Source organism: Sphingobium sp. SJ10-10 (assembly GCF_036038995.2).
Taxonomy (GTDB): Bacteria; Pseudomonadota; Alphaproteobacteria; order Sphingomonadales; family Sphingomonadaceae; genus Sphingobium.
The window spans coordinates 1-48,936 of sequence record NZ_CP158138.1 but is presented as its reverse complement, the minus strand read 5'-3'; the positions used below and the strand labels follow the sequence as shown (position 1 = coordinate 48,936).

The 48,936-nt window shown below is 60.2% G+C and carries 44 protein-coding genes and 7 pseudogenes; 15 read left to right on the top strand and 36 right to left on the bottom strand.

Translation table 11 applies throughout. The features are described 5' to 3' along the window. Positions 1–872: 872 nt before the first annotated feature. Positions 873–1,748 (top strand): replication initiation protein, encoded by an 876-nt coding sequence (locus VVT58_RS24260; RefSeq protein ID WP_327753220.1) that lies wholly within the window; start codon positions 873–875, stop codon positions 1,746–1,748. Positions 1,749–1,803: 55 nt separating this feature from the next. Here the strand turns inward: VVT58_RS24260 and VVT58_RS24255 are convergent, their stop codons facing one another. From VVT58_RS24255 to VVT58_RS24245, 3 genes are all read right to left on the bottom strand, one after another. Next, complete coding sequence (locus VVT58_RS24255) at positions 1,804–2,082, bottom strand: hypothetical protein (RefSeq protein WP_327753219.1); 279 nt, start codon at positions 2,080–2,082, stop codon at positions 1,804–1,806. 17 nt (positions 2,083–2,099) lie between these two features. After that, on the bottom strand, positions 2,100–2,741 hold the full coding sequence (locus VVT58_RS24250) for an AAA family ATPase (protein WP_327753218.1): 642 nt from the start codon (positions 2,739–2,741) through the stop codon (positions 2,100–2,102). A gap of 74 nt (positions 2,742–2,815) precedes the next feature. Then, positions 2,816–3,448 carry a transcription elongation protein SprT gene (locus tag VVT58_RS24245; protein WP_327753217.1) on the bottom strand — a complete coding sequence of 211 codons (633 nt, stop codon included), beginning with the start codon at positions 3,446–3,448 and terminating at the stop codon, positions 2,816–2,818. A 414-nt stretch (positions 3,449–3,862) separates the two neighbouring features. On the opposite strand from VVT58_RS24245, the gene VVT58_RS24240 reads away from it, so the two are divergent. Both VVT58_RS24240 and VVT58_RS24235 read left to right on the top strand, forming a co-directional pair. Continuing rightward, on the top strand, positions 3,863–4,129 hold the full coding sequence (locus VVT58_RS24240; protein WP_327753216.1) for a type II toxin-antitoxin system RelB/DinJ family antitoxin: 267 nt from the start codon (positions 3,863–3,865) through the stop codon (positions 4,127–4,129). Then, positions 4,116–4,397 (top strand): type II toxin-antitoxin system YafQ family toxin, encoded by a 282-nt coding sequence (locus VVT58_RS24235; RefSeq protein ID WP_327753215.1) that lies wholly within the window; start codon positions 4,116–4,118, stop codon positions 4,395–4,397. Before VVT58_RS24240 ends, VVT58_RS24235 begins: the two co-directional genes overlap by 14 nt. Before the next feature lie 77 nt (positions 4,398–4,474). Here VVT58_RS24235 and VVT58_RS24230 read toward each other — a convergent pair. Beyond that, positions 4,475–4,777 (bottom strand): annotated as a pseudogene (locus VVT58_RS24230) (recombinase family protein); the annotation flags it as partial. 1 nt (position 4,778) lies between these two features. Between VVT58_RS24230 and VVT58_RS24225 the strand changes: the two are divergent. The 3 genes and pseudogenes from VVT58_RS24225 to VVT58_RS24215 form a co-directional block, all read left to right on the top strand. Further along, positions 4,779–5,027: pseudogene (locus tag VVT58_RS24225) on the top strand (AAA family ATPase); the annotation flags it as partial. A gap of 162 nt (positions 5,028–5,189) precedes the next feature. After that, positions 5,190–5,585, top strand: coding sequence for a hypothetical protein (locus tag VVT58_RS24220; RefSeq protein ID WP_327753212.1), 396 nt, complete (start codon positions 5,190–5,192; stop codon positions 5,583–5,585). A gap of 406 nt (positions 5,586–5,991) precedes the next feature. Continuing rightward, positions 5,992–7,235 (top strand): IS3 family transposase gene (locus VVT58_RS24215; protein WP_156028974.1). Its coding sequence is split into 2 segments (ribosomal slippage): positions 5,992–6,330 and positions 6,333–7,235, totalling 1,242 coding nucleotides; the frame shifts between segments, so codons are not numbered across the junction. A gap of 165 nt (positions 7,236–7,400) precedes the next feature. On the opposite strand, the gene VVT58_RS24210 is transcribed toward VVT58_RS24215, so the two are convergent. The 3 genes from VVT58_RS24210 to VVT58_RS24200 are packed head-to-tail and all read right to left on the bottom strand — an operon-like array spanning position 7,401 to position 10,041. Next, the gene (locus tag VVT58_RS24210) at positions 7,401–8,093 is read right to left on the bottom strand and encodes a hypothetical protein (protein WP_327752077.1); all 693 of its coding nucleotides are present in this window, start codon (positions 8,091–8,093) and stop codon (positions 7,401–7,403) included. Then, positions 8,090–9,451, bottom strand: coding sequence for a hypothetical protein (locus tag VVT58_RS24205; protein WP_327752076.1), 1,362 nt, complete (start codon positions 9,449–9,451; stop codon positions 8,090–8,092). The genes VVT58_RS24210 and VVT58_RS24205 overlap by 4 nt, the downstream gene beginning before the upstream one ends. Beyond that, a complete protein-coding gene (locus tag VVT58_RS24200; RefSeq protein ID WP_327752075.1) occupies positions 9,448–10,041 on the bottom strand; it encodes a recombinase family protein in 594 nt (197 codons plus the stop codon). Before VVT58_RS24200 ends, VVT58_RS24205 begins: the two co-directional genes overlap by 4 nt. A gap of 146 nt (positions 10,042–10,187) precedes the next feature. On the opposite strand from VVT58_RS24200, the gene VVT58_RS24195 reads away from it, so the two are divergent. After that, the gene (locus VVT58_RS24195) at positions 10,188–13,121 is read left to right on the top strand and encodes a Tn3 family transposase (RefSeq protein WP_327752074.1); all 2,934 of its coding nucleotides are present in this window, start codon (positions 10,188–10,190) and stop codon (positions 13,119–13,121) included. Positions 13,122–13,148: 27 nt separating this feature from the next. Here VVT58_RS24195 and VVT58_RS24190 read toward each other — a convergent pair. The 3 genes and pseudogenes from VVT58_RS24190 to VVT58_RS24180 form a co-directional block, all read right to left on the bottom strand. Further along, positions 13,149–13,772: pseudogene (locus tag VVT58_RS24190) on the bottom strand (ATP-binding protein); the annotation flags it as partial. Beyond that, complete coding sequence (gene istA / locus VVT58_RS24185) at positions 13,772–15,235, bottom strand: IS21 family transposase (protein ID WP_327752078.1); 1,464 nt, start codon at positions 15,233–15,235, stop codon at positions 13,772–13,774. The gene istA and the pseudogene VVT58_RS24190, both read right to left, overlap by 1 nt. Positions 15,236–15,600: 365 nt before the next feature. Continuing rightward, positions 15,601–15,825: pseudogene (locus VVT58_RS24180) on the bottom strand (transposase); the annotation flags it as partial. 93 nt (positions 15,826–15,918) lie between these two features. Between VVT58_RS24180 and VVT58_RS24175 the strand changes: the two are divergent. Further along, positions 15,919–16,383 (top strand): annotated as a pseudogene (locus VVT58_RS24175) (transposase); the annotation flags it as partial. Positions 16,384–16,545: 162 nt separating this feature from the next. On the opposite strand, the gene VVT58_RS24170 reads toward VVT58_RS24175, so the two are convergent. Beyond that, positions 16,546–18,963 (bottom strand): TonB-dependent receptor domain-containing protein, encoded by a 2,418-nt coding sequence (locus tag VVT58_RS24170; protein ID WP_327752072.1) that lies wholly within the window; start codon positions 18,961–18,963, stop codon positions 16,546–16,548. A 69-nt stretch (positions 18,964–19,032) separates the two neighbouring features. On the opposite strand from VVT58_RS24170, the gene VVT58_RS24165 reads away from it, so the two are divergent. Beyond that, complete coding sequence (locus tag VVT58_RS24165) at positions 19,033–19,128, top strand: transposase (RefSeq protein ID WP_350339856.1); 96 nt, start codon at positions 19,033–19,035, stop codon at positions 19,126–19,128. Here the strand turns inward: VVT58_RS24165 and VVT58_RS24160 are convergent. The 21 genes and pseudogenes from VVT58_RS24160 to VVT58_RS24060 form a co-directional block, all read right to left on the bottom strand. Next, positions 19,106–19,369 carry a hypothetical protein gene (locus VVT58_RS24160; protein ID WP_327752071.1) on the bottom strand — a complete coding sequence of 88 codons (264 nt, stop codon included), beginning with the start codon at positions 19,367–19,369 and terminating at the stop codon, positions 19,106–19,108. The two genes, VVT58_RS24165 and VVT58_RS24160, sit on opposite strands and share 23 nt — an antisense overlap. A gap of 164 nt (positions 19,370–19,533) precedes the next feature. Continuing rightward, a pseudogene (locus VVT58_RS24155) lies at positions 19,534–19,611 on the bottom strand (hypothetical protein); the annotation flags it as partial. Between the two features lie 329 nt (positions 19,612–19,940). After that, positions 19,941–21,161: an FAD-dependent oxidoreductase gene (locus VVT58_RS24150; protein WP_327752070.1), complete on the bottom strand. Its 1,221-nt coding sequence runs from the start codon at positions 21,159–21,161 to the stop codon at positions 19,941–19,943. An 80-nt stretch (positions 21,162–21,241) separates the two neighbouring features. Then, positions 21,242–21,580, bottom strand: a complete 339-nt coding sequence (locus tag VVT58_RS24145; protein WP_352000207.1) for a 2Fe-2S iron-sulfur cluster binding domain-containing protein — start codon at positions 21,578–21,580, stop codon at positions 21,242–21,244. Then, positions 21,570–21,803, bottom strand: coding sequence for a 2-hydroxymuconate tautomerase (locus tag VVT58_RS24140; protein WP_352000205.1), 234 nt, complete (start codon positions 21,801–21,803; stop codon positions 21,570–21,572). Before VVT58_RS24140 ends, VVT58_RS24145 begins: the two co-directional genes overlap by 11 nt. A gap of 1 nt (position 21,804) precedes the next feature. Further along, on the bottom strand, positions 21,805–22,575 hold the full coding sequence (locus VVT58_RS24135; RefSeq protein ID WP_352000203.1) for a fumarylacetoacetate hydrolase family protein: 771 nt from the start codon (positions 22,573–22,575) through the stop codon (positions 21,805–21,807). 1 nt (position 22,576) lies between these two features. Continuing rightward, positions 22,577–23,608, bottom strand: a complete 1,032-nt coding sequence (dmpG, locus tag VVT58_RS24130; RefSeq protein WP_327752062.1) for a 4-hydroxy-2-oxovalerate aldolase — start codon at positions 23,606–23,608, stop codon at positions 22,577–22,579. Beyond that, positions 23,605–24,543, bottom strand: coding sequence for an acetaldehyde dehydrogenase (acetylating) (locus VVT58_RS24125; protein ID WP_008828140.1), 939 nt, complete (start codon positions 24,541–24,543; stop codon positions 23,605–23,607). The genes dmpG and VVT58_RS24125 overlap by 4 nt, the downstream gene beginning before the upstream one ends. Before the next feature lie 22 nt (positions 24,544–24,565). After that, positions 24,566–25,360 carry a fumarylacetoacetate hydrolase family protein gene (locus tag VVT58_RS24120; RefSeq protein WP_352000217.1) on the bottom strand — a complete coding sequence of 265 codons (795 nt, stop codon included), beginning with the start codon at positions 25,358–25,360 and terminating at the stop codon, positions 24,566–24,568. Positions 25,361–25,364: 4 nt separating this feature from the next. Then, complete coding sequence (locus tag VVT58_RS24115) at positions 25,365–26,849, bottom strand: 2-hydroxymuconic semialdehyde dehydrogenase (RefSeq protein WP_352000215.1); 1,485 nt, start codon at positions 26,847–26,849, stop codon at positions 25,365–25,367. A gap of 40 nt (positions 26,850–26,889) precedes the next feature. Then, positions 26,890–27,321, bottom strand: coding sequence for a heme-binding protein (locus tag VVT58_RS24110; protein WP_352000213.1), 432 nt, complete (start codon positions 27,319–27,321; stop codon positions 26,890–26,892). 2 nt (positions 27,322–27,323) lie between these two features. Next, positions 27,324–28,247 (bottom strand): catechol 2,3-dioxygenase, encoded by a 924-nt coding sequence (locus VVT58_RS24105; RefSeq protein ID WP_352000211.1) that lies wholly within the window; start codon positions 28,245–28,247, stop codon positions 27,324–27,326. Between the two features lie 18 nt (positions 28,248–28,265). Then, positions 28,266–29,090 carry an alpha/beta hydrolase gene (locus VVT58_RS24100; protein WP_352000209.1) on the bottom strand — a complete coding sequence of 275 codons (825 nt, stop codon included), beginning with the start codon at positions 29,088–29,090 and terminating at the stop codon, positions 28,266–28,268. 70 nt (positions 29,091–29,160) lie between these two features. Beyond that, positions 29,161–31,623, bottom strand: coding sequence for a TonB-dependent receptor (locus VVT58_RS24095; RefSeq protein WP_327753242.1), 2,463 nt, complete (start codon positions 31,621–31,623; stop codon positions 29,161–29,163). 71 nt (positions 31,624–31,694) lie between these two features. After that, positions 31,695–32,000, bottom strand: coding sequence for a non-heme iron oxygenase ferredoxin subunit (locus VVT58_RS24090; RefSeq protein WP_327753241.1), 306 nt, complete (start codon positions 31,998–32,000; stop codon positions 31,695–31,697). A gap of 68 nt (positions 32,001–32,068) precedes the next feature. Then, entirely contained in the window at positions 32,069–33,199 is a 1,131-nt protein-coding gene (locus VVT58_RS24085; RefSeq protein ID WP_327753240.1) for an amidohydrolase family protein, read from the bottom strand. Positions 33,200–33,219: 20 nt separating this feature from the next. Beyond that, on the bottom strand, positions 33,220–33,876 hold the full coding sequence (locus tag VVT58_RS24080) for a glutathione S-transferase family protein (protein WP_327753239.1): 657 nt from the start codon (positions 33,874–33,876) through the stop codon (positions 33,220–33,222). Positions 33,877–33,885: 9 nt separating this feature from the next. Next, the gene (locus VVT58_RS24075; RefSeq protein ID WP_327753238.1) at positions 33,886–34,236 is read right to left on the bottom strand and encodes a hypothetical protein; all 351 of its coding nucleotides are present in this window, start codon (positions 34,234–34,236) and stop codon (positions 33,886–33,888) included. Then, complete coding sequence (locus VVT58_RS24070) at positions 34,233–35,444, bottom strand: aromatic ring-hydroxylating dioxygenase subunit alpha (RefSeq protein ID WP_327753237.1); 1,212 nt, start codon at positions 35,442–35,444, stop codon at positions 34,233–34,235. The genes VVT58_RS24075 and VVT58_RS24070 overlap by 4 nt, the downstream gene beginning before the upstream one ends. Before the next feature lie 16 nt (positions 35,445–35,460). Further along, positions 35,461–35,808, bottom strand: a complete 348-nt coding sequence (locus VVT58_RS24065) for a hypothetical protein (protein ID WP_327753236.1) — start codon at positions 35,806–35,808, stop codon at positions 35,461–35,463. Positions 35,809–35,813: 5 nt separating this feature from the next. Then, a complete protein-coding gene (locus VVT58_RS24060; RefSeq protein WP_327753235.1) occupies positions 35,814–37,028 on the bottom strand; it encodes an aromatic ring-hydroxylating dioxygenase subunit alpha in 1,215 nt (404 codons plus the stop codon). Positions 37,029–37,477: 449 nt separating this feature from the next. On the opposite strand from VVT58_RS24060, the gene VVT58_RS24055 reads away from it, so the two are divergent. Beyond that, positions 37,478–39,205, top strand: a complete 1,728-nt coding sequence (locus VVT58_RS24055) for a sigma 54-interacting transcriptional regulator (protein WP_327753234.1) — start codon at positions 37,478–37,480, stop codon at positions 39,203–39,205. Between the two features lie 111 nt (positions 39,206–39,316). Here the strand turns inward: VVT58_RS24055 and VVT58_RS24050 are convergent, their stop codons facing one another. Then, entirely contained in the window at positions 39,317–39,886 is a 570-nt protein-coding gene (locus VVT58_RS24050; protein WP_327753233.1) for a recombinase family protein, read from the bottom strand. Between the two features lie 138 nt (positions 39,887–40,024). Between VVT58_RS24050 and VVT58_RS24045 the strand changes: the two are divergent. Beyond that, a pseudogene (locus VVT58_RS24045) lies at positions 40,025–41,639 on the top strand (DUF4158 domain-containing protein); the annotation flags it as partial. A gap of 242 nt (positions 41,640–41,881) precedes the next feature. On the opposite strand, the gene VVT58_RS24040 reads toward VVT58_RS24045, so the two are convergent. From VVT58_RS24040 to traA, 3 genes are all read right to left on the bottom strand, one after another. Continuing rightward, positions 41,882–42,157, bottom strand: a complete 276-nt coding sequence (locus VVT58_RS24040) for a WGR domain-containing protein (protein WP_327753228.1) — start codon at positions 42,155–42,157, stop codon at positions 41,882–41,884. An 83-nt stretch (positions 42,158–42,240) separates the two neighbouring features. Further along, complete coding sequence (locus VVT58_RS24035; protein ID WP_327753226.1) at positions 42,241–42,957, bottom strand: DUF6118 family protein; 717 nt, start codon at positions 42,955–42,957, stop codon at positions 42,241–42,243. Positions 42,958–42,966: 9 nt separating this feature from the next. After that, positions 42,967–46,083 carry a Ti-type conjugative transfer relaxase TraA gene (traA, locus tag VVT58_RS24030; RefSeq protein ID WP_327753225.1) on the bottom strand — a complete coding sequence of 1,039 codons (3,117 nt, stop codon included), beginning with the start codon at positions 46,081–46,083 and terminating at the stop codon, positions 42,967–42,969. A 174-nt stretch (positions 46,084–46,257) separates the two neighbouring features. Between traA and VVT58_RS24025 the strand changes: the two genes are divergently transcribed. Genes VVT58_RS24025 through VVT58_RS24010 form a run of 4 tightly spaced genes read left to right on the top strand, consistent with a single transcriptional unit; the run spans position 46,258 to position 48,791 of the window. Continuing rightward, positions 46,258–46,587, top strand: coding sequence for a conjugal transfer protein TraD (locus VVT58_RS24025; protein ID WP_327753224.1), 330 nt, complete (start codon positions 46,258–46,260; stop codon positions 46,585–46,587). Positions 46,588–46,624: 37 nt separating this feature from the next. Then, positions 46,625–46,846, top strand: coding sequence for a conjugal transfer protein TraD (locus VVT58_RS24020; protein WP_327753223.1), 222 nt, complete (start codon positions 46,625–46,627; stop codon positions 46,844–46,846). Next, positions 46,843–47,130 carry a hypothetical protein gene (locus tag VVT58_RS24015; protein WP_327753222.1) on the top strand — a complete coding sequence of 96 codons (288 nt, stop codon included), beginning with the start codon at positions 46,843–46,845 and terminating at the stop codon, positions 47,128–47,130. Before VVT58_RS24020 ends, VVT58_RS24015 begins: the two co-directional genes overlap by 4 nt. Positions 47,131–47,132: 2 nt before the next feature. Then, entirely contained in the window at positions 47,133–48,791 is a 1,659-nt protein-coding gene (locus VVT58_RS24010; RefSeq protein ID WP_327753221.1) for a type IV secretory system conjugative DNA transfer family protein, read from the top strand. Positions 48,792–48,936: the final 145 nt, after the last annotated feature.

Genomic DNA, 48,936 nt, shown 5'->3' with positions numbered 1-48,936 from the left:
GCGCGGGAAAGGTGAGTTTTGGGGTATGGGCTCACCGTTAGGGATCACCGCCCCCGGCCTGGCCGCGCTTGCCGGTGGGTGAAACCCCGATAGCCGAAGCGTAAGGCGACGATTGCAGGGACGCCCATAGAAGGCGCTGGGCGCTGCCTGAACCTCGTCGAACGTCTCGAAACGGGCTCAGCGGCCCGGAAATCGCTCCTGTGGCGACATTTCCGCGTGCTCTGCCCTCTCGATCGATGCGCTGCGCTCTCCGCATGGCTTTCTGGAAAGCCAATTTGACGGTGTGGCTGGGCGATGTCGTTGAAGGCGATGTGCTGCGGTTGAGCAAGGCTTTCAAAAAGACTCGTCGGCCTAGCCGACACATTTGCATCCGGGGATGCCGGGTGGGAGGATCGCGGAGCGATCCGGGGGCGGCCGAAGGCCGCGAGCCGGCGGGGGCGAAGCCCCCAAGAGGCGGTGTTGTTCGTTTTCATCTTCGTGCTACGTTGCCATTAAGGATGCCGCAGCCGGGTTATCCACAGGCAGCGCTACTCCAAAACTCACCGTTGCGCTTCTGATTCAAAGATTCTTCTTAGATTCAAGATTCAGGCGTGCGCAAACCCGCAGAAAACCAAGGAAAATGACCTCGAAAAGTGAGTGTTGGGGTCGAGTCGCGTGAGTTTTGGGGTAGGCAAAAGTGAGTTTTGGGGTTGGTTACGGTGAGTGTCGGGGCAGAGTCGGGTGAGCTTTGGGGTATCCCCTCTCCGATCGGTGAGTTTTGGGGTAGCCGGGCCAAGACGGACCAACGGCGAGCCGGAGGATTTGCATAACTCACCGTTCGCCGTTAGGGTGAGCCGGTGAAAGAGTCCCGCTCACCGTTGGAATAGCGTCGCATGACAGAGCCCGTGCCGATCGACACCGCCCGAACATTGACCCAGCGCGGGCGCGGTAATCCGTTCGATCCGGCCAATTACGGGGAAATCGTCAAGCCCGGCGAGCTGGTCGATATTGTCGAGCTGTCCCCCCTCACCTTGGCCGATCGCCGCATCTACAATCTGCTAATCGCCAATGCCTGGGATCGGATCGGCGAGCCGGTCATCCACCGCATCGCCAAATCCGCACTCAAGGGCACGCACCAAGGCAATGAGCGCATCGAAAGCTCGCTGCTGCGCCTAATGGGCACGATCGCGATCGTCACCATCCGCAAGGGCGGCAAGAGCTTCAAGCGCCGTGTCCAGCTCCTCGGACCCAGCGATGAAAGCCTCGAAAAGGACGGCTTCCTTCATTATCGCATCCCCGAGGAGCTGATCGAGATACTGCGCAACAGCGAGGTCTATGCCCGCCTCAAGACGCAGGTGATGTATTGCTTCGAGTCGAAATACGCGCTGTGCCTCTATGAAATGATCGAGCGCCGCATCGGTCTCGAATATAAGCAATCCGAAGAGTTCACCGTCGCCGAGCTGCGCGGTCTGCTCAACGTGCCGGACGATAAGCTGAAACGCTTCGCCGATCTCAACAAATACTGCCTCAAGGTCGCGCAGGAAGAAATCAACAAGCTCTGTCCCTTCTATGTCGAGTTCACCCCGATCAAGAAGGGCCGCAAGGTCGAGCGCGTGTCGATGATGTGGCTCCCGAAAACATCGAGCGGGCGACGCGACGCGCAAAACCTCATCGACCAGCACAGCATCGTCCGCCGCGCCAAGCTGCGCGGCGGCATTCCCGAAATGCCGGTGCTGGTGGATTTCACCCTGCCCGCCGCCGAACGGTGAGCCCCTACCCCAAAACTCACCGTTGGCGCGCTAGAGCCGCCTAACGCCGCCGGCCTTACCCCTCGCCAGCGTCCAGCGCGCGGCTGACGGTGAACTGAATCCACGCGCTGCGGCTGATCCCGCGCCGCTTGGCGGCTGTATCGACCTTGGCGAGCAAGGCCCGATCGAAGCGCAGCATCACCGGCGACTTGCGCGGCTCGCCCCCCTCCCCCGGCTCCTCGGCCGCAGCGATCGGCGCGGCCTCGGGCTTGGCAGCGCCGGCAATGAAGGCATCGGCCGCCGCGTCGTCCACCGGGGGCTTGGGCTTGCTGTTCGGTTTACGAGCGATAGCCATCGACATGCACTCCGCTATTATCGTGATATACAAACGGCAGCGATCAGCGCTGTCAGTTCGTCGATCGCCTTGGGGTCGCGCGGGCTCTGCTCTAGAACCGCCCTGCCCTCGGCCGCCGCGTTCGGGAACGCCTTGCGGCGCACGATCGACGTGGGCAGCACCTCGATCCCCTCAATGTCGCCGATCATCTCCAGGGCGGCCTCATTGTCGGCCCCTTGCGCGTCCGCGCCGTTCAGGATCGCGACGGCGCGCAAGCCCTCGTTGATCTCGCGCGCCTCGGCGACCAGCGCCGACACCTGATCGAGCGCCCACACGTCGAAGCTGCGCGGCTGCACGGGGACCAGCAGCGTGTCGGCGACGGTGAGCGCGGCGCGCAGCGAGCCGGTGTCGCGCCCGCCGACGTCGATGATGATGTCGTCATATTTGCCGGCGAGCTGGCGAACCTGGCTGCGCAGCGCAGCGCCGGTCAGCGCCACGGCGGTATAGCCGGCTTCGCCCAAGCGTTCGGCGCGGAGCTGGGTGAAGGTGAGGGCGGTGCCCTGCTCGTCGCCATCGACCAGCAACAGGTCGCGGCCGGCGAGCGCCAGCGCGACCGCGAGATTGACGGCGAGCGTGGTCTTGCCGACGCCGCCCTTGGTGTTTCCGACTGCCAATATCATAGCGCCCTCGCTTCGCTGCCTTCTATTAATCGCTTCCGTATGATCTGTCCATCATTGTGATATACAGATGATGCTCACTCGTCCGGCTCGGGATCGTCCTCGTCGAGCAGGTCGTGCTGCATCGGCCCATGCCCCTCGATCGGGCAGAGCGGCGCGCCGGCCTGTTCCAGCCATTTGCGCGCGGTCCTCAACGTGTAGCCGCACGTCGCGCACTCGCATTTGAGCAGCCGCGTGGTCTGCTTCTTGGGCGCGGTCGTCTCACCGGCGGTGTCGAGCCGGGCATGGGGGAGGGGGCCTGCCGCATCGAGGATCGGTGCCACGCTCGCCAGGAACGCCTCGCCCGGCGTGGTGGCCGTCATCTTACCGACCAGCCCCAATCCCAACGCGACCCGTTTAAATAGCTTCCCATGCCCGGCGGGGATGCCGGCAGCGGCGTGGACCAGCTCGTGCGCGAGGATCGCCGCGATCTGCGCCGGCATCGCGTCGGGCGCGTGGGCCAGGTCCGGCCGGATGAAGATTTCAAAATGGCCGTCGCCGCTCAGCCGGTTATCCCAGCACTCGCCGATCGCCTTGCCCTTCGCGCCCCGACTGGTGAAGCCGATCGCGACCCGCACGCGCGCGGGCAAGGGGGCGTCCAGCGCCTCGAACAGCGGAGCCATGCCCAGCGCAACCCGGTTGAGCCAGCTTTCGCGGTTGTCGTCGGTCATCGCATTTGCTCCTTCAAATCGCCCACGGGGCGATGGCCTCGCCATCGCTCCCGAGTTCGCGCGGAGCAGCGGAGGAGAGGGGGGCAGCGAGAATCTGCCGGGTGGTGCGGGCGCAGCGAGGCGCAGCCGAGTGAGCCACGGCCGGCTGATTGTCGTTGCTGGGGGGAGGGGGCGGCGTCCCCCTTCACCCGCCAACAATGGATCTTCGCCGGCGACGCCGGCGGCGACAGGGCAGGGGGCTCGCCCCCGGCCCTTACGCGAGGATCGTCACGCGGATGCGCCGAGACGCCGGCACGGCGGCTCGGTCGGAGCCGTCAGGCGGAGATAGAGTCGTGCCCGTAGGGTCGCGCCCAACCTTGCATTTTAACCCGATGTGACTACAATGAGACTACGTTATTTAGCAGGATTCGGAAAATGGCTGTCAGCGATACCTATGTCCGCGCGCGGATCGACAATGCGACCAAGGAGCGCGCCACCGCCGCGCTGAGCGCGATGGGGCTGTCGATCTCGGATGCGATCCGACTGCTGATGCTTCGCGTCGCCGACGAAAGCCGCCTGCCGTTCGAGGTCAAGGTGCCCAACGCCGCGACGCGCGAAGCCATCGCCGAGCTGGCGGCGGGGAAGGGCGCGAGGTTCACCAGCGTCGATGCGCTGATGGCGGACCTTCATGCGGACGATTGAGCGATCGACCCGGTTCAAGCGCGACTACAAACGAGAAGCGAAGGGCCGGCATCGGGCGACGCTCGATGCCGATCTTCAACCTGTCCTAATCGCGCTGGCGACGGACACACCGCTCGATCCGCGCTACCGCGACCATGATCTGAGCGGCGATTGGGCGGGCTATCGCGATTGCCACATCAAACCTGACCTGGTGCTGATCTACGCGAAGCCCGACGACGCCACGCTGCGCCTCGCGCGTCTCGGCTCGCATAGCGAGGTATTCGGCTAGGTAGCTTGCCGCTATTGTGATGCAAGCGGTGAGCTATCGCTTGTATTTCACTCCGAAACTAGACAGGCGATCGTCGCTCATTGGCCCTGTAGCCGCGAAATCGTCGCCTGGCTGACGTTGAACAGCGCCGCAACCGATCGCTGCGTGTCGCCGGCGTCGAGCTTGCGCCGCGCCTCGGCCTGCTGGTGCGGGGTGAGGGCGCTCTTGCGGCCGAACTTGACCCCGCGCGCCTTGGCCTGGGCGCGGCCCGCGCCGGTACGCTCGGCGATCCGCTGGCGCTCCCAGCTCGCCGCGACGCCGAGCACCGCGATCACGACCTCGGCGAGCTGCGAAGTCGTGTCCAGCATCGGCTCCGCGATCGAGCGGAAGCCCGCGCCGGACGTCGAGCTGCTGATCGTGGACGAGGCTGAGCGGCTGACCACGACGGCACTGGAATGGCTGCGCGACCTGTTCGACCGCCGGGGGATCGGCCTGATCCTGATCGGCATGCCAGGAATCGACAAGCGGATGGCGCGCTATCCGCAACTCTTCAGCCGCGTAGGCTTCGCCCATCACTACCGGCCTTTGCACGACCAGGAACTGACGTTCGTGCTGACGAGGCGCTGGCGCGACCTTGGGCTGTCACTAGACGGCCCCTGTGCATTATTCGGACACAGATTCACGGTAGCGTCCTGATGTCGTAGACGCGGGAGCAGTCGGTCGGGAAGCGCCCTCATTGCGGTCGTATCAGGCGTGGCTTGACGTTCCCATAAGCCGTCATAGGTTGTCGGCCTCAGGGCGGTGGGGTTGTGAATGCTGCAATGGGCGATGATCGCGGTTGGTATCGCTTCGACATCCTACGCCGATATGGCGCGGAGTGAGGGCAAGCCGGCATATGTGATTGCTTATAGCGCGCTCGACGACTGCCTTATTGCGGCCGCTGAGCGGCTTCGCGCGAACCGGCTCCCTTTTGTTGATCGCTACGTGGAGTTTTTCACTTCTTGCCAAGAAGAGCGGAAGGCGGCGCTGAGCCTCTGGCTCAAGATGGCCGATAGCTCCGGTCAGTTCAGTAATGCCCGGGAGCGCTTTACGCGGATCGAAGGGATCAACGATCGCTTAAATCAACGGTATCTGATATGGGCCGCCCGCGTTTTGGACCCGGCACCGCCCCTGCCAGATGTCGGCAATCCTGTTATCAAGGTTCCTTGAGATGCAATGCGCGTTAGGCGGCGCGACATCGGATGGCATAGCCCTCACCATGGACGTTGCGTGCGGTGATCGAATGTCCCGAAAGGCGCCGATCGAGTCCGTGCCCTGGCCCGGTGGGCTTTGCATAAGTGCCACGATGAAAATCGCGTTGATGTCGGTTCTAATGGCGCCCGTACTGGTGCTCGACGGTTGTAGCAACGGTCCGCCAACGGCCCCAAGGAGCTACACTATGACCGTCGAGGCGCCGCAGGCGTGTTTGGCTCGAATAACATCCGCGCTCGATGGTATCTGGATCGGGGCGCTCCAGGCGCCGACATGGACCGCCAAAACAGGAGTCCTGACGTTCGGGTGAAGCAGCCCCCAAAATGACCGGACAGTTCCTCACACTTATGTAAGAGTGAGGCATATGACCGACAGTAATCCCAGTAGCTATGTGCATGCGGAGGTTCTCGGAGGGGTTCAGCGCCGTAGGCGCTGGACCCCGGAAGAGAAGCTCCGCATGGTCGAAGAGACCTTCCTGCCCGGCAACAGCGTGTCGCGTGTGGCGCGCATGCACGGGGTAGCGCCCAACCAACTGTTTGGCTGGCGCCGGCAGGCGGCGAGCGGCGCCCTGACCGCCACCCGCGCAGGCGGCGAGGTGGTTCCGGCCAGCGAGTATCGCGCGCTGGAGAACCAGGTGCGCGAGCTGCAGCGCATGCTCGGCAAGAAGACCATGGAGAACGAGATCCTGCGCGAGGCGATCTCGCGCGTGGCAGGTCCCAAAAAAACGGCATTGCGCACAATCTCGTTGCCGGAGGGCGACCTGTGAGCGCGGTGGCGAACGCGCTCGGCGTCTCGCGGCAGCATCTCTCGTCGGCCAGACGCAAGGCCCCTGCGCGCCGCCGCGGCCGACCTCCGCTGCCCGAGGAAGAGCTCGTCGCGCGTATCCAGGCTCTGATCGCGGAACTGCCGACCTATGGCTACCGCCGGATCCATGCGCTCCTGCGGCGGCAGGCACGCAATGGCGGACCTTCTGCGCCGAATGCCAAGCGGGTCTACCGGGTGATGAAGGTGCATGGCCTGCTGCTCCAGCGCCATAGCGGCAAGGCAGACGATCGTCGTCACGACGGGCGCGTCGCGGTTGATACCCGCAACACCCGCTGGTGCTCCGACGGCTTCGAGATCGGCTGCGACAACGGCGAGAAGGTGCGCGTCGCCTTCTCCCTGGATTGCTGCGATCGCGAGGCAATGGGCTTCGTGGCCACCACCGCAGGCATATCCGCCGAGGACGTGCGCGATCTGATGACCGCCACCGTCGAGCACCGCTTCGGCCGCGTGAACCGCTTGCCTTCCACCATCGAATGGCTGACAGATAACGGCAGCTGCTACACCGCCAAGGAGACTCGCCGCTTCGCACGCGAGATCAACCTCAGACCCCGGACAACACCCATCGAAAGCCCGCAATCCAACGGCATGGCAGAGGCGTTCGTGCGGACCATGAAGCGAGACTACGTCCGCGTCGCCGAAAAGCCCAACGCCAAGGCCGTGATCAGCCAGCTACCAAGCTGGTTCCACCACTACAACAACGTCCACCCGCATCGCGCCCTTGGCTATCTCGCCCCGCGCGAATACATCACACGTTCAACCAGTGAGGAACTGTCCGGGAATTAAGGGGCAACGACATCGGGCCAATCGTCTCCCCGAGGCTGAACCAAGCGCGATCGATCATTTTATCGAGCCGATGTGGGGCTACGGCATATTTCCGCGAAGTCAGATAGCGCCCTCATTGCAGCCGCCTCACCGCAACTTCCCAAGTGCCGAATGCATGCAGCGGAGCTATCCGCCTCTCCTAACATCATTACGAACGGCTGTGATCTCTTCCCAGCTTGGCAGTCGTCCAAACGCGAAGTTGACTCTGCTAATTTCACCAAAAATCCATCGCTCTCTGAAGAAAGCATGAGAGGTAATGATTGCATCTAAGAAAATTCTAAGAAGTTCTTTTCGACCCCCAATAATGTCAGTGAATTTGATTATTTCAGGATGAAGGTGCGCGCGTTTTGGTGAGATCTCCCATAACAACCTGTCTTCTTCGGCAAGATAGGTTACGGCACCCATCGACGGATCAAATTCTTGGCGAACGATATATGTCTGAGCTAAAAACTTCCCCTGAATCTGGTCGTGTCTAGCGCTGAAATGCCAAATGCTGTGTGCGTCACCATCCCTGCCAAACTGAAAAGTAATACCTGTATTCTGGTCAGTCCATGCGACAACCGGAGCATAACCTCTCGTCGCGGCAGCGACTGGCGAAAATCGTGGGTGTACCAGCAGATCCGACAGATTCATCTTGTTTCTTCTGTAGTGTACAGTCGCTCCAGACCGGTCAAAGATAGGCTTGTACCGAAAAGACTCTTCTGGGGCCACCCGGGCATATCGTTCTTTTTGAAATCTTAGAGCCGTCTGGAGCGGCGGCTTCACGTTGGTAATCGCCCGGAACCAGCCGTTCGGGAATGTCCCCGAGAGAGCCGTCATCGGCGCAGATCCTCGATCCCCAGTTCGTGCCAGATCCAGGCAAAATCGTAAGTTGCCATCGGATCATCGGTGCCGGCCTGTCGCCCGCTGAGATTTTCGAGATGTTTGAGCCAATCGGCGAGTTGCTCCCGTCCGGCCTTGCTGCGGGCGCATTGACGGGGCGTTTTGTCGCCCAGCATCGGGACAGGCTCTTCGAGGAGGGCCCGGTACTGACGATCGAGCATGCCATGCACGAGCGGCGTGGCGACCTCGACGGGAATATCCGGTGCCGGCTCCGATGTGGTCCGCCCCTCCTGACGCGCGGCCATGGCCTGTTCGATCGTCTCGATCTCGGTCAGAGGCGTGCCGACCAGGTCGCCGAGAGCCTGGCCGATGAGCGCGGCCCCTCGTTCCGCCCGCTCGGCCGAGGTGACGGCAAGGATGAGGGCACGGCCCTTGAGTTCGAGATTGCCGAGCACCGGCGTGCCGTCGGCCATCGACACGCCCCATGCTATCTGGCCGGAGCCCTTCTTGCCCGGTTTCGGTTTGGTCCCCAGCCAGTTCCAGAAATGGGAGGTTTCCCGCTGGAAGGCGGGCATCGTATCGAGGCGCTCTCCGACGAGAGCCTGCGTCGTACCCCGCGCGAACGGGAAACGGACGCGATGGAAGATGACCTCCTCGCCATCGGCATTATGCAGCGTGGGAATGGTCGTGGGCTCCAGTGCCCTGGGCAGGATATCGAACAGCCAGACCATCGAAATGAGCGGTGCCAGGTCGCGCAGATGATCATCACCCATGGCGAGTTTCGCGCGTGGCCCGCGCTTGCCTTGCCCCAGGCGCAATGCCTCGAGAAGGGAACTGGTGGCTTGCGCGGTGAAGGACAACAGGCCGCCAGCCAGGATATTGTGCCCACTCACCGGGATGATACGCGCACCGATCCGGTCCCATGGTCCCAGCGTCTTCGAGGCGGTGCGCTCGCGGACCTGGACCGGCTCTCCGCCCCGGATCAGATCACGCGCGAGGAAGCCGACGCCGGGCTCGATCGCGCTGACTTCGTAGACGCTCATGACCGAGGTTCGCAGCGCGCGCATGTAGATCTTGTTGGGGCCTGCCTCGTTCCATCCGCGGCGCTTGAGATACTCGTCCACGAGGTTGCGGCCATCGGGCTCGAGGACGCGGGTCGTCAGATCCTCGAACGCACAGCCCCACAGGGTCATGGCCCAGTGCTCCCCGATGATGTCGGGCAATTCGTCGGAATCGATGTCGAACTGCGCCAGTGCCGGCCCCAGATGATCGTCGAGCGCATCGTGCAGGTCGTCAGCCCATTCGGGCCGTGTCGCGAACTTCATCAGCCCGGTCAGGTCATGCCCGCGTTTCATGCCGGTAGCTCCATGGTCTGTCGGTGCGCGGCGACGATGCGCGAAACGGTCGGTTCGCTGACATGATAGAGCCGCGCCATCTCGGCGCCTGACTTTCGGCCGGAGATGACGGATTCCGCGATCTCGCGCCGTTGCTTGTCGCCGAGCTTGCGCCGGCGCCCGCCGATGCGCCCCTCGGCCCGCGCCTGCGCGAGACCGGCGCTGGTGCGCTCGCGGATCATCGCGCGTTCGAACTCGGCGAAACTGCCGACCATCTGCATCATCATGCGGCCTGCGGCCGTCGTGGTGTCGATCGCCTCGGTCAATGAGCGGAAACCCGCGCCCGCCGTCTCGATCCGCTCCATGATGTGTAGCAGATCCTTGAGGCTACGTGACAGCCGGTCGAGTTTCCAGACCACCACGACGTCGCCGTCCCGAAGCTGCCCGATCATCTCGTGCAGCTTCGGCCGGTCCCAGCGCCCGCCACTGGCGATCTCCTCGAATATCCGCTTGCAACCAGCAGCGTCGAGCGCGCGGCGCTGGGCGGCGTTCGACTGATCGTCACCTTTCGATACCCGCGCATAGCCGATCAGATAGGGCGCCCTGGTCAAATCCCACCTTTCACAAACGGCCGTATCCGGAGGTCTTCACGACACGGACAGATTTCCGCGCCCTTCCGTCTTTCATAATCCTCTTGCAGAATTAAACTGAAAGGCAAGCGGTTTTTGGAGGTTCGCAAGTGCCGGGACGCATACCAATGACGACGCGGCAGCGCGCCACCCTGTTGGCGCTGCCCGAGGACGAGGCCATGACCGTGAAGCACTATAGCCTGTCCGACGATGACATCGCGGCGGTCGGCACCGCGCGAACCCCTGCGACCCGGCTCGGCTATGCCCTGCAGCTTTGCTGCCTGCGGTATCCGGGCCGGCATCTGCGCCATGGCGAACTGCTGCCGGCACTCATGCTCGACCATATTGCCGAACAGGTCGGAGTGGATGCGGACGTCATCGCTGATTTCGCGAGACGCACGCCCACACGCTACGACCAACTCGCCGCGATCAAGATACGGTTTGGCTTCAGCGATCTGAGCCGGCCACAGCGCGCGGAATTGATGACGTGGCTGACAAATGAGGCTGCAACCACCATCGACGGGCGCGAACTGCTGGACCGGCTCCTGGATGAGATGCGCGTACGCCATATCGTCATCCCCGGTATCAGCGTCGTGGAGCGCATGGCGGCCGAGGCGATGCACCATGCGGAAACGGATCTCGTGGCCGCGATCGATGGCAGCCTCACACCTGAGATGCGTCAGCATCTCGACACGCTCAGCGATGACAAGGTCCATGACCGGCAAAGCCGGTTGTCCTGGCTGCGCGAACCGGAACCGCGTGTAGCGGCCGGCTCGCTTATGGAAATCATCGAGAAGGTCGTCATGATCCGCAGCACCGGTGTGTCGGCCTTGTCGATCGATCCCCGCGCCACACCGCGCCTGGCGCAATTTGCCCGGGAGGGCGTGCGTTATACAGCGCAAGCTTTCCAGCAGATGCGCCCGGCCCGCAGACGGGTGGTGCTTCTCGCGACGCTGCGCGAACTGGAAGCAACGCTCACCGATGCCGCGATCGATATGTTCGGCGCGCTCGTCGGCCGCTCTCACCTGCGTGCCCGGAAACGGCTCGAACAGCGGGTGGCCGTTTCCGGTCGCGAAGGGCGCGAACGGTTGCTGCGCATCGCCAGGATTCTGGAAGCGATGAGCCAGGCGAAACGAACTGGCGGCGATATCGTCGCGGCGGTCAGCGCCGTGGCATCCTTCGATACGATCGATGCGGACGCCGCGATCATCCGCCGGACTGCCGCACCGCACCGTGATGAAGTGCTGGATGAGATCGCCGCCGAATATCGCACTTTCAAGCGGACGGGGCCGCTGTTCGTGCGTGCTTTCGATTTCCGGGGCCGGACGGGCATGCAGGAGTTGCGCGAGGCGATGGCTCTCCTTGCGGATCTCGATGGAGACTGGCGCAAGCCACTGCCTGCCGGCGTACCGCTCGGTCACATCGAGCGGCGCTGGCGCCGGTATGTCGTGACGCCCGGCGGGATCGATCGCACCCATTGGGAGCTGGCGACCTACAGCGCCCTCGCCAACGCCCTGGCGTCGGGTGGAATGTGGGTGCCGACAGCCCGCATCCATCGCTCGCTCGGCGTGCTGCTCGCCCCGCCAGCCGGCAATGCCGTGCCGAAACAGGCATTCTCGCTCGGCGATCCGCACGCCTGGCTCGAGGAGAGAGCGGCACGGCTCGACGACGCCCTGCGCGATGTCGCTGGCAATCTCGACAAGCGCGACCCCGCGCTCTTCGCCGGAGAACGGCTGCGGTTTCCGAAAGAGCCGGCCGAAGAGGCCGGTCAGGATGATGGCCGGCAACTCGCGCTTGCCTGTTACGGCATGGTGCCCACGACCCGGATCACGGACGTACTGTCGCAGGTCGAGCGCTGGACCGGGTTCATCTCGCACTTCGGTCATGTCTCGACGGGCCTGCCGCCTTCCGACGAACGTGCCTTTCTCGCGACGCTGATCGCCGAGGCAACGAACCTCGGCCTGTCCCGCATGGCGGAAGTCTGCGGCGTCGCTTCCCGGCGTGTCCTCTTGCGCATGCAGACCTGGCATATGCGCGAAGAGACTTTCCGCGCCGCGCTCGCCTGCCTGACCGACGCCATCCATGCCGAGCCGCTCGCCGCCTGGTTTGGTCCAGGGCATCGTGCCTCGGCGGACGGCCAGGCTTATTATCTCGGTGGGCCGGGTGAAGCCGGCGGGACGATCAACGCGCATTATGGTCGCGACCCGGTGGTCAAGATCTACACCACCATCACCGACCGATACGCGCCACTCCATCAGACGGTGATCGCCGGCACGGCCGGCGAGGCCATCCACGCGCTCGACGGCATTCTCGGCCACGACAGCAGCGCCGACCTCACCGCCCTGCATACCGATGGAGGCGGTGTTTCCGATATCGTGTTCGCCGTCATGCACCTGCTCGGTCTCGACTTCGAGCCCCGGATTCCACGCCTGTCGGACCGGCGTCTCTATGGTTTCGAGCCGGCACGGCGTTATGGTCGGCTCGCACCGCTGTTCGGGCGCCGCCTCAGCCGCGACCTGATCATCAGCCACTGGGACGAGATATCCCAGGTAATAGGGGCGATGCGAGACCGCACCGTCACGCCATCGCTGATCCTGAAGAAGCTGTCCGCCTACCGGCAACAGAACAGTCTTGCGGCCGCTCTCCGCGAGGTCGGGCGGATCGAGCGCACGCTGTTCACGCTGCGCTGGTTTGAAGACAGCGATCTTCGCCGCACCGTCACCGCCGAGTTGAACAAGGGCGAGGCACGCAACAGCCTGGCCCGGGCTGTCGCCTTCCATCGCCTCGGCCGTTTCCGTGACCGCGGAATGGAGAACCAGCAGACCCGCGCGGCCGGCCTCAACCTCGTCACCGCCGCCATCATCCTGTTCAATTGCCGTTATCTTGGTCGCGCCATCGGCGAATTGCGACGCCGGGGTACGCCGATCGGACCCGCCATGGTGTCCCGGCTGTCGCCGCTGGGATGGGACCGGATCAATCTCACCGGCGATTATATCTGGTCCGACCGCCTCGACCTCGACGCCGAAGGCCTCCTGCCGCTGCTCACCAAACCGCTACCGTGAATCTGTGTCCGAATAATGCACAGGGGCCTGGTTGGCGGTGATGGCGATCGAATGGCGCTCGTAGCGATGGGCGATGAGCTCGAACAAGGCGCTGGTCTCGACCTGGTCCTTGCGGACGTAGGACAGGTCGTCGAGGACGATGAGATCGAACTTGTCGAGCTTGTCGAGCATCGCGGGTAAGCTGAGGTCGCGGCGTGCGGCCTGGAGCTTCTGGACCATGTCGGTTGTGGAGCAGAACAGGACACGTCGCCCGGCGTCGATGAGGGCATGGCCGATGGCGGCAACCGCGTGCGTCTTGCCGGTGCCGCTCTGGCCGAACAGCAGCAGGTTGCCACCGCTCTCGATCCAGTCGTCGCCGGCAGCCAGGGACAAGAGGTGCGGCTTGCGGATGCCGGGGGCGGCGTCGAAATCGAAGGTGGCGAAGGTCTTGCCTGCCGGGAGGCCGGACTGGTCGCGATGGCGCTGGATGCGCCGGGAGGAACGGTCGGCCATCTCGATCTCGAGGAGTGAGGCGAGCAGGTTGGCGGCCGGCCAGCCATCGCGATCGGCGGTGTCGGTGAGGCGCTTCCAGTTGCGGTTGATGCTCGGCAGGCGCAAGGCCTTGAGCAGGGTAGGCAGCACGGCGGCGGCCTGGTCTTTGGTGCGGGTCATCAGTGCACCTCCCCGCTGGCGATCAGGCTGTTGTAGCTGTGCAGATCGGGTGGCGGGATAGTGACATCGCGCTGCGATTTTGCGGTTGGCAGGAACTCGTCCCTGAGCGCATCGACATCGGGCAGGCGCCCGCTGTCGAGTGCCTCATCGATCCGCCGGGCCAGCACGTCGACACAGTCGCCCCTGGCGGCGATATCGAGCAGTGCGACGGCATCGCGACAGGCCTGCCGTCCGTCGAGCTGGGCATCGAAGGCTTGCCAGGCCCGCCGGTAGGCGTGATCGGGGAACAGGGCTTCGCGGTAGACGAGGTTGCGCAGTGCACCGGGCTTGCGGCGCAGGTTACCGATCATGTGCCGGAAATCGATGCTGTGCCCCCGGTGGGGATGACTGATCCGCACACGCGGCGTGGACATTACCCTGTCCGGACCGAGGAAGAGCTCGATGCGATCGTCAAAGAGATGCGCGTTGAGGCGCCGTCCGACGAGGCGGGAAGGCACCGAATAGGTAACCCGATCGATGCCGACGGTGCCGTTGCGGGTGACATCGACGGTGACCATGGCGAAATCGGTGGTTCGCTTTGCGGGCAGCGCCTTGAGTAGCTTGCGCTCTGCATCGATGCGCGCGGCATGCCGTCGGTTCTGCCTGGCGACCTGGGCGTCAACGAACTCGCGCCAGGCCTCGATGCTGACGAAATCGCGGCTGCCCCGCCGGCGCAGGGCCTGATCGAGGCGCCGCTTGAGGTGACCGTGCGGACCTTCGATCGATCCGTTCTCGTGCGCCTCGCCGCGGTTGTTGCGGGTGGCAAGCATGCCGTAATGACGGCACAGCTCGTCATAGCTTCGGGTGAAATCCCGCTGCGCATCGGCGTCGAGGTTTTTGTAGGCGGCTGACAGGGAATCGCTGCGGTGTTCGGCCGGCGCACCGCCCAGCTTCCACAACGCATCCTGCAGGTGCTCCGAAAGGGCGGCAAAGCTCTCCCCGCCCAGCACGACAGCCGCATGCTCCCAGCCACTCGCCGCCAGGCGGAAGTGGTAGAGGCGATAGGCCAGGGTCTCGCCGGCAACCGTGACCTTGAGACTATCGCATACCGTGAAATCCGACAGGCCCTGCCGACCGGGCTCATGATGCTGCGGGAAGAAGATCTCCTTCTCACCGCCGTGCAGGGCCCGCCAGCGGGCGATCCGGCGTTCCAGTGTTCGTCGTATCGCATCGGGAACAGCATCCTCGCCGAACTCGTCCTGGAGCGTCTCGAAGACCGTGACGGCAATGATACCGTCAATCTGGAGCAACTCCTCGACACGTGGCCAGAATGGCTCGAGAGGATCGGCGCGGGTGCGCCAGTGGCGCTCCTTCTTCTTCTGGGACGGAAGCTGCGGATCGTTCTCGATCCGGCGTGCACTGCGCTCGCTGATACCGGCCTTGGCAGCCGCGACGGCCTGGGTGTGTTGGCGACGATGGGTCATGAAGAGAAATACCTGCTGATCGGAAATGTGGTGGCCCGGCATCGCAAACCCATCGTTCCTTGTTCGATGAGTGTTCCGATACCACCGCCCGCCGCAGCCCCGACCAACCCCCGAAAGAAGGGGAAAGAAGATCGCCATCGGTTGTCTGGTCCGCTCTCCGGTCGGGGCTCCGCCCCTCCCTACGATCAGCCCAGACAACCGATCCTACCGGCCATCATAGTTGCCGCTCAACCGGCCATCGTAGTTGTCGCCGCGCAATCAGCCGCGTCGTCAGCAATTCCATACAAGTCGGGGCATGATCGAGCGCAGAGATTCTCCATCCGTTCTTTCAGATGGCCGTTTTCACACTTATGAGGTCACTGGGCCGACAAGCCGTAGAGCGTCTGCAGGATCAGCGTCTTGAACATCATAACCGCGTCCATCGGCGGGCGGCCGCCCTTGCTGCCGTCCGATCGCTGCAAGGCCGCGTCCAGCGTGGGCCGGAATATCTCGAAGTCGATCAGGGCATTCAGCTTCTCCAGCGGATCGCCCGCAGCCGAAAGCGCCGCATACCGCGCATCCAGATCGAAAAAGCCACGCTGCACAGACACATGCACCTCCATCGCTCAGCGCGATGGAATCACATTCCCAGCCTCAAAACCACCGGGTTTTTCAGGGTGTCCAGACGGTTCTTCGAGGTGTCCAGCTACATCCCGATGGCGCGGGGTTTCGTCTATCTGGTGGCTATCGTCGACTGGTTCAGCCGCAAGGTCCTCGCCCACCGGGTATCAATCACGATGGAGGCCGACTTCTGCGTCGAGGCACTTGAGGAAGCGTTGGCGCGGTATGGAAAGCCGGAGATTTTCAACACCGATCAAGGCAGCCAATTCACGTCGCTGGCGTTCACCAGCGTGCTGCGCCGGGAGGACATTGCCATCAGCATGGACGGCCGCGTCGCATGGCGCGACAATGTTGTCGTTGAACGACTGTGGCGCTCGGTAAAGTACGAGGAGGTCTACCTGCGCGCCTACGCGGCGGTCAGCGAAGCCCGGGGATCGATCGGTCGGTACCTGGCCTTCTACAATGCCAGGAGGCCGCACTCGAGCCTGGCCGCCAAGACGCAGGATCAGGCATACTTTGACAACCTGCCGCTGACGATGGCAGCATGACCTTGGCCGCTGATATGGGCCGTCACTCCGGTCGGGCTACGCCCTTCCTGCATGACGGCCCATATCGGCAGTTCGAAACAGCAACCGGCGGACGATCCACTTATCTGTTGCCGAACCCTGTGCAGACCAACCAAGCCACTTCTACAAATGGAGGTACCCAGCTCACTTGTTTATCAGCTTGAAAGTAACGGTAACACCGTACGTGGCGGGAAGACCCGTCGTTCGGCCAAGAACATCGCCATTGAAACCTACATTATTCCAATAGTACGTGTTTGTAACATTTCGTCCCCACGCCATTGCTTCCCATCTCCCATTACTAGCGCGAATACCGGCTCTCAGGTCGAGGGTACCATAGGCTTTTATCCGCGTCCCCGGTCCTTTCGCCGCTATAGCATTTGTATCGCTATTATATAGCCCAGATGCACCCACAAACATCTGATGACTGTCGCCCAGACCCCACTCCCAGTCGGCCTGCCCCGTCAGGCTCCATTTAGGCGCAAACGGAAAAGGAAATCCATAAATGTCCTCCGGAACCGAGTCATATCTCGGCAAGATCATGTGAGACCTAACTTTACTATCACTATGGTTTATCCCGCCCCGTATGGTCAATCCATGAACAGGTAGGAGCGTTATATCCGCATCGAAGCCGACCACGCGTGATTTCGGAATGTTTGCAAGCACTGGAAGTGTTCCGAAGAATGGATCGACCAACGTCCCGAGAATCTGTTTGTCGGTAAGGTCATAATAGAAAACCGAGGCATTCACGAGCACGGACCTATTGATCATAGATAGCTTGACGCCCGCCTCATATGCCGTGTTCTCTTCTTGTCTCACCGGTGTGAGATATGTCTTGTAGCTAAGACCGGCAGTGTTTATGTAGCTTCCCGATTTGTAGCCTCGGCTGACGCTCGCATACATAAAGACTTGCGAGCTCTCTCTCCAGTTAATGCCAAATTTCCAAGAGACATTATCCTCTGAAAAACTATCTTTTGCTCGGTATGGAAGGAAATCGGGGCCAAGGGTTACGCATCCACCAGGCGCAAACAGATTTGGCATTGGTGGAAGCCCTGCCACTGATCGCGCCGTCCCGCTAAGGAAAGATCCGACGGCAGCGAAGCCACCATCCCCTCCATCTGCAATACAAGCGCCGAGCAATTTATGCCTTACATCGCTATAACGGACTCCGCCTATCAGGCTTAACTCGTCGGTAAGATAGGTATCGATACTTCCAAATATACCCCACGTTTTGTGTGTCTGATTGGCCGAATATGCGACGTTTCTCGTCGGAGTGGGCAAAAAATTGAACGCTACTACAGAGCTCTGATCCGGGATCCATCCGTAATTCTGTTCGCGCGCTCGCGCATATTCAAAACTTCCGCCAGCAGTGAGATCAAAGCGCCCAATCTTACTTGTCAGCCGCACTTCCTGGTCTGTCGTTCGGAGATTTCCGGTTAGGCGGTAGTGCTGGGTATCAAACACGGCGCCATCAATATCAGTAATCGAGTCGAGCCGAGCGCGGCCGACATTAGTTAATGAAGTCAGCGTCACGTCGCTAAATACGTCCCAATCGATTCTGAGCCCAGCGCCCCAGAAGTAATTATCGTTCCCCCATTTAGTTCCGCCGAGCGGGGAGGTGCCTGCTGGGGCTGGGAGAATAGACCAATCTGCGTCTCTGTTTGTCGGCTTAGCTGGCAGGGGATAATTCGCCACACCCGGCAGCGCAAATGGCGGCGCCAACAGATTCGGACCCGCGTATTGCGGAATTTGTGGATCTGACTTATCGAGCCATCCGTTGACATTAGCGAGGGCACGAAGCCTTGGTGATGGCTCCCAAAGCAGTTGCATACGCCCAGCGGCGCGTCGAGATTTCCCGATTTCGTCGTCCCTTGTGTACGATTGTTGCCAATCTCCTCCATGAACACCATTCACTGCTATCCGACCGGACAATGTGCTGGATAGAGGGCCACTAATATATGCCTCAGAATCGAAGGTATTGAAGCGGCCAGCGCTGGCACGAATTCCTGCCTCGACTTGCCTCGTGGGTTTCTTTGCGATAAAGTTAATCGCACCGGCGGCGGAGTTTTGACCGAATAGCAGCCCTTGTGGGCCTTTCAAGACCTCTATCCGCTCAAGATCAAGCGCTGTGCTCTGTGCCATGAAGCCAAAAGGTAAAGGAGCTTCATCGACATAGACGCTTACTGACGGCAATGCGCCTAAAGTAGACTCGTTCAATCCAACACCACGCAGAGTGTAGACTACCGAGCCGGACTGGGATACCCGGGCGGCGGTAAAACCTGGTGCGATCTTAGCGAGGTCGTCGGTTTTTGTAATGCCAAGTGCGGTAATCTCTTTATTGGTAGCCACATTCATAGTAACGGGTACGCGGCTCATGACTTGTTCTCGTTTTTGCGCCGTCACTATTATCTCGTCGTTACTGACTTCCCTTGCGTCAGCTGCGAGGGACGTTTGTGAATGTTGCGTGCCTTGGGCATAGGCTATCGTCGGATAAATCAATGTAGATCCCAGCATGATACCGAGCGATCTTATTGTCATCTCTTCCACTCCCTTTTCGGTAATCAAGTTTGTAAAAATAATCTTTGAGCAATCGGATAATTATGAATCAGGCTCTTACTAAAGGATTTGCCGGGCGTGACGATCATCAACGGCGCGCTGTCGAGCGATCACGTTCATATGTTCGTCAAAATCCCGCCGCACGTGTCGGTTAGCGACTTTGTCCGCGGATGAAGCCGAAGGCCCGGCAGATTGCGATGCTGCTTTTGTAGCCGAAGCTCGGGATCGCAATATCGGGTTGTGGCCTGCCATCGCCGGTGGGTCGGGCCTTGGCGAACTTCAGCGTCCAGCGCGCGTCGGTATCCTTCTGCCGCGCCTTGGCCGGTTCGTCCGGCCAGATCTCGGCGGCGCCCTTGCCCGTCTTTGCCGCCGGCCTCGGTGTTCCGCTGCTTGGGCGCCGCCACCAGCGTGGCATCGACGATCTGCCCGCCCATCGGCAGGTAACCGCGCGCCTTTAACTGGCGATCGAAATCGGCAAACAGCGCATCGAGCGCGCCGGCCGCAGCCGCTCACGGAACATGCGATCGTGTTCGCATCCGGCGTCGCCGCCGAGGTCAAAGCCCAGGAGCGCAGCCAACTCAGCCGGTCGCGGATCAGCCATTCCATGCGCGCGTCCGATACATTGTTCTGCGCCGCCAGCACTAGCACCTTGAGCATCACCACCGGATCCATAGGGCGGGCGCCCACCTTGGCGCCGTCCGAATAGGCCAGCGCGGCCAGCAACGTGGGACGAAACGCCTCGAAGTCCACCACCCGCGCCAGAACCTCCAGCGGATCGCCGTCCGCCGAGAGCCCCATGTGGTCCGATAGCCCGAAAAACCCCGATTGCCGCATCGCTCGCTCCCACTGCCCGGTCATCCCCATGCTACTTTGGCGAGCGGTAAATGGAGGCGCCCACCTCAGGCAACATCACCAATGATATCTCCACCTACATACCCACAAACAAGGCTTCAGCCCCGCCCGATGATCCTACCGGCGTCAGCCGGTCAGTCGTTCAGCAACTCGCGTAAAGCTAGGTCCCTGTCACTTAAGTGTTCTGCTGCCGCATAGAGCCGACGTTCGACCAAACGCCTGCCGATGCCCATATCCTGTGCGCGGTTCACCGTAAGAACTCCTTCGATGGCTGGACCAGACCTGAAGAATGCGGTAAATGACTTTTCCTCTACATCACCGCGCACCACAACATCGCCATTCACCGGCACGTGTCCGCAAAACTGAATATTTAGGTCAAATTGATCGCTCCAAAACCAAGCTGGTCGGCAATAATCGACCTTTTGGCCAAGCATCGCCATCACTGCAGCGTGCGCCTGCTCTGAGGCATTTTGGTAAGTTTCCTGACGGATTCGGCCTCCGAAGAAACTCTCCTGTTCTGCCACGTCGCCTGCTGCAAAGATATACGAATGACTAGTGCGGCACTCTCGATCGACAATGATCCCGTTGGCGGTTGCAATTCCTGCCCCTTTCGCCAATTCGATATTTGGTACAATACCGACTCCGACCACTACGGTATCGCAGGCCACCAGCGATCCATTATCGAGTTCGATCTGCGATATCCGGCCATTGCAGACCTTCATGCTCGTCACGCCGCGGCCAAACCTAGTATCAACACCATTCTTGCGATGCTCAGCCCCCAGCCAACGCCCGAACTGCGGCCCAAGAGCTCGTACCATTGGTGCCGCTAAGGGCTCGATCGCGATTACCTCACAGCCGAGTTTAACAGCGCTGGCCGCAACCTCTGCCCCGATAATGCCCATACCTACAATGACAATTCGTGCGCCAGCAGAAAGACTGGCCGCAATGCGTGTTGCGTCATCTTTCGTTCGCAGATAATGGAGGTTTTTGGCATCAGCGCCTTCGATGTTAAGCTTGCGAGGGGCGCCACCTGTAGCAAGCAGGATGCAATCAGCCTGAATTAACTCGCCTCCAGCCAAGCAAATACCGCGGGCTGTCAAATCGATCGATTGGGCCCGCACCCCTAGCCGGACGTCGATCCGGTTGTCTGCATACCAGCGCTCATCGTGGAGGAAGAGATTGTCGGCTGCGCTGGCAGAATCCCAAAGCACGTCCTTGGACAGCGGCGGTCTCTCGTATGGAAGCCAAGGCTCCTCTCCAACCAAGGTAATCCGGCCCTCGAAGCCAGCGTTTCGCAAGGACTCGACAGCGCGTCCACCCGCGAGATTTGCGCCAATTACAACCACCGAATGCATAAATACTCCCGAAACATGCTATCCACTTCATTGAATGCCTAGTCTCTGTAATACATGATTCAACATTCAGAGAGAAATAATTAGGAATTTGTCGCATTACAATTAATAATTGATTGAATATACTTATTGTGTTTGTTGAATGAAGTTTGAATGATTAGGTCGCTTTTCGGGTATATTTGGCATGCCAAGGCAAAGCCTAGTTCCTGGTCGGCGACAGAAACCTTGGCCGTGCTCATCTTGCCGGTCCGGTATTCGCCTTCGACAACTCGAACCAGGCAAAACCCGCAACCACCGCCACGGCAGCCCACTCCTATATCGCTGGCACCAAACTGCTCCATCGCGATCAGTACGCGTTCACCCTCGGGGCAAGCGAACTGCCCCCCTCCGAGGATCCGGATCTGGTAGGGCTCAAGCCTCATTCGACCAATCTTCTTCGACTCGGGGCTGCGCGGCAGCGGCCTTCGCCGCAAAGCTTACCCCCCCCACCGCGAAATGCGCTGGGTCCATCTCGCGAAGAATTACGCGAACGGACTCGCGCGGGGCCCCGATCGCATCGATGGCAGCATCGGTCAGCGCCCGGATCAGCCGCTCTTTGGCTTCCGGCGGGCGCCCTTCGAGCAGGTTGACCTCGATGATCGGCATATCAGGCCTCCACCTGGAACATGACCGCGCCAAGGTTCTGCACGGTCGTCCGCACGGTCTGGCCGGGAGCCAGGTTGGGCGCGGCGGTGATGCCGCCAGCCATGACGATGTCACCGGCGTTGATCTGTTCGCCCGCTTCGGCAACCAGCCGGGCCGCAGCAACCAGCGAACGGATGGGGTGGCCAAGGATCGCCGCGGTCGACCCGACCTGTACCACTTCGCCATCGATTTCGAGGATCACGCCCAGATTCGAAAAATCGATCCGGGGATCGTGCCAGGATCCGATCACCAGCCCCGACGAGGAAGTGTTGTCGGCGATCACGTCCTCGAGCGCGAACTTGAAGTTCTCGTAACGGCTGTCGATGATCTCCATCGCCGGGGCGATCGCTTCGACTGCTGCCAGCGCAGCGGCGGCAGTCACCTTACCGACCAGCGGGGCCTTCATCAGAAAGGCGACTTCCGGTTCGACCCGGGGGTGGACGTAGCGCGCGAGCGAAAGGGCGGATCCTTCCTCGACCAGCATCGCATCGGTCAGCCTGCCCCAGGCCACTTCGTCGACGCCGACCTGCAACATCTTGGCCCGGCTGGTCAGCCCCATCTTGACGCCGATGCGCCGTTCGCCGCGCGACAGGCGCCGATCGACCGAGAGCTTCTGCACCTGATAGGCCTCTTCCACCGTGAAAGCGGTGTCCACAGGGGTGATCTGCGGGGTAGCTGTTGCTTCGCGCTGAGCGGTGTCGAGCGTTTCCGCGTATTTCGCCAGCCTGTCCATCTCAGTTCACCTTGGCCTTGATCAGATCAAGCGCAACGTCGATGATCATATCTTCCTGGCCTCCGACCATCCGGCGGTTGCCCAACTCGACGAGGATCTCGCGGGTATCGATTCCGTACTGCTCCGCTGCCTTTTCCGCATGGCGCAGAAAGCTTGAATAGACGCCTGCATAACCCAGGCTGAGCGTCTCGCGATCGACCCGCACCGGACGGTCCTGAAGCGGGCGGATGATGTCGTCCGCCGCGTCCATCAGCGCCATCACGTCGCAGCCGTGCTTCCATCCCTTGCGGTTGGCGGCGGCGATGAACACCTCGAGCGGTGCGTTACCGGCTCCCGCACCCATCCCGGCAAGGCTCGCGTCGATCCGCACCGCGCCGGCTTGCGCGGCGACGATCGAATTGGCCACGCCCAGGGACAGATTGTGGTGCGCATGGATGCCGCGTTGGGTTTCAGGTTTGAGCACCCGGTCATAGGCTTGGAGACGTGCAATCACGCCATCCATGTCGAGCGCCCCGCCGCTGTCGGTGACATAGACGCAATGCGCGCCATAGCTTTCCATCAGTAGCGCCTGCTGGGCGAGCGCCTCGGGCTCGATCATGTGGCTCATCATCAGAAAGCCCGATACGTCCATGCCCAGATCGCGCGCGATGCCGATGTGCTGCTTGCCGACGTCGGCCTCGGTGCAGTGGGTCGCGACGCGCACGGAGCGCACCCCCATGGCATAGGCGCGCTTGAGTTCTTCGGCGGTGCCGATGCCGGGCACCAGAAGCGTTGTCAGCACCGCGTTCTGGATGACATCGGCGGCAGCCTCGATCCAGTCCCAGTCGGTATGGGCGCCAAACCCATAGTTGAAGGTCGAACCATTCAGGCCATCGCCGTGCGAGACCTCGATCGCATCCACCCCTGCCTCGTCAAGCGCCCTGGCGATCGTTCGCACGCTGTCGGTGCCATACATATGCAGGATGGCGTGCATCCCGTCGCGCAAGGTCACGTCCTGGATGTAGAGCCGATCAGATGTTGGATCAAAGGTCATGCTGCGATCTTTTCCATATGAGTCTTGGCCAAGCTCTCGCCTGCCGCCTTGGCGGCAGCGGTCATGATGTCGAGATTGCCGGAATAGTTGGGCAGATAATCACCCGCGCCCTCGACCTCGAGGAACACGCTGGTCTTGAGGCCTTCGAATTCACCGTAGCCGGGGATCTTGAGCGGCCGGTTCGAACCGAAGCGTTCGAACTGCACGTCCTGCTTGAGCCGGTAGCCCGGCACGTATGACTGCACCCTGGCAATCATCGCCAGGACCGAATCTCGCACCTTTTCCTCATCGACCATTTCCGACAGCGTGAAGATCGTATCGCGCATGATCATCGGCGGTTCGGCGGGATTGAGAATGATCACAGCCCGGCCCTTGGCCGCACCGCCGACAGTCTCAATCGCCCGCGCTGTGGTGCGGGTGAACTCATCAATGTTGGCACGGGTGCCGGGACCGGCGGAGCGCGACGAAACCGACGCAACGATTTCCGCATAGTGCACCTTGGCCACCTGCGAGACCGCCGCGACGATCGGGATCGTAGCCTGGCCGCCGCAGGTCACCATGTTGATGTTGCGAACGGTCGCATCGACCGCGGGGTTGACCGGCGGGATGGTCGCCGGACCGATCGCTGCCGGTGTCAGGTCGACCATCAGCTTGCCGTCGCGGGCGAGTATCTCGTCATGCGCCTTGTGCGCATAGGCCGAAGTCGCATCGAAGGCGATGCCGATATCGGCATATTGCGGCATCCGGCACAGGCCCTCGATCCCCTCGTGAGTGGTGGCCACGCCCCGTTCGCGGGCCATCGCCAGGCCTTCCGAGGCCGGATCGATCCCGACTACCGCCGCCAGCTCCAGAGTGTCCGAGCCCTTGAGCAGTTTGATCATCAGATCAGTGCCGATATTGCCGGAACCGATAATCGCGCATTTCATCCTGGCCATTTGACCGACCTCCAATTCCAATTCAGTCCGCAGCAAACGTAGCCCGGACGGTGCCAAGCCCATTGATCCGCGCTTCGACGACATCGCCGCGAGAAACCCCGGCCATCGGGCCGAGCGCGCCCGAAAGGATCACGTCGCCTTCCAGCAGGGGCCGCCCGGCATTCGCCATGACCCGCGCCAGCCACAGGGAAGAGGTGATTGGGCTACCAAGACAGGCGATCCCGGCGCCGACCGAAATCGGCTCGCCTTTTACCTCCATAACCATGCCGCACGTGCGCAAATCCAGCCTATCTAGCTTGCGCGGCACCGCGCCGAGCACGAACAGCCCGCTCGACGCGTTGTCGGCGATCGTGTCCCAGATCTTGATGTCCCAGTTGGCGACGCGGCTGTCGACGATCTCGATTGCCGGAACGACATATTCGACCGCGCGGATCATCTCGGCGGTGGTCATGTCGGGGTGGGGCAAATCCCGCCCAACGACGATCGCAATCTCGGCCTCGACCTTGGGCTGGATGACCTGATCAAGCGACACCGGGATGCCTTCCGGCACGTCCATGTCTGCGAACAGCATCCCGTAATCGGGCTGGTCCACCCCCAACTGGCGCTGGACTGCAAGCGAAGTCAGGCCGATCTTGCGCCCTACGAGCCGCCGCCCGCTAGCCAGGTAGTGCCGGGTGTTGACTTCCTGCACAGCATAGGCGGCCTCAACGCCACCGGCGGCAATCAGGTCTCGGATCGGACTGACCGGTCTGCCGCTTTCGGCCGCGCCGCGCAGCGCCAGGGCCGCTTGTTCGATAGTCTTGGGGTCGATTGTCATCGTCTTACAGCTTCACGCAAATGTTGGTGATCTCGGTGTAGAATTCGAGGCTGTGCACCCCGCCTTCCCGGCCGATGCCGGAATGGCCGGACCCGCCGAAAGCCGTGCGCAGATCGCGCAGGAACCAGGAATTGACCCAGCACACCCCCACCTCCATCGCCGCCGCCACGCGGTGTCCGCGGGACAGGTTTTCGGTCCAGACCGAGGCGCACAGTCCGTAAACCGTATCGTTTGCCAGCGCGATCACCTCGTCCTCGCTGTCGAACGGTACGATGCCGCAGCACGGCCCGAAGATTTCCTCGCGCATCACGGTATCGCCGTGGGCGACGTCGATCCACAGCGTCGGTTCCACGTAGAAGCCGCCTGCTTCCGCGCCCGAGATTTCAGGAACGCCGCCGCCGGTGACCACGGTGGCCCCGTCCTCGACCGCACGGCGATAGTAGCCCAGCACTTTCTCGCGGTGCTCGGCGCTGATCAGAGGGCCGAGATAGGCGCGATCACCGGTCACGCCCGGCTTGAAGCCCTGCGCCGCCGCCGCCATCCGCGCCACGAAGGCATCGAAGATCGGCCGTTCGACATAGACCCGCTCGGTTCCGAGGCAGACCTGCCCGGTGTTCAGGAAGACCGAGCGCGACAGACCCTCGACCGCTTTGTCGAGGTCGGCATCGGCGAACACGATCGCCGGGTTCTTGCCACCGAGTTCGAACGAGATGTCGCGAACGCCGGTCGCGGCCTTCTGCATGATGGCCTGTCCGGTGCCGGTTTCCCCGGTGAAGGTGATGGCATCGACATCGGGGTTGGACGTGAGGAATTCGCCGGCCGAACCCGGACCGAATCCATGGACGACGTTGTAGACACCCTTGGGCATGCCCACCGCGTTCATCACTTCGCCCAGCAGGGCAGCGGTCCGAGGCGTTTCCTCGGACGGCTTGACCACCACGGTATTGCCGCAGGCAAGCGCCGGGCCAACCTTCCAGGTCATCAGCAGCAGCGGGAAGTTCCACGGGCAGACGACGGCGACCACTCCCTTGGGCTTGCGCACGGTATAGTTGAACGCCTGGCCGCCATCGGGGGTTGGCGTGTTGAAGCTTTCGCCCGGCATCGTCGAGACGACATCGGCGAACATGCGGAAGTTGGCGGCTCCGCGCGGAATATCGATATGCGACGCAACATGGCGCGGCTTGCCGGTGTCGGCCACTTCTGCAGCCAGGAAATCGTCCGCTCGGCGTTCGATCTCGGTCGCCACGGCGGTGATCAGATTGACCCGTTCGGCCGTGGTCATCTTGCCCCACGGCCCGGTAAGCGCGGCCTTGGCCGCAGCCACGGCGTCGGCGACGTCTGCCTGGCTTGCTTCGTGCACAACCCCGATCTCGGCCCCGGTGGCCGGATTGACGTTGGAAAACGACTTGCCCTCGCTGCCTTCGCGATAGGACCCGTCGATGAAGTTCAGGATAGTATCCGTGATTGGAGAGGAGGAGACGGAAGTCATTGGTGCATATTACCTACGTTTTGCCAGAGCCCATGGGGCGTCAGAATTGCCTTGCGCCGATCGCAGCGAGGCCGGCGTTGGCGTACTCGACGTCCATCGCTTCGCTCCCGCCGGAAATACCAATCGCACCGACGAATTCACCGGCGATTTCGATCGGCAGGCCGCCGCCGAACATCGCTAATCCCGGCTGCGCGACGATCCCGTCGCGCAAGGCCGGATTGCTCGAAACCATCGCATAGAGATCCGGAGTCGGGACGCGGAAGCTGGCGGCGCTGTAAGCCTTGTCCTGCGCGATCTTTGCAGACGGCGAAGGGGAGCCGCTGGCGCGCACGAACGCGACCAGGTCTCCCCCCGCGCCGACCACCGCGGCAACGACCGGACAGCCCGCCGCCTCACCCATGGCAACGGCGGCAGCCGCTGCCTTGAGCGCCAATTCGTGGCCTACTGTCCGGACCGAAACCACCCCGTCCATGATCAGGTGTTCACCGTCATGAAGCGGTCGTTGAGCGCCTTTTCGTAGTAGAAGATGGCCTTGCCAGCGCTCTCTGCCTGCCACATGCGCTGCGGATTGTCCGGATAATAAATGTAACCGCCGCTGAAGGTTTCGTTGCGGTTGCCCGAGGGATCGAAGAAGTAGATCGTCTGCCCGCGGGTGATCCCGTGACGGGTCGGCCCGATATCCAGCGAAATATCGTAGCGGCTGATGATGTCGGCCGCATGGCCGACGTCGTGCCAGGATTCGAGATTGAACGAGGTGTGGTGGATCTTGCCGTCTTCGGGATAGCCTAGGAAGGCGACATCATGGGCCTTGTTGCTGCAGCTTAGGAAGATGCCAAGACGCGCACCACTCGCCTCGTCGACCAGTTCCTCTGTCACCGAGAAATCAAGGGCATCGACGAAGATTTTCGCCGAGGCGGAGATGTCCACGCCGTTGAGCGCGCAGTGATCGAAACGGGTGGCGCGCATGCCGCGCGGTTCGACTTGCCAGACGTCCGGGTTCTTGGTGGCCGGGCCATTGGCAGACAATTCCATCTCGGCATAGAGTTCAAACACGTGCTGGGTGGGCGTGTTGAAGCGGATCTTGCGGCCTACGCCGGGGTCCGACCCGGCCGCGATCACATCGACATGGACGCCGCTATCAAACAAGCGCTCGGCGAAATGATCGAGGTCGGCATCCTTCGCGACCTTGAAGCCCATCACATCCATGCCCGCCTGATCGGCCTCGCGAAGGATAATGCTGTGCCGATCGAATTCGTCGAACGCCTGGAAAAAGGCCCGATCCCCCTCGCGATTGACGAAGTTTAGACCAATCCGGTCGCGGTAGTGGATAATGGCCTCGTCCAAGTCCAGAACCCTGAGCTGGACATAGCCAGGACGAATTACACCAGTCAAAGCCATGACGAATCTCCTCTCCGATCAGGCCTTGAGGCCATGCTTAAAGAACTCGGCAACCATCCGGTTGAAACTTGCCATCCGCTCGATCTGCACCCAGTGTCCGCATTCGGCGAACAGGTGCAGATCGGCCCGCTGCATCAGCGTGGCCAAGCGTACGGTGGAATCGAGCGGGATCACCTGATCGGCAATCCCGTGCAGGATCAGGGTCTCGTGCGCGATTGCGGCGATGTCCTCCTCGCGGCTGGCGAGCATCGCCACGTTGGCCTGGCGGTCGGCGCCGCCGAACGTTGCATGATAGGGTTCATGTGCTTCGGGCCGGGCGCTGGCGACATAGCGCGACTGGATCAGATCCTCCGTCAGGCGGCTGTGATCCCAGGCAAGGTACTTGAGCGATTCGCGCATGGCCTCAACTGACGGCACGTAGCCCCAAACCTTGTCGAGCGCAGGAGTAATCGGAAAGTTGAGCCCTGCAGGCCCCATCAGAACGGCGCGTTCCACCCGATCGGGGTGGGCAATCATGAATGCCAGCGTGATCCCGCCACCGAACGAGTTGCCGACCATCGAAATCTTGTCGATGCCCAATCCGTCGAGAAAACTGGCGAGCTGATCGACCCAGACCTGCTTGTCTTCGATCCGGCCCTTGCTGTCCGAATAGCCGAAACCGAACATGTCGGGCGCGATGACCCGGAAATCCTGAGCAAGAACCGGAATGTTCAGGCGCCAGTTGGCCCATGCAGTCACGCCAGGCCCGGAACCATGAACCAACAGGACCGGATCGCCCTCGCCGACGTCATGATAATTGGTCGAGCTTCCGCCGATGACGAACGAATTGGCGATTTCCGGCATTGGCTTACTTACTATTTCCACTGAGTTCATCATAACAGTCGAGCCCCTATAATGGTAAAAGATCCTCCGCTCAGAATTCATGCCTCACTTTTAAAAACCATTCTCTCGGCGGCGAATAAGAGGCTATTGTTGTTCCAATCGTTATAGGATCACTGAAGCCACCCCTGATAAACCGCTTATCAGTAATGTTCGTAACACCAGCAGTCAGCTTCGTCTTATTATTTGGAAGCGTGAAGGACGCACTGGCTCCAAATATGCTAAATCCAGGTTGGTATAGCAATGGATTGTTTGCCGCATCTCTAAATGTCGACGACTGATACGAACCATTTCCATTAAGCACCAACTTTCCACTTCTTCCGTCATATACTTCAGCGTTAATTGCAAAGGACCCAGTCCACTCCGGGACAAAAGCAAGTCTGCTATCAAGGTTAACTCCAACGGCATTGGGGGCCACGGACCGATAATAAGCATCTAGATATCCGACCCCAAAGCTAACTCGAAGCCAATCGACAGGCAATATGTCCCCTTCAGCTTCTAGCCCCTTAAACCGCGCATCCCCAGCGTTACGAAGTTTCGGCCCCAATCCTTCCTGAACAACAATCTGAACTGACGAATAGTCCGAAATAAAGGCAGCCAGATTAAGGCGTAGGTGACGGTCAAGAAGAAACATCTTAAGGCCGGCCTCATAGCTTTCCACAAATTCCGGATCAAAAACAGGTGTGACAGGTTCAGCTGGGAAAACACGCATCACAAACCCGCCACTCTTGAACCCTTTTGAATAGGAAGCATAAGCGAGAACATTATCGTTGATTTTATAGTCTACCGAGAAGGACGGCGTCCATTCTTTTGCTACCGTTTTGACTTTCACCGCCGGGAGAACCTGTGTTCCGCTAGGATTGAGCACAGGATCGGCGATGCATGCCGGGGAGATCGGTTGTGGAACGCTCGAGATCACACAACGGCTAAGTGTGGCGTATACCCCATCCGGAAACCCCGGGAATACACCGGAGGTATAGTCAACAGTAATTCTTCTGTCAGACGGATCATACGTCTTCGTTTCCTCTGTATAGCGAATGCCGGGCGTAACAGATAATCGCTCAGTGACTTTTACAGAAGCCTGAGCATACGCGGCATAGCTATCGTTATCGACTTTTCCTCCAGCTACGAAATCAGCAAAGCCAAAATCCCCAGGGTTCTTTTCTTCACCCTTTTCTTTAAGATAATAGACCCCTGATGTCAGTTTCACCGTGTCATGAAAAAGGCTACCGTTAATTTGGATTTCTTGTGAGAATTGATGAATATTTATATCCTCAATTGACTGCAGGACCGGTAGGGGAGAGCCGTCTAGATCATAAAAAAAGTTAGACTTTTGATCTCTATATGACGAAATTGACTTAATTGAGATATCCCCGACATCCCATTTTAGGGTCATGTTTAATCCCCAAAGATCGAAGTTTGATTTATTTTTCGCATTAGACCATGTCGTGTCTATATCACTCGTAACCCACCGGCTCGTTACACAAGAGGGATTTGACGGAGGGGCAAGCTGTCCGTCCGCACCGCAACTCGATCCTGACCTAACCTTATTCCACCAGTATATCGCACTTGGCGCAAATGGATTAAATGTTGGAGAATCGTTGATAGCTAAGAGCGTGTTTGCAGCAGACTCTTCACGGCGAATATTGACGTCAGCTGCCAAGATGGCAGATAAATTAGGGGTTGGATCCCACTTGATAGTAACTCGGCCTCCAAAACTATCCTTATTCCCTTGGCGCCCGCCATCAAGCAAGCGCCTCATGTAACCGTCACGCGTTTCGTAAGAAGCCACTGCACGGATCGCCATCGTATCAGTCAGCGGTACATTAATAACCCCACGCACATCTGCCCGGTTAAAACTTCCCGTTGCCGCTTCGACAGCCAGTTCAAACTGATCGGATGGAAGCTTCGAATTTACTAGAATAGCACCCCCAATCGTGTTTTTACCAAACAGCGTTCCCTGTGGACCGCGCAATATCTCGACACTTTCAATATCGGCCATCTCTAAAAGAGCTCCGACGGATCGAGCCATGTAAACGCCGTCCACGTATACCCCAACACCGGGGTCCGAGGTAATCTGAAAGTCGGTCTGGCCGACACCTCGGATGAAGGCGGTAAGCGATGCGCTACTTCCGGAAAGATTCGCTACGGGCTGTAGGTTAACATTGGGAGCGAACTGCCCTACCTCAGCAACATTGGAGATATTTCTATTCTCAAGCGTCGCGCCCGTTAGCGCAGTAACCGCGATCGGGGTCTCCTGTAGATTCTCGCTCCTTCTCCGAGCGGTCACGACGATATCGCCCAACTCTACGCCACTCGAATTTGGGTTGCTTTCATTTGCCTGCAGCCGTGTCGGGGAAATAGTGCTTGAAACCTGCGCAAATGCGGGCTCGGTTAGAATCACCCCGTACGCGATTAGCGCAGATAGGCTAGCGCCTTTCATCGAGTAACGTTTGGTTGACCCCCTCGTCGGCAAGCTACGTTCATAACCTCTCATGATTTCTCCCTCTCTCTCTCTCTTTTAGCGGCAGGGTACTTTGGGAAAATACGCCGACCGTAATTAGGCTATTATAATATTACGAATACACAATCATCAGATACCTTAACCACATACGTAGTAATGGGCTTAACACACGGTGACTTTAACGGCTTCCCGGTTGGAACATGGAATACTCCATAGTGAAAAGGGCATTCTACAGTTTCACCCTCAACGAATCCATCTGATAGGGACGCTGGACCGTGGGTGCATGTGTCGTCCGTGACATAGAAACACCCACCTATATTGTAGACAGCGACGTCTAAATCTCCGACCAAAAACCTTCTTACATCACCTTCCTTGACGTCAGACGTTTTACATATTTTAATAGCATCCATATTAATGATACCTGATTGACTATAGCTTACTTCGTGGAGGTGAAGCCTCTAATCGCAGGACTAGGGAACTAGATTCTAAAAAGCTTCTCAGCTGCTCGCCCAAATATTGCATCCTGGCGATCTTGGGATAACTGCTGGGTCGTACCTCTGGCTACGTCCAACGCTCCGGGGATCGCATCCCAATGAGGCATGTCGGTTCCCCAAACAAACCGGTCACCATAAATGTCGACAAGATAGGGAACACTTGTCTCGTCCGGCTCCATTCCAATCCAGCACTGCCTTTTAAAGTAATCGCTCGGCAACATCTTTAAGGGAGAACGATCTGCAACTCGGGCGAACTTTTGATCTGCTCGCTCTAAAGCATGGTGAATCCAACCGGCACCCGTCTCGAGTAGCAATAACTTGAGATTCTCATGACGATGAAACACTCCTCCTTGGAATAACTGTGCGAGGGCTCCCTGCACATCAACAACAACTGCGCAACTTTCCATGTAAAGTAGGTAGCGGTCGTCGGTGATACCGTCTTGGTCTCCAGTGACCCACTGACTGCCGAAAAAGTTCTCGTTTAAGGCGGGATGAAAAATAGCGGGCAGGTCGACCTCCTCAAGTGCAGACCATAAAGCATCGTATGACTGGTGCCAAAACCCTTCGCGAGTGAGAGGAGTTGCGAACAAGAGGATGCCCTTGGCCCCCATAGCAGCGACCCGACGGATTTCCTTGACACCTTCATTCACATCAAGAACCGGGACAAAGCCGATCGGAATAAGTCGCTCTCGATCACTGGAACAAAAGTCAAAAACCCAATTATTATAGGCGCGAGTATAAGCGGCGTTGATCTCAACATCCTTAACTTCTGATCCCCAAATAAGACCAGCGCTTGGATAAATCAGTGTTTTACTAATTCCCTCTTCGTTCATGAACTTAAGACGCTCGTGCGGGTCGTATGCACCAGGGGGGCCGTCGAAATATCCGAAGGCTCCAACGGTTCTTAGCTTCTCGTATGGCTGTCCCATCCCGGCCGAAAAGGGGCCAACACCGAAGGAATACGGCGATGGTTTGCCGTCGAGAATCATGTAATCCACCCCTTTATCAGTGCTACAGAAGCGAATTGCACGATCACGATATCTTTGTTCTAGGTAATCTTCCCACAAACTCCTTGGTTCAAGGATGTGGCCATGAGTGTCGATTACGTTAGGCATAATGAATTTACCTCTTCGAATTAAATGAGGTTCGATGACCTTCCCGCCGACATATCCTGTTGGAACGACAATTCAGATTTCCAAGCAGGCCTATTCGAGAGTGTGGCAAGCCATTGAACAATAGAGGGGTAGCCACGGAGATCGATACCCAGATGAAATCCAATCGGAACGATAGCGCCAACAGCGATGTCGGCGATTGAATATTCTCCGGCGAGGAAACCGCCACTTCTCTTAAGAGCGTCTTCCAGTATCTGCAGTTTGTACTGATATTGAGTCTCGGCTGCCGTCGTATTATCCTCTTGAGCACTCGACACTGCAAAATAATAGGAAAGGAAACTTGGCTGAAATGTGGAAGCCTCCCACGCAAGCCATTGCTGTGCAATCGCCCGGCAGCGCAGGTCGTCGCTAATCAGCGCAGCGCGCGTATCCGCAAGGTATCGGAGAATAGCGGAGGATTCCCATAACAGAAATCCGTTGTCATCTATAGCAGGCGTAACTCCATTGGGGTTAATGTCTTTCTTAAATGGTGTTTGACTTGGTCTGAGGTCCCTTTCCCGATTAAGATCAATGATCTCAAACGCTTCGCCGATCTCCCTTAACGCGATGGATACCTTTGCTGCATTGCGCGACCCCCCCATTGTATCGTTCGTGGGAAGAATGTGATAAATCTTAATCATAAGAAATCCTTACTGATCGAGTACAAACTTCACCCTGTCGAAATCATATGCGCCAGGTTGATCAACTCGATCCCAAAGCTCCACAGAGTGCGACACTTCCATCAGCGAACGCATCATGTTCAGGAGCGCTTTTGCTTCTGGAGGAGGATCGTTCAGGTCGACAGAATTAAGATACTCAATAGCTTCATCGCCCCGCGACATCATTGCATCGTAGAACGATCTCAGATCCTGGAGACTGCTGCTAATCCGTGCTTGCTGCCGCCGAGAAAGCGGTTCAACATTCCATTTCTCAACGTAGGGTTCTAATTCACCGAACTCCGCAGGAAGACTTCTGGAGGGTGTCTCAGCATTCATGGTCATTTCACTCCCTCGGTGATAGCTTGCTCGATGACCTTGTACCCATGGCGGACGCACACTTCCTGATCTGACAAGTGCATGTGCGACATGACTCCCGACTCCAACATGCGCTGGGTATTTTCCAGTGTGATGAGATCTTCACGCTGCACGTCCCTGGCAAAAGACTTTGAAAATTCCAACGCAATCCTCTCTCCCGCGTTGCTGGGGGGAATGACGTAGTGGTCAGTCTGCCAGAGGGTCTCGTTGGACGAGATTGGCCAAAAGTGATAAGTGACAAAGTGAAAAACACGCATCGGAGCTAGGTAGAAATTAGGAAAGATTGTATATGCATCGAATGCCCAGTTGTCGATCCGTTCAGGGTTAACGCCGGGGGGAAGCGAATCATTGTCAAGAGGCTTGACCATCGCTGAGAATACGCCATCCACGTACTTCAGAAGAATCTCTTCGGTGCGAGTGAGGGTGGGATTAGGGTTCGACTCAATCGACATCATTCGGTGTCGCGGGAAGAGTTTAACTACAGGCAGATGGCACAAGGGGTTGTTGGCCCCGGTGAGGGCATCTGGATAGTTTTTTCCGTGAAGAAACGGCGCGTGATAAGCTTCGACGAAAGCATCCAAAACCACTTTCCAGTTTGCCCTAACCTTAGCTTCGTAGCTAGCGACGTGGTTACCTTTGGAGAAGTAGCCGTCAAATTGCCCCTGGATCTCTCCAAGCCAATCGGAAAGGCTTTCCCGAGGCGCCGCGTTCACGAAGATGAGTCCCTCCCAAACCTCAGTTGCAAGCGGGGTCATGCCGTTTGCACATTTGTCGAAGTCGAAGAACTGGTCCTCGTCAGGCACAATGACGAGTTCACCCTTGGTGTTATACGTCCACCCATGAAAGCTGCAGGCAAATCCTTTGACAGAGCCCTTTTCCCGCCCCGGGCCGACCAGCTTGTTGCCGCGATGCTTGCACATATTGTGAAAAGCACGGACAACGCCATCCTGCCCGCGGACGACGATCACTGACGTTCGAAGAATATCGAGCTCACGGACAAAATAGTCACCGGGGCGAGGGATTTGATCTTCACGGCCGAGATTGAGCCACGAATGTGCAAATACATGCTCGCGCTCCTGCTCAAAATGTTCAGTCGAGATATTCGGTGTGATTGACAACGGCTCGGTGCCGAGTCCGAAGGCTACGCTCATGGGCGTTGGGCTCTGAATATTCATAACGATGTCTCCTGTTTTAGATTATGCCGCCAGCCAGCTTGATGACCAAACGCTCGGGCTCGAAGGCTTCGGGCAGATCGGGCTGTTTCCATAGTTCAACAGCGTGCGCTACCTCCATGAGAGAAAATGTTAGATGCATAAGGCTAGTTTCCCTTTGCGGCATATCTTCCAAAGGAAAGTTATTAAGATGTTCGATTATTGCGGGAAGTCGAGGAGTCATCCTTTCGTACATTTCCACGAGTTCGGCGTAAGGCGCACGAATACGTGTGATGTAGCGTTCCTGCTCGGTGGCAAGCAGCCATTTTGAGCAAAAGACTTCCAAATCTGAAAACTCTGGCGGAAGCTGCATAAAACTTGTAGTCATTTCTTCTATCCTTGAATATTCGATATTGCTTCAGCAATAACATGGTATCCGTGTCGGACGGCTATTTCTTCATCAGACAGTGCCATGGTGTCTAAAGATCCTGAAAGTAAAGTCTCCTGTGTTGTCTCTAGGGAAGATAGGTCCTCCCTTACTACACTAATTGTCATTTTTGCAGTAAGGTCCTGGTTAAGAAGTTCTGCAGCGGTTTTAGGCTTGTTCCAGTATAGTCCAACTTCCCATCTAGTATGCTCGACAGATATAGGCCAGAAGTAGTAGATCAAAAGCATTCCATTGGCCCAAGGGGCAAAGTATGAGGTAGGGAACAGAATATTTATGTCAAAACCCCAGCTCGGGTCTTTTGTCGGGTTAATTCCCGGAGGAAGTTTCGCGATATCTGCTTTTAGAGCTGGGAACACTGGTGCCTTAATATGGCGCGCTATCAGTTTTTCAACCGGAGACGGCTCATACTCTGGATTGGCAGGCAGTGAGAGCATGCGATGTTGGTTGAACAACTGAATGTCCAGGACATGGCAAAGCGGGTTGTGCTCGCCTGTAATCGCATCCGGAAGCGTCTTGCCGTGTATGAATGGCACATGGTATCCCTCGGCGAATGCATCGAGAAATATCTTCCAGTTCACTTTCACGTCGCTCGACATGTGCGCGAAGCAATGAAGGTCGCGGAAATATCCGCCAAACTGTGAATAGCGCTCGCCAAGCCATTCTTCAAGTGATCGAGTCGGATCGATACTGACGAAGATAAAACCTTCCCATATCCCGATATTGACTTTGGGTAGCCCGCGCTCCGCTTTGTTGAGACCTGCGAACTTGTCCTCGTCCGGGACGATCACGAGATTCCCTTTGAGATCGTAGGTCCAGCCGTGGAAACTGCATGAGAATCCCTTGGCACGACCTCCATGGTGATTGGAACAAACGAGCTTGTTCCCACGGTGTTGGCAGGTGTTGTGAAAGGCAGAGATCTCCCCGTCATTCGATCTTGTAACGAGTATCGAGGTTCGAAGGGTCGGAATCTCCTTCACAAAGTAAGAGCCCGGCTCTTGGACATCTTCGACTCGACCTACCATTAGCCAAGACCTGCGGAATACCTCTCGTTCTAACTCGAAGATCTCGGCAGATGTATTCACGCTGACAGGTATATTCTCCCTACCCAACTCTGGATAACGTTCTTGAAAGCGAAGGTGTGAAGCCACGTTTGTACTCATGAAAACTCTCTCCTGTGTGTGTCTATTCGGGTTATTAGCCAACGTACTCCCATGCAAATAATATATATAGCCCGTCTTCTCAGGATAAGTGGCTCTTAGTCATTGCATCTCTCCTTATCGTGGTCCCCCTTCTCAGATATCACTCTGCACTTGGGAATATTAGCACTCCCAGTGGCAGGAAGCATGAATCGTGCCAACTCTCCTCTCTGGGCAACGCCCGGAGACGTTCAACCCTGAACTTTGCCACTCAGGGATAGCTTCTGATGCTGCAGAGCGCTACGTATCCGCCAGAGTTTTGCGGGCTTCCGCTTCGCGATGGATGGCAAGATAATTGATGCCACCGTCGTGCCTGCACCCAGGCAACGGAAAACCGAGGCGGGCAAGGCAGCGATCCAAGAGGGCGGATCTTGGAGAGCGGCGGTTGAAAATTATGCAGGAAACGCAAAATTGTGCTTGATCGGTGTAAATCTGAATGGCACACTACCCCTAAAGCGCAGCCTCTTTCTTTGGCACCCGTTGGAGATGGCAATTTCGACATGAGAGTAGACAGGCCAGAGATAAGTGTTGCATCGGAACTTCGCTTTGACTTTAATCGAGGGTCGATAGAATTTGCTGATAATAGGGTAGCAATTCTGCATTTAAGCCTATACAGTAAGATATTGTCGAATATTGTGAGGATCTTCGGTGAGCGGGCGGCGAAAGAAGTATTCGTCGGTATCGGCATAGACGAAGGCTCGAAATATAAACACGGATCTGACGCGCTCTTTCATAATGCTTTAAACCTATCAGATATACTCAACCTCCATAAAGTAGCTGGTTTATCATGCCCTGAACTATTATCGCTTTCATCTAAAAATGGAGAAGACTTCTTTTGCGAGTTGATTTTACGAAACTCTTTCGAAGCTGAGGCATTTAAAAGATCATGTGGATTCTCTACTTATCCAGTATGTAATATACAGGTAGGCCATCTTAGCGAGCTCGTATCCAATTGCTTCGGTCGCGATATTACCTTTGTGGAAGTTTCATGCGAAGCTATGGGCGCAGACGAATGCCGGGTGATTGGTAAGGAGAGTTCAAGCAAGCATGATTTGGTCGGGCCGCCTCAAGAGGGGCGACGGGTGCAGCCCGGCGAGCAGGCCGCTGTCAAAGGATCTGGGATAGTAGGTTCTTCGACTCATCTGAGGTTGTTGATTGACCACGCTCGGAAGGCTGCGGTGACTAATGCTTCGATCCTGATTACGGGCGAAACAGGGGTAGGGAAGGAAGTTCTGGCCCGCGCAGTTCATTCACTGAGTGCGCGTAGTGGCAAGCCTTTCATTGCTGTTAACTGCGGTGCGCTTCCCAAGGATCTTATTGAAGCTGAGATGTTTGGCGTGGCAAAGGGTGCATATACCGGAGCCGTTAGTGCGCGGCCTGGCAGGTTCGAGCGAGCAAATGGTGGCACGCTGTTTCTTGATGAGGTAGGCACATTGCCGATGGAATCACAGGTCAAGCTGCTCCGTACCCTAGATGGCGGAATTATCGAGCGTTTAGGAGACCCAAGTGAGCGGCATTCCGATGTGAGGGTTATTGCCGCAACCAACGTCGACCTGCTCGGAGAAGCTCGCGCTGGACGCTTTCGGTTGGATCTCTATCAAAGATTGGCGGTGTTTCCAATCCACATCCCGCCGCTACGAGAAAGGCGAGAAGATATTGAGGCTCTAATCGATTATTATCTCCCGCAGCTGGCTGAAAAGCTTGGTAAACCAGCAGTGAAGATTTCTAATGAAGCTGCAGAATATCTGAAAATGTGCGAATGGGAGGGAAATGTTAGAGAACTAAAAAATAGAATAGAGCGGGCAATTATATTGGCAGATAGAAATTCAAACATTGAGTTATGCCATGTAGCATATATAGAAGATCAATATAGAAAAACTGATAAACGTGTTTTTGATAAACCATCCGTCACAAATAAAAACCTTACTTGTGATCTTGATAATATTAGAGTTAATCAATTCATTGAACTATTAGATCACTTTGGCTCAATGAAAGAGATTGAAAATCATGTAGTCAGCGCAGCCCTCGATTATGCAAAAGGTAATCGCGGTCATGCTGCAAAACTGCTCGGAATTACGAGAACTCAAATTAACTATAGGTTGCGCAATACGGCCAGCTGGACACCCGCAAAAACCGGCTAGGTGAAGGGAGCGTTGTGCTGATGGCGCAAGGACCGAGGCGCCGGGTGCTTTATTGGGGTGACTACACGAAAGTGAATTTTACGTACGCCAAGGGAGAACGGGTGGCGAACATCAGGCTTGGGTGTTCGCGGCGGTCTGTTCGAGCGCCTTGTAGAGGGCGGTTTTTCCAATTTTCACGCGCGCAGCGGCCTCGCGCACGGTTAGGCCTGCCGCGATGTGCGCCCGCGCCTTTCGTAGTTTGTCGGGTGTGACGACGGGGCGACGACCGCCCTTACTGCCACGCTCGCGCGCCGCACGCAGGCCCGCCTGGGTGCGCTCTCGGATCAGATCGCGCTCGAACTGCGCGAGGGAACCGAAGATGTTGAACACCAGCATTCCTCCCGGCGTGGTGGTGTCGATATTCTCGGTGAGCGATCGGAAACCGATGCCGCGCGCCGCCAGCTCGCCGATTTTCTCGATGAGATGGCTCATCGAGCGACCGAGCCGATCGAGCTTCCACACCACGAGCGTATCGCCGGTGCGCAGATAGGCCAGCGCTTCGGCAAGACCGGGCCTGTCGGTCCTGGCGCCTGACGCCTGATCGTCAAAAACACGTTCGCACCCCGCCCGCTCCAACGCGTCCTGCTGGAGCGAGAGCTTCTGGTCCGGCGTTGAGACCCGCGCATAGCCGATCAGCGCCACGGGCCGCCCCATTGTGTCCGTTTTCCCATCATCATGCGATCTTGTCCGAATCGCCATCGAAGGTCCAGAGTTGACGGACACATTCCCGGTGGCCGTCCAACGGACGTCTGACGGACAGCGACATGGAGGGGTTCGACCTTGGCCAGAAGACACCTGCTAACCCGCGAGATGCTTGCGGGCCATTATGATCCGTCGCTCGATGAACGCGAGATCGCGCGCCACTTCACCTTGACCCGTGACGACCTCGAACTGATCGCATCCCGGCGTGGCGACGCCACCCGCCTCGGCTATGCGATGCTGATGCTGTATCTGCGCTGGCCGGGGCGTGTGCTGGAAGCCGGCGAAGCGCCGCCCATGCCGATCCTCGCGTTCGTGGCCCGTCAGTTGGATGTGTCGCCCGCATCATGGCGTGACTATGCCCGCCGCGACGAAACGCGGCGGACGCACCTCGTCGACCTGTCGCGGCGATTCGGTCATCTCGTTTTCAGCCGCGCGGATTTCCACGCGCTGGTCGCGTTCGCCATGCCGATCGCGCAGACCTCACCCAGCCCTCGCGGCTTGCCGGCATCGTCATCGACGAGATGCGACGCCGGCGATTGCTGCTGCCACCTGTGACGGTGGTCGAGGCTATCGTGCGACGAGCGCGGCAGCAGGCCGGGGATCTGGTCCATGACGTGCTCGCCGGGGATCTCGGCGATCCCGAACGCGCGGCGCTCGACGCTCTGCTGTCGCGGCGCGACGACAAAAGCGCGACCTGGCTCTCATGGCTGCGCAACCCGCCGCTATCACCGGCGCCGCGCAATGTCCTGCGACTGATCGAACGGCTCGACCATGTTCGCGCGCTGGGCCTTGCGGCCTCGCGTGCCGCGACGATCCCGCAGACGGCGTTCGACCGGATCGCCGACGAAGCGGCGCGCATCACCCCGCAGCATCTGGCGGAACTCCCCGACCGGCGCCGACATGCGATCCTTGCCGCTGCCGGCATCCGGCTTGAGGAAAGCCTGACCGATGCGGTGCTGACGATGATGGACAAGCTCCTGGGGAGCATGATGCGCCGAGCCGAAAACCAGACCAAGGACAAGGCCCTAGGCACGATCCGGTCACTTCAGACGCAACTTCGCCTGCTCACCGGCTCGTGCCGGGCCTTGCTCGACGCGCGGGCGCGGGGTGTCGATTCGCTTGCCGCCATCGGTTCGATCGACTGGGAAAGGCTGGGAACGGCGGTCGTGGACGCCGAGCTGCTGATCGCGCCGGAAACGATCGACCGCACGGCCGAGCTGATCGAGCGGCAGCGCTCGCTGCGCTCCGTGATCGGGCCGTTCCTCAACGCCTTCGAGTTTCTCGGTGCCGGTCCGGTGCAGGGGCTGCTCGATGCGGTCCGCCTCGTGGCCGACATCTATCGCACCGGACGCCGCCGCCTGCCCGACAAGCCGCCGCTTCGCTTCGTGCCGCCGTCATGGCGGCCGTTCGTGCTGCGCGACGGCGCGGTCGTCCGCGCCGCCTATGAACTGTGCTGACCCAATTGCGCGACCGGCTGCGCGCCGGCGACATATGGGTGGCGGCGAGCCGCCAGTATCGTGCCTTCGACAGCTATCTGCTGCCACCTGCAACCTTCGATGCGATGCGCGCGCGAGGACCGCTGCCGCTGGCGATCGACACCGATTTCGACAGCTTCGTCGCCGGTCGCCGCGCCAGTCTCGACACCGCGATCGAGCGGGTGACGATCCTCGCTCGTCAGGGAGAGCTGCCCCAACCGACATGGCCCGAGTCTTAGCGTACGTTTTTGTCCATCCTCTCACCGGACCCCAAGGAGATGATGCTTGGCGAGACGGCGACTGGTGAGCCTGGAAATCTGGGCGGGGCATTTCCGTCTCAGCTAATATGCGCCCGACACCGCCCTTTATTGTGCGTCCGGGCCTTCATCATTCCAGTCCGCTACAGCTGGCGTCCAACCGCGAGCAATGATAAACGCCATTGCTCTGGGTCGATCGCGTACTAAGAACGATCAAGCTGACGATAGGCGACGCCGATCCTTCCTTTGGCGGTACCGCGCCGACGCAAGGTGGCAGCGATATGGCGCTCGGCCGTCGCCGGATCGGCAAAGGCGTGTCGCTGCGCCTGGCCGGCTGCGCCGATCCGCCCCCAGCAGGTTTCGACGATGATCATCCCGAACAGGTCGAGGGTAACCGTAATGCTGTAGCGCCGCCGGATATTGCGCGCCGGGTCGATCGCCACCAGATCGATCGGATCAGGAAGACTAGCGCCTTGCATGGCACAACCTTACAAAATCGCATCTGCAAAGTCCGATGATTTATCTGAATCATGCGCACGCGATTGATTCACAAAACCGATGATCAGGGCTTGTCGCCGGTCTTCACTTCGATCGTGCAGCGCACCGCCTTCTCGGACTTGGCCGCCTGTTCGCGGCAGCTGTCGATCGTCTCACGGTTGTCGCGCACCAGGCTGGCGGCGGCGACGATCGCGCGCCACCCTTCCGCATTGGCGGCGCGCATCATATGCTGCCCTGCATCGAATGCGGTGGGTTCGCCCAGCACGCGCGTCGCCACCTTCTCGGGCCATTGCCAGCGCGCCGGCGCGAGCCGCGCGATCGGCCCCGCCAACACCGCATAAAGGAGCAGGCCGAGTACCAGACCGCCGCCACCGAACAGATAGACGCGGCGGTCCTGGTCGTCGGCATGGCGCGCCGATCGGATGATGCTGCGCAGATCGTTGACCGTTCCGTCCAGCGCCGATTGCGACGACTGGGCGTGGCTGCGCAGCATGTTCACGCTGTCGGCGACAGCGGCGTTTAAACGACCGCCCATAGTCTCGGGCGTGAGTCTCATCACCGGGCTTTTGCCGATGCCGTCGACCTGGTGGACCAGCGCCACCAATATCTTCTCGGTGCGCGCCAGCGTCGGCTCATAATCGGGAATGTCGATCGACTCGCGCGCGGCGGTCAGACCCTCGATCGCACTGCGCAGCAGCGACACCTCGCCACGCAGCCGCTCGAACGCCGCTGCGGGATCGTCGCCGGCATGGGGTTCATCGCGATAGTCGTCCTCGTCCATCCGTCTCTCCTAGCGGCTCATGCCGCGATCCCGGCTGATGTCGAGCTGCTGCACCAGCTCGACGCCGATCGACCTGCCGCGCGCAATCTCCATCTGCAGCCCCAGCTCGCGCGAGCGGCCCTTGAGCAGCGATTCCACCTGGGGATCGCGCTCAAGGCCCTTCGCCATGCCCTGCATCGCCTTGCCCGCCTTCTCCGCGCCGGCATGGTCGCCGGCGCGCTCGGCCGCGCCGCGCTGATGGCGAAGGCCCTGCCAGCGTTCCACGAACCGATCGGCGCGCACGTTCGGATCGGCTCGCACCTTCGCCTCATGCGCCATCGCGTCGATCATCGGCCCGCTGCGCCCCGCCGCCGCGTCGCGGACCAGGCCGGGATTGCGCTCGGCCGCCGCGATCATGTCTCGAGACGATCCCGGCCGGATTTGCTCGAGCGCGCCCCGCGCGTGCTCGAGCGCCACTTTCTGATGTTCGAGCACCGGCGCGCCCTTCTCATGCGCCTGGGCGATCGTCTGCGCCGATCGCGCCACCCGCTCGACGGCACGGGCGTAATCGCGGTCCTGGGTGCGGTCAGCGCTGCGATCGGCGGCTTGTCCCCGCGCGGGCGTCCGCGCGACCGACAGCTTCAACCCGTCGAACATGCCGCGTTTGGGCTTGTCGCCCTGGCCGCGATCGGTCGCCGGCGACGGCCGCTCCGATGCGGGCCGGAAACCGTCGAACATGCCGCGCCGCCGCGGCCCCTCGCCCGCGGCCGTCTCCTCGCCGCGGTCGATCTTTCGTGGATCCTCGCGCTCCTGGCGCGACGATCCACGCTCGGCTGCGCGCTGGTCGACTCCGGCCCTCTCAGGCGGTTCCGCGAAGCGGATCTCGCCCGACAGCCCCCGCCGATCGGCGAAGGCACGAACCTCGGCGTCGCGGTCCACCGGATAATCCGACGCCATATCCTTCGCCCGCTCGCGGCTGAGCGTGCGGGTGAGCTGGCGCTGATCGGCGAAGTCGTCGCGGCCGTAATGGAGCTGGACGCCCTCCCGATGCCGCGACAACCCCACATAGGCGGCGTGGCGGTCCATCCCCGGCGTCGCCAGCACATGCGCCTGATCGACCGTTACACCCTGCGACTTGTGAATGGTAGCGGCATAGCCGTGATCGACATGGGCATAGTCCTTGAGGTCGAATGCGACGCGGCGGCCATCGTCGAGCCGCACCGCCATGCTGCCGGGGGACACCTTCTCGATCACGCCCAGCGTGCCGTTCTTCACCCCAAGCCCGCGCTCGTTCTTGAGGAACATGATGCGGTCGCCTTCGGCGAAGTCGCGGGCGCCCCGCTCTGTCGACACGCTCACGTCCTCCCCCAGCCCCTGTCCTGAGCCTGTCGAAGGGTCGCCGGCGTCGCGCAGCCGATCGCGCGCCGCCTCGTTCAAATCGCGGACCTCGGCATTGGTGTGGGTGAGGATGATCCGGCTCTTGTCCGGATCGGCGCGGCGCTGCGCGTCCCAGCGGTCGATCAGCTCGGCGCGGGCCTGCTCGCGCGTCTCGGCCGCGTGGACCATGCCATGCTCGGCATAGACATGGATCGCCTCGCCGGTCCTGCCGGTGGCGAGCGCCTTGGTGGCGTCCTTCTGCCAATCCTCATGCTGCCGGCGAACCTCGCTGATCTCGGCCGCGCCGTGGCGCTCGGCAAGGCTGCGGAACGCCGCGCCGGCCTCGATCGCCTGCAACTGCTCGGCGTCGCCGACCAGCACCACCTTGGCCCCGGCGCGCTCGGCCTCACCTAGCACGCGCTCCATCTGGCGCGTGCCAATCATGCCGGCCTCGTCGATCACCAGCACGTCGCGCGGGCCTAGCAGCTCGCGGCCCTGCTCCCACTGATATTCCATGCTGGCGATCGTGCGCGACTGGATGCCGGAACCGCCTTCAAGCCCCTCGGCCGCGATGCCGGACAAGGCCGCGCCGCGCACCTGATAGCCGGCGCGCTCCCATTCGTCGCGAGCGACTCCCAGCATGGCCGATTTGCCGGTGCCGGCATAGCCGACCACGATGGCAATATCCTTCTCGCCGATTATATGCGCCAGCGCGGCTTCCTGCTGGCCCCCCAGCACTAGGCCCTCACTCCCGGCGGTGGGCCGTAAGGACTGCTCCATCGCCGGGAGACCATGCCCGCCCCGATCTGCAAGCCGATCGGCCACACGCTCAAGCCGGTTCTCGACCGCGATCATGTCGCGGGAGGTAAAGCGGTCCTCGCCCTTCCCGTCCGTCCCCAGCGCCACCAGCTCGGGGCTGGTCCGCACCGCGCTCATCGCTTGGTCGAACTGCTCCTTGCCGTCGCTGTGGCGGTGGACGAACATGGCGAGATCGCGCCGGGTGAATGTCGCTTGGCTGCGCGTGATCGCGTCCAGCGCGATCTCCGGCCTGGCGATGATCTTCTCGCCATTGTCGCGGGCGATGCGCAGATGATCGTCGGCGCGCTCGGCATCCTCACCGCGATCCAATCGGCGCGACCCTGCAGGGCCGATCTTGTGCTGGGGCTCAAGCTCGATCCCCTGCGCCTCCAGGGTGCGATGGTCGATGCGCGCATCAATATCCAGCTCGGCCAACCGCTCGTTGACATGATCGGCCCAGGCTTCCCGCCAGCCCTGCAACAGCTCGGTCCGATTCCAGTCGCGGACCTTTTGGCCGAAGCCCTCCGGCCCGACCTCGCGCATCGACAGCATGACATGGGCGTGCGGCTTGGGACTGCCATCCTCGGCATAGTCCCAATGCACGTTCAGGTCCGCGACCATGCCGCGATCGACGAACTGCTTTTCGACGAATTCGCGGGCGAGCTGCACACCCTGCTGCTGGTTCAGCTCGCGCGGGATCGAGAACTCAACCTCGCGGGCAAGCTGCGCGTCCTTGCGCTTTTCTCCCGCCTCTACCTCGTTCCACAAGGTCGTGCGATCGTTTAAACGCTCCGGCGCACCCTCCGGCAACATCACCTCCGAGTGGATAACACCCGCCTTGTTGCTGAAGTTGTGATCGCGTCCAAGCCGCTTGTCGTACAGCTCGGAGGCGGAACGATACGCCGCGCTCGCAACGGCGCTCGATCCGTTGGCGCGGCTGATGATCTTGGCCGAGAAATGATAGATCGCCATGACGGCTGCTATACTGCCTTTCTGAGTGCACGTCGGCAACGACGTATAAGCGCGCACTCACACTCTCTGCCGTTCCTGTGACTGACTTCGCGGCATTTTCGGTTGTGGTCCGTTCCCTCTCACGCCGATCGTGCTACGCTGCGGCTCGCGATCCTGGGCGAGAGGGAGAAGACTATGCGCAAGGCGCGCGACTATGATGCGGAGCTGAAAGCGCTGGGCGACAAGGCCAGGGCGTTGAAGGCCCGCAAGGTGCAGCAGCTTGGCGAGCTGGTGGCGGTGACGGGAGCCGATGCGCTCGACATCGAGACGCTGGCAGGCGCGCTGCTCGACGCCGTGGAATCGAACGATGCGGAAGAAAAGGAGGCGTGGCGCGCGAAGGGCTCGGCCTTCTTTCAGCGGCGCGGGCGCAAGCCTGTCCCGAGCCAGGTCGAGGGGGCTGGCAAAGGCGATGCGGACAACGGCGGCGGCACAAGCGAAGCTGGCGCAGGCGGTTCGCAGGGCTGAGGCCGGGCAGCGCCGCACCGATACGAGAGGCTGGGTCGTGCAACGCCGCGAACGCACCCGTCACCTGATCGAGCTGGGTGGCCTCGTCCAGAAAGCCGGCCTGGTCGATCTCGCCGACGATGATCGCGCCACCCTCTACGGGGCGATGCTCGAACTGGCGGGGCGCGCCCAGGGCGACGATGCCGGTGACGTGTTGGCGCTCTGGAAGCGGCGGGGCAAACGCGCGTTCGACGCGGAAGCGGAAGAGAGGATCGAATGAGCGGGCTCGACATTGACGCGATCCGGCGCGAGGTCCGCGCGCTCGACTATGTGCGGGGCAGCTCAGCCGAAGCCGCCCTATGGCGCGAGGACGATGCCGACGCGCGCGCCAATCTCGCGATCGAGGGCATGGCGCTCGAACCTGACGACGATGCGCTGTTCGACATGCTGCGCGAGGAAGCTGTGCCCCCTCCCCTCGCCACCGCGATCGTCCTCAAGCTGCTCGGCCATCCCGACGCCGATCCGGCGCTGGCGATCACGCCGCTGGCCAGCAAGGCGTCCTGACGATGGAATGGCTCCGCCAGCTCGTCCGTGCGATCCGCAAACTGACGCGCATCGTCCGCGCGGAGCCGATATGGGCGATCACCGCCCTTGTGGTCAGCCCGATCCGGCTGATCCGCCACCTGTTCAGCGTGGCGATCCTGTTCCTCATCACCGGCCTGGTGCTCGGGCTCGGTATGAAGCTCGTGCTCGGCTCGCTGCTCGGCCTGCCCCACGATTCCAACATCTATCAGACGGTGATGATGCTGACGGCGATCGTCGTCATCCTCGTCGCCCTGCGCGCGCTCTTTCAGCCGCTCATCATGCGCTATGGCGGCCCGGAAGGCGACGCGACCCACGGTTCGGCCCGCTTCGCCACCGATGCCGAGACGCGGCCCCTCGCCGGCGACGCCGGCCTGCTGATCGGCCGCGACAGCCGCTCGGGGCGCCTGCTGCGCTATTCCGGCCCGTCGCATCTGCTGACGATCGCGCCGACGCGCACCGGCAAGGGCGTGGGCACGATCATTCCCAACCTGCTCGACTATCCGGGCTCGGTGATCTGCATCGACCCCAAGGGCGAGAATGCCCGCATCACCGCCCGCCACCGCGCCCGGTTCGGCCTGGTCCATATCCTCGATCCGTTCGACGCGACCGGCCTGCCCGGCGCGGCCTTCAACCCGCTCGAACGGATCGACCCGGCCGGGCTCGATCTCGCCGACGACTGCATGACGCTCGCCGATGCCCTGGTTTATGATCCGCCCGGCGAAGCCGGCGAGGCCCATTGGAACGAGGAAGCCAAGGCGCTGATCGCCGGCATCATCCTTGCGATCGTCACCAGCGAGCCGCCCGCGACGCGCAACCTCGCCACGCTGCGCGACCGGCTCACCCTCGCGCCGCAAGCCTTCGCGGCGATGCTGACCGCCATGCAGGGGCAAGGCGGCCTCGCCGCCCGCGCCGCCAACCGCCACCTGGGCAAGTCCGATCGCGAGGCCGCCGGCGTGCTGTCGGCCGCGCAGCGCCACACCCATTTTCTCGACAGCCCGCGCATGACGGTCCTGCTCGGCCACTCGGATTTCAGCTTCGCCGACGTGAAGGCGAAGACCACGACGGTCTACCTGGTGCTGCCGCCCGATCGGCTCTCCACCTATGCCCGCTGGCTGCGCCTGATGCTGGCCCAATCCCTCACCGATCTGGCGCGCGCGCCCGCCTCGGGCGGACAGCCCGTGCTGTTCCTGCTCGACGAGTTCGCGGCGCTCGGCCGGCTCGATCCGATCGAACGCGCGATGGGCCTGATGGCCGGCTACGGCATCCAGCTCTGGCCGATCCTGCAGGACGTTCACCAGCTCCGCGCGCTCTACGAACGCCGCGCCGGCACCTTCCTGTCCAATGCCGCCGTGTTGCAGATATTCGGGGTGAACGATCACGACAGCGCCAAGCTCGTCTCCGATCTGCTGGGCCAGGAGACGGTCGTGTTCGAGACGATGAGCCGCGCCCTCGATTCCGAGCAAAGCGGCATCTCGTTCGGCGAACAGCATGTCGCGCGGCCCCTCCTCACCCCCGATGAGGTCCGCACGCTGCCCGAGGACCGCGAGCTGCTGTTCCTGTCGGGCCAGCGGCCGATCGTTGCCACCAAGCTGCGCTACTATGCCGATCGCGAGTTCGCCGGCCGGTTCGATCGCGCCTGACCGCAGCGCGGTCGTGCCGGAGATCCTCGCGGCCGTTTAAACGGCTTCGCTCTCGATCCGATGGCTAAGTGATATACACATGGCATCTTTATGCTATCGCCGAACAACATTCCCGGCGTGCGCCGGCGCAGCATGGGCGACCTTG

Excerpts from the sequence above, each read along its gene's own strand:
- VVT58_RS24260 (WP_327753220.1), top strand. The coding sequence starts at position 873 with ATGACAGAGCCCGTGCCGATCGACACCGCCCGAACATTGACCCAGCGC.
- VVT58_RS24255 (WP_327753219.1), bottom strand. The coding sequence starts at position 2,082 with ATGGCTATCGCTCGTAAACCGAACAGCAAGCCCAAGCCCCCGGTGGAC.
- VVT58_RS24250 (WP_327753218.1), bottom strand. The coding sequence starts at position 2,741 with ATGATATTGGCAGTCGGAAACACCAAGGGCGGCGTCGGCAAGACCACG.
- VVT58_RS24245 (WP_327753217.1), bottom strand. The coding sequence starts at position 3,448 with ATGACCGACGACAACCGCGAAAGCTGGCTCAACCGGGTTGCGCTGGGC.
- VVT58_RS24240 (WP_327753216.1), top strand. The coding sequence starts at position 3,863 with ATGGCTGTCAGCGATACCTATGTCCGCGCGCGGATCGACAATGCGACC.
- VVT58_RS24235 (WP_327753215.1), top strand. The coding sequence starts at position 4,116 with ATGCGGACGATTGAGCGATCGACCCGGTTCAAGCGCGACTACAAACGA.
- VVT58_RS24220 (WP_327753212.1), top strand. The coding sequence starts at position 5,190 with ATGCTGCAATGGGCGATGATCGCGGTTGGTATCGCTTCGACATCCTAC.
- VVT58_RS24210 (WP_327752077.1), bottom strand. The coding sequence starts at position 8,093 with ATGACGGCTCTCTCGGGGACATTCCCGAACGGCTGGTTCCGGGCGATT.
- VVT58_RS24205 (WP_327752076.1), bottom strand. The coding sequence starts at position 9,451 with ATGAAACGCGGGCATGACCTGACCGGGCTGATGAAGTTCGCGACACGG.
- VVT58_RS24195 (WP_327752074.1), top strand. The coding sequence starts at position 10,188 with ATGACGACGCGGCAGCGCGCCACCCTGTTGGCGCTGCCCGAGGACGAG.
- istA (WP_327752078.1), bottom strand. The coding sequence starts at position 15,235 with ATGACCCATCGTCGCCAACACACCCAGGCCGTCGCGGCTGCCAAGGCC.
- VVT58_RS24160 (WP_327752071.1), bottom strand. The coding sequence starts at position 19,369 with ATGCCACGCTGGTGGCGGCGCCCAAGCAGCGGAACACCGAGGCCGGCG.
- VVT58_RS24150 (WP_327752070.1), bottom strand. The coding sequence starts at position 21,161 with ATGCATTCGGTGGTTGTAATTGGCGCAAATCTCGCGGGTGGACGCGCT.
- VVT58_RS24145 (WP_352000207.1), bottom strand. The coding sequence starts at position 21,580 with ATGAGGCTTGAGCCCTACCAGATCCGGATCCTCGGAGGGGGGCAGTTC.
- VVT58_RS24140 (WP_352000205.1), bottom strand. The coding sequence starts at position 21,803 with ATGCCGATCATCGAGGTCAACCTGCTCGAAGGGCGCCCGCCGGAAGCC.
- VVT58_RS24135 (WP_352000203.1), bottom strand. The coding sequence starts at position 22,575 with ATGGACAGGCTGGCGAAATACGCGGAAACGCTCGACACCGCTCAGCGC.
- dmpG (WP_327752062.1), bottom strand. The coding sequence starts at position 23,608 with ATGACCTTTGATCCAACATCTGATCGGCTCTACATCCAGGACGTGACC.
- VVT58_RS24125 (WP_008828140.1), bottom strand. The coding sequence starts at position 24,543 with ATGGCCAGGATGAAATGCGCGATTATCGGTTCCGGCAATATCGGCACT.
- VVT58_RS24120 (WP_352000217.1), bottom strand. The coding sequence starts at position 25,360 with ATGACAATCGACCCCAAGACTATCGAACAAGCGGCCCTGGCGCTGCGC.
- VVT58_RS24115 (WP_352000215.1), bottom strand. The coding sequence starts at position 26,849 with ATGACTTCCGTCTCCTCCTCTCCAATCACGGATACTATCCTGAACTTC.
- VVT58_RS24110 (WP_352000213.1), bottom strand. The coding sequence starts at position 27,321 with ATGGACGGGGTGGTTTCGGTCCGGACAGTAGGCCACGAATTGGCGCTC.
- VVT58_RS24105 (WP_352000211.1), bottom strand. The coding sequence starts at position 28,247 with ATGGCTTTGACTGGTGTAATTCGTCCTGGCTATGTCCAGCTCAGGGTT.
- VVT58_RS24100 (WP_352000209.1), bottom strand. The coding sequence starts at position 29,090 with ATGCCGGAAATCGCCAATTCGTTCGTCATCGGCGGAAGCTCGACCAAT.
- VVT58_RS24095 (WP_327753242.1), bottom strand. The coding sequence starts at position 31,623 with ATGAGAGGTTATGAACGTAGCTTGCCGACGAGGGGGTCAACCAAACGT.
- VVT58_RS24090 (WP_327753241.1), bottom strand. The coding sequence starts at position 32,000 with ATGGATGCTATTAAAATATGTAAAACGTCTGACGTCAAGGAAGGTGAT.
- VVT58_RS24085 (WP_327753240.1), bottom strand. The coding sequence starts at position 33,199 with ATGCCTAACGTAATCGACACTCATGGCCACATCCTTGAACCAAGGAGT.
- VVT58_RS24080 (WP_327753239.1), bottom strand. The coding sequence starts at position 33,876 with ATGATTAAGATTTATCACATTCTTCCCACGAACGATACAATGGGGGGG.
- VVT58_RS24075 (WP_327753238.1), bottom strand. The coding sequence starts at position 34,236 with ATGACCATGAATGCTGAGACACCCTCCAGAAGTCTTCCTGCGGAGTTC.
- VVT58_RS24070 (WP_327753237.1), bottom strand. The coding sequence starts at position 35,444 with ATGAATATTCAGAGCCCAACGCCCATGAGCGTAGCCTTCGGACTCGGC.
- VVT58_RS24065 (WP_327753236.1), bottom strand. The coding sequence starts at position 35,808 with ATGACTACAAGTTTTATGCAGCTTCCGCCAGAGTTTTCAGATTTGGAA.
- VVT58_RS24060 (WP_327753235.1), bottom strand. The coding sequence starts at position 37,028 with ATGAGTACAAACGTGGCTTCACACCTTCGCTTTCAAGAACGTTATCCA.
- VVT58_RS24040 (WP_327753228.1), bottom strand. The coding sequence starts at position 42,157 with ATGCAAGGCGCTAGTCTTCCTGATCCGATCGATCTGGTGGCGATCGAC.
- VVT58_RS24035 (WP_327753226.1), bottom strand. The coding sequence starts at position 42,957 with ATGGACGAGGACGACTATCGCGATGAACCCCATGCCGGCGACGATCCC.
- traA (WP_327753225.1), bottom strand. The coding sequence starts at position 46,083 with ATGGCGATCTATCATTTCTCGGCCAAGATCATCAGCCGCGCCAACGGA.
- VVT58_RS24025 (WP_327753224.1), top strand. The coding sequence starts at position 46,258 with ATGCGCAAGGCGCGCGACTATGATGCGGAGCTGAAAGCGCTGGGCGAC.
- VVT58_RS24015 (WP_327753222.1), top strand. The coding sequence starts at position 46,843 with ATGAGCGGGCTCGACATTGACGCGATCCGGCGCGAGGTCCGCGCGCTC.
- VVT58_RS24010 (WP_327753221.1), top strand. The coding sequence starts at position 47,133 with ATGGAATGGCTCCGCCAGCTCGTCCGTGCGATCCGCAAACTGACGCGC.